The 56952-nt window shown below is 69.7% G+C and carries 52 protein-coding genes, 1 tRNA gene and 1 pseudogene (1 of these 54 only partly in view); 28 read left to right on the plus strand and 26 right to left on the minus strand.

Annotated elements, in window-relative coordinates:
- Window positions 1-112 precede the first annotated feature (112 nt).
- The gene (locus tag AC5YDV_RS04850) at window positions 113-1483 is read left to right on the plus strand and encodes an IS1380 family transposase (RefSeq protein ID WP_496182203.1); all 1371 of its coding nucleotides are present in this window, start codon (window positions 113-115) and stop codon (window positions 1481-1483) included.
- A gap of 173 nt (window positions 1484-1656) precedes the next feature.
- Here AC5YDV_RS04850 and AC5YDV_RS04855 read toward each other — a convergent pair whose 3' ends face one another.
- From AC5YDV_RS04855 to AC5YDV_RS04920, 14 genes are all read right to left on the minus strand, one after another.
- Window positions 1657-2037 carry a hypothetical protein gene (locus tag AC5YDV_RS04855; RefSeq protein ID WP_496192402.1) on the minus strand — a complete coding sequence of 127 codons (381 nt, stop codon included), beginning with the start codon at window positions 2035-2037 and terminating at the stop codon, window positions 1657-1659.
- A gap of 67 nt (window positions 2038-2104) precedes the next feature.
- Window positions 2105-3553, minus strand: coding sequence for a LysM peptidoglycan-binding domain-containing protein (locus AC5YDV_RS04860; RefSeq protein WP_496182205.1), 1449 nt, complete (start codon window positions 3551-3553; stop codon window positions 2105-2107).
- Window positions 3550-3699: a hypothetical protein gene (locus AC5YDV_RS04865; protein WP_496182206.1), complete on the minus strand. Its 150-nt coding sequence runs from the start codon at window positions 3697-3699 to the stop codon at window positions 3550-3552. The genes AC5YDV_RS04860 and AC5YDV_RS04865 overlap by 4 nt, the downstream gene beginning before the upstream one ends.
- Window positions 3696-3998 carry a TadE/TadG family type IV pilus assembly protein gene (locus AC5YDV_RS04870; RefSeq protein ID WP_496182207.1) on the minus strand — a complete coding sequence of 101 codons (303 nt, stop codon included), beginning with the start codon at window positions 3996-3998 and terminating at the stop codon, window positions 3696-3698. The genes AC5YDV_RS04865 and AC5YDV_RS04870 overlap by 4 nt, the downstream gene beginning before the upstream one ends.
- 18 nt (window positions 3999-4016) lie before the next feature.
- Window positions 4017-4475 carry a TadE/TadG family type IV pilus assembly protein gene (locus AC5YDV_RS04875; protein ID WP_496182208.1) on the minus strand — a complete coding sequence of 153 codons (459 nt, stop codon included), beginning with the start codon at window positions 4473-4475 and terminating at the stop codon, window positions 4017-4019.
- Window positions 4472-4870, minus strand: coding sequence for a TadE family protein (locus AC5YDV_RS04880; protein WP_496182209.1), 399 nt, complete (start codon window positions 4868-4870; stop codon window positions 4472-4474). The genes AC5YDV_RS04875 and AC5YDV_RS04880 overlap by 4 nt, the downstream gene beginning before the upstream one ends.
- A gap of 9 nt (window positions 4871-4879) precedes the next feature.
- Window positions 4880-5089: a hypothetical protein gene (locus AC5YDV_RS04885; RefSeq protein WP_496182210.1), complete on the minus strand. Its 210-nt coding sequence runs from the start codon at window positions 5087-5089 to the stop codon at window positions 4880-4882.
- A 40-nt stretch (window positions 5090-5129) separates the two neighbouring features.
- On the minus strand, window positions 5130-6023 hold the full coding sequence (locus tag AC5YDV_RS04890; RefSeq protein WP_496182211.1) for a type II secretion system F family protein: 894 nt from the start codon (window positions 6021-6023) through the stop codon (window positions 5130-5132).
- Window positions 6020-6874 (minus strand): type II secretion system F family protein, encoded by an 855-nt coding sequence (locus AC5YDV_RS04895; RefSeq protein ID WP_496182212.1) that lies wholly within the window; start codon window positions 6872-6874, stop codon window positions 6020-6022. Before AC5YDV_RS04895 ends, AC5YDV_RS04890 begins: the two co-directional genes overlap by 4 nt.
- Window positions 6871-8418, minus strand: a complete 1548-nt coding sequence (locus tag AC5YDV_RS04900; protein WP_496182213.1) for a TadA family conjugal transfer-associated ATPase — start codon at window positions 8416-8418, stop codon at window positions 6871-6873. The genes AC5YDV_RS04895 and AC5YDV_RS04900 overlap by 4 nt, the downstream gene beginning before the upstream one ends.
- Window positions 8415-9185, minus strand: a complete 771-nt coding sequence (locus AC5YDV_RS04905) for a hypothetical protein (protein ID WP_496182214.1) — start codon at window positions 9183-9185, stop codon at window positions 8415-8417. Before AC5YDV_RS04905 ends, AC5YDV_RS04900 begins: the two co-directional genes overlap by 4 nt.
- An 84-nt stretch (window positions 9186-9269) precedes the next feature.
- Window positions 9270-9857 carry an SAF domain-containing protein gene (locus AC5YDV_RS04910; protein WP_496182215.1) on the minus strand — a complete coding sequence of 196 codons (588 nt, stop codon included), beginning with the start codon at window positions 9855-9857 and terminating at the stop codon, window positions 9270-9272.
- Window positions 9858-9861: 4 nt separating this feature from the next.
- On the minus strand, window positions 9862-10443 hold the full coding sequence (locus AC5YDV_RS04915; RefSeq protein ID WP_496182216.1) for a hypothetical protein: 582 nt from the start codon (window positions 10441-10443) through the stop codon (window positions 9862-9864).
- 320 nt (window positions 10444-10763) lie between these two features.
- Window positions 10764-11312 (minus strand): hypothetical protein, encoded by a 549-nt coding sequence (locus AC5YDV_RS04920; RefSeq protein WP_496182218.1) that lies wholly within the window; start codon window positions 11310-11312, stop codon window positions 10764-10766.
- A gap of 344 nt (window positions 11313-11656) precedes the next feature.
- On the opposite strand from AC5YDV_RS04920, the gene AC5YDV_RS04925 reads away from it, so the two are divergent.
- The 6 genes from AC5YDV_RS04925 to AC5YDV_RS04950 all read left to right on the plus strand — a co-directional run bounded on the left by AC5YDV_RS04925 (window position 11657) and on the right by AC5YDV_RS04950 (window position 17858).
- On the plus strand, window positions 11657-12004 hold the full coding sequence (locus tag AC5YDV_RS04925; protein WP_496182219.1) for a MarR family transcriptional regulator: 348 nt from the start codon (window positions 11657-11659) through the stop codon (window positions 12002-12004).
- Window positions 12005-12390: 386 nt separating this feature from the next.
- On the plus strand, window positions 12391-12618 hold the full coding sequence (locus AC5YDV_RS04930; RefSeq protein WP_496182220.1) for a helix-turn-helix domain-containing protein: 228 nt from the start codon (window positions 12391-12393) through the stop codon (window positions 12616-12618).
- A gap of 435 nt (window positions 12619-13053) precedes the next feature.
- Window positions 13054-14934 carry a KAP family P-loop NTPase fold protein gene (locus AC5YDV_RS04935; protein ID WP_496182221.1) on the plus strand — a complete coding sequence of 627 codons (1881 nt, stop codon included), beginning with the start codon at window positions 13054-13056 and terminating at the stop codon, window positions 14932-14934.
- 688 nt (window positions 14935-15622) lie between these two features.
- The gene (locus tag AC5YDV_RS04940) at window positions 15623-15766 is read left to right on the plus strand and encodes a hypothetical protein (protein ID WP_496192403.1); all 144 of its coding nucleotides are present in this window, start codon (window positions 15623-15625) and stop codon (window positions 15764-15766) included.
- Entirely contained in the window at window positions 15763-17067 is a 1305-nt protein-coding gene (locus AC5YDV_RS04945; RefSeq protein WP_496182223.1) for an adenine nucleotide alpha hydrolase family protein, read from the plus strand. Before AC5YDV_RS04940 ends, AC5YDV_RS04945 begins: the two co-directional genes overlap by 4 nt.
- Window positions 17064-17858, plus strand: coding sequence for a TatD family hydrolase (locus AC5YDV_RS04950; protein WP_496182224.1), 795 nt, complete (start codon window positions 17064-17066; stop codon window positions 17856-17858). The genes AC5YDV_RS04945 and AC5YDV_RS04950 overlap by 4 nt, the downstream gene beginning before the upstream one ends.
- A gap of 46 nt (window positions 17859-17904) precedes the next feature.
- Here AC5YDV_RS04950 and AC5YDV_RS04955 read toward each other — a convergent pair whose 3' ends face one another.
- Both AC5YDV_RS04955 and AC5YDV_RS04960 read right to left on the minus strand, forming a co-directional pair.
- A complete protein-coding gene (locus tag AC5YDV_RS04955; RefSeq protein ID WP_496182225.1) occupies window positions 17905-19044 on the minus strand; it encodes a tyrosine-type recombinase/integrase in 1140 nt (379 codons plus the stop codon).
- 239 nt (window positions 19045-19283) lie between these two features.
- Window positions 19284-19366: transfer RNA gene (locus tag AC5YDV_RS04960), tRNA-Leu, on the minus strand.
- Between the two features lie 367 nt (window positions 19367-19733).
- Between AC5YDV_RS04960 and AC5YDV_RS04965 the strand changes: the two genes are divergently transcribed.
- From AC5YDV_RS04965 to AC5YDV_RS05025, 13 genes and pseudogenes are all read left to right on the plus strand, one after another.
- The gene (locus AC5YDV_RS04965) at window positions 19734-20102 is read left to right on the plus strand and encodes a hypothetical protein (RefSeq protein ID WP_496182226.1); all 369 of its coding nucleotides are present in this window, start codon (window positions 19734-19736) and stop codon (window positions 20100-20102) included.
- Window positions 20103-20163: 61 nt separating this feature from the next.
- Complete coding sequence (gene treY / locus AC5YDV_RS04970; protein WP_496182227.1) at window positions 20164-22866, plus strand: malto-oligosyltrehalose synthase; 2703 nt, start codon at window positions 20164-20166, stop codon at window positions 22864-22866.
- A 5-nt stretch (window positions 22867-22871) separates the two neighbouring features.
- Window positions 22872-23420: pseudogene (locus tag AC5YDV_RS04975) on the plus strand (malto-oligosyltrehalose trehalohydrolase); the annotation flags it as partial.
- 412 nt (window positions 23421-23832) lie between these two features.
- Window positions 23833-24654 carry an alpha-amylase family glycosyl hydrolase gene (locus tag AC5YDV_RS04980; protein WP_496182334.1) on the plus strand — a complete coding sequence of 274 codons (822 nt, stop codon included), beginning with the start codon at window positions 23833-23835 and terminating at the stop codon, window positions 24652-24654.
- Window positions 24655-24778: 124 nt separating this feature from the next.
- Complete coding sequence (locus AC5YDV_RS04985) at window positions 24779-25486, plus strand: FHA domain-containing protein (RefSeq protein WP_496182228.1); 708 nt, start codon at window positions 24779-24781, stop codon at window positions 25484-25486.
- Window positions 25479-25973 carry an FHA domain-containing protein FhaB/FipA gene (locus AC5YDV_RS04990; protein WP_496182229.1) on the plus strand — a complete coding sequence of 165 codons (495 nt, stop codon included), beginning with the start codon at window positions 25479-25481 and terminating at the stop codon, window positions 25971-25973. Before AC5YDV_RS04985 ends, AC5YDV_RS04990 begins: the two co-directional genes overlap by 8 nt.
- A 4-nt stretch (window positions 25974-25977) precedes the next feature.
- Window positions 25978-27522, plus strand: coding sequence for a PP2C family protein-serine/threonine phosphatase (locus tag AC5YDV_RS04995; protein WP_496182230.1), 1545 nt, complete (start codon window positions 25978-25980; stop codon window positions 27520-27522).
- 49 nt (window positions 27523-27571) lie between these two features.
- Complete coding sequence (locus tag AC5YDV_RS05000; protein WP_496182326.1) at window positions 27572-29062, plus strand: FtsW/RodA/SpoVE family cell cycle protein; 1491 nt, start codon at window positions 27572-27574, stop codon at window positions 29060-29062.
- Window positions 29059-30495 (plus strand): peptidoglycan D,D-transpeptidase FtsI family protein, encoded by a 1437-nt coding sequence (locus tag AC5YDV_RS05005; RefSeq protein ID WP_496182231.1) that lies wholly within the window; start codon window positions 29059-29061, stop codon window positions 30493-30495. The genes AC5YDV_RS05000 and AC5YDV_RS05005 overlap by 4 nt, the downstream gene beginning before the upstream one ends.
- Window positions 30496-30593: 98 nt before the next feature.
- Window positions 30594-32459 (plus strand): Stk1 family PASTA domain-containing Ser/Thr kinase, encoded by a 1866-nt coding sequence (gene pknB, locus AC5YDV_RS05010; protein WP_496182232.1) that lies wholly within the window; start codon window positions 30594-30596, stop codon window positions 32457-32459.
- Between the two features lie 65 nt (window positions 32460-32524).
- The gene (locus AC5YDV_RS05015) at window positions 32525-32830 is read left to right on the plus strand and encodes a cell division protein CrgA (protein WP_496182233.1); all 306 of its coding nucleotides are present in this window, start codon (window positions 32525-32527) and stop codon (window positions 32828-32830) included.
- Window positions 32831-32851: 21 nt separating this feature from the next.
- On the plus strand, window positions 32852-33613 hold the full coding sequence (locus tag AC5YDV_RS05020; protein WP_496182234.1) for a DUF881 domain-containing protein: 762 nt from the start codon (window positions 32852-32854) through the stop codon (window positions 33611-33613).
- Window positions 33614-33659: 46 nt separating this feature from the next.
- Window positions 33660-34304, plus strand: coding sequence for an aminodeoxychorismate/anthranilate synthase component II (locus AC5YDV_RS05025; RefSeq protein WP_496182235.1), 645 nt, complete (start codon window positions 33660-33662; stop codon window positions 34302-34304).
- 17 nt (window positions 34305-34321) lie between these two features.
- Here AC5YDV_RS05025 and lysS read toward each other — a convergent pair whose 3' ends face one another.
- Window positions 34322-35788 carry a lysine--tRNA ligase gene (lysS, locus tag AC5YDV_RS05030; RefSeq protein ID WP_496182327.1) on the minus strand — a complete coding sequence of 489 codons (1467 nt, stop codon included), beginning with the start codon at window positions 35786-35788 and terminating at the stop codon, window positions 34322-34324.
- A gap of 159 nt (window positions 35789-35947) precedes the next feature.
- On the opposite strand from lysS, the gene AC5YDV_RS05035 reads away from it, so the two are divergent.
- Together AC5YDV_RS05035 and AC5YDV_RS05040 are read left to right on the plus strand one after the other, a co-directional pair.
- A complete protein-coding gene (locus AC5YDV_RS05035) occupies window positions 35948-36949 on the plus strand; it encodes an LCP family protein (protein WP_496182236.1) in 1002 nt (333 codons plus the stop codon).
- Between the two features lie 83 nt (window positions 36950-37032).
- Window positions 37033-38409: a glucose-6-phosphate dehydrogenase gene (locus AC5YDV_RS05040; RefSeq protein ID WP_496182237.1), complete on the plus strand. Its 1377-nt coding sequence runs from the start codon at window positions 37033-37035 to the stop codon at window positions 38407-38409.
- A gap of 18 nt (window positions 38410-38427) precedes the next feature.
- Here AC5YDV_RS05040 and AC5YDV_RS05045 read toward each other — a convergent pair whose 3' ends face one another.
- From AC5YDV_RS05045 to AC5YDV_RS05055, 3 genes are all read right to left on the minus strand, one after another.
- Window positions 38428-39327, minus strand: a complete 900-nt coding sequence (locus AC5YDV_RS05045; protein ID WP_496182238.1) for a sugar ABC transporter permease — start codon at window positions 39325-39327, stop codon at window positions 38428-38430.
- Entirely contained in the window at window positions 39327-40934 is a 1608-nt protein-coding gene (locus AC5YDV_RS05050) for an ABC transporter permease subunit (RefSeq protein WP_496182239.1), read from the minus strand. The genes AC5YDV_RS05045 and AC5YDV_RS05050 overlap by 1 nt, the downstream gene beginning before the upstream one ends.
- A gap of 119 nt (window positions 40935-41053) precedes the next feature.
- The gene (locus tag AC5YDV_RS05055; RefSeq protein ID WP_496182240.1) at window positions 41054-42292 is read right to left on the minus strand and encodes a sugar ABC transporter substrate-binding protein; all 1239 of its coding nucleotides are present in this window, start codon (window positions 42290-42292) and stop codon (window positions 41054-41056) included.
- A gap of 248 nt (window positions 42293-42540) precedes the next feature.
- Here AC5YDV_RS05055 and AC5YDV_RS05060 point away from each other — a divergent pair, with 248 nt between their 5' ends.
- Entirely contained in the window at window positions 42541-43545 is a 1005-nt protein-coding gene (locus AC5YDV_RS05060) for a LacI family DNA-binding transcriptional regulator (RefSeq protein WP_496182241.1), read from the plus strand.
- On the opposite strand, the gene AC5YDV_RS05065 is transcribed toward AC5YDV_RS05060, so the two are convergent.
- Genes AC5YDV_RS05065 through AC5YDV_RS05075 form a run of 3 tightly spaced genes read right to left on the minus strand, consistent with a single transcriptional unit; the run spans window position 43502 to window position 46520 of the window.
- A complete protein-coding gene (locus tag AC5YDV_RS05065) occupies window positions 43502-44035 on the minus strand; it encodes a methylated-DNA--[protein]-cysteine S-methyltransferase (RefSeq protein ID WP_496182242.1) in 534 nt (177 codons plus the stop codon). The two genes, AC5YDV_RS05060 and AC5YDV_RS05065, sit on opposite strands and share 44 nt — an antisense overlap.
- Window positions 44032-45516: an AlkA N-terminal domain-containing protein gene (locus AC5YDV_RS05070; protein WP_496182243.1), complete on the minus strand. Its 1485-nt coding sequence runs from the start codon at window positions 45514-45516 to the stop codon at window positions 44032-44034. The genes AC5YDV_RS05065 and AC5YDV_RS05070 overlap by 4 nt, the downstream gene beginning before the upstream one ends.
- Before the next feature lie 59 nt (window positions 45517-45575).
- Complete coding sequence (locus AC5YDV_RS05075; protein ID WP_496182244.1) at window positions 45576-46520, minus strand: diacylglycerol/lipid kinase family protein; 945 nt, start codon at window positions 46518-46520, stop codon at window positions 45576-45578.
- A gap of 141 nt (window positions 46521-46661) precedes the next feature.
- Here AC5YDV_RS05075 and AC5YDV_RS05080 point away from each other — a divergent pair, with 141 nt between their 5' ends.
- The 4 genes from AC5YDV_RS05080 (at window position 46662) to AC5YDV_RS05095 (ending at window position 52073) form a co-directional block, all read left to right on the plus strand.
- Entirely contained in the window at window positions 46662-47624 is a 963-nt protein-coding gene (locus AC5YDV_RS05080; protein WP_496182245.1) for an AEC family transporter, read from the plus strand.
- 68 nt (window positions 47625-47692) lie between these two features.
- Complete coding sequence (locus AC5YDV_RS05085) at window positions 47693-48331, plus strand: TetR/AcrR family transcriptional regulator (RefSeq protein ID WP_496182246.1); 639 nt, start codon at window positions 47693-47695, stop codon at window positions 48329-48331.
- Complete coding sequence (locus tag AC5YDV_RS05090; protein WP_496182247.1) at window positions 48331-50064, plus strand: ABC transporter ATP-binding protein; 1734 nt, start codon at window positions 48331-48333, stop codon at window positions 50062-50064. The genes AC5YDV_RS05085 and AC5YDV_RS05090 overlap by 1 nt, the downstream gene beginning before the upstream one ends.
- Window positions 50061-52073 (plus strand): ABC transporter ATP-binding protein, encoded by a 2013-nt coding sequence (locus AC5YDV_RS05095; protein WP_496182248.1) that lies wholly within the window; start codon window positions 50061-50063, stop codon window positions 52071-52073. The genes AC5YDV_RS05090 and AC5YDV_RS05095 overlap by 4 nt, the downstream gene beginning before the upstream one ends.
- A 7-nt stretch (window positions 52074-52080) precedes the next feature.
- Here AC5YDV_RS05095 and AC5YDV_RS05100 read toward each other — a convergent pair whose 3' ends face one another.
- The 3 genes from AC5YDV_RS05100 to AC5YDV_RS05110 form a co-directional block, all read right to left on the minus strand.
- Window positions 52081-54294: a beta-glucosidase gene (locus AC5YDV_RS05100; RefSeq protein ID WP_496182249.1), complete on the minus strand. Its 2214-nt coding sequence runs from the start codon at window positions 54292-54294 to the stop codon at window positions 52081-52083.
- 24 nt (window positions 54295-54318) lie between these two features.
- Window positions 54319-55047, minus strand: a complete 729-nt coding sequence (locus tag AC5YDV_RS05105; protein ID WP_496182250.1) for a VIT1/CCC1 transporter family protein — start codon at window positions 55045-55047, stop codon at window positions 54319-54321.
- A 63-nt stretch (window positions 55048-55110) separates the two neighbouring features.
- Window positions 55111-55443, minus strand: coding sequence for a BlaI/MecI/CopY family transcriptional regulator (locus AC5YDV_RS05110; protein WP_496192404.1), 333 nt, complete (start codon window positions 55441-55443; stop codon window positions 55111-55113).
- A gap of 71 nt (window positions 55444-55514) precedes the next feature.
- Between AC5YDV_RS05110 and AC5YDV_RS05115 the strand changes: the two genes are divergently transcribed.
- On the plus strand, window positions 55515-56952 hold the 5' portion of the coding sequence (locus tag AC5YDV_RS05115) for a cytochrome ubiquinol oxidase subunit I (RefSeq protein WP_496182252.1). Its footprint extends 83 nt past the window's final position; only the first 1438 of its 1521 coding nucleotides appear in the window; its start codon is at window positions 55515-55517; its stop codon lies beyond the right edge, outside the window.

Here is a 56952-nt window from a genome sequence, read left to right on the forward strand (position 1 = left end):
CCTGAATCCACCATCTCTGTGAGGGCGGGGTAAACGAGGAAATGCCCTCTGGTAAGGGAGAATGGGACTTGTCTAAGGTTCCGTGGCTCCCGCCAAGAAGGGCACTTCCGAGATGCAACTGTCTTACACTGTTGGTCGGATGTCGGCATCGTTCGATGAGCCGAACTTGGTCGGGTCCGCTGGACTGGTGCCCGCGATCGCGCTTGCGGACCAGCTCGGCCTGGCGGGGCTGGCTGACAGGTTGTTGACGGTGCCCGGCGCGAAGGGTTGCGCCGGGTTGAAGCTGACCTCGGTGTTGGCCGGGATGATGGCCGGCGCGGACAGCATCGACGACTTGGACGTGCTGCGTCACGGGGCGATGGGCAAGCTGTTCGGTGGGGTGCGGGCTCCCTCGACGCTGGGCACGTTTCTGCGGTCGATCCGGTTCGGGCACGTCCGCCAACTCGACGCGGTCGCCGCCCGCACCTTGTGCCGACTGGCTGACCGGGTGCCGGGCCTGCTACCCGACAGTCAGATCGTGTGGCTGGATGTCGATGACACGATCAAACCGGTGTACGGCCGCTCCAAGCAGGGCGCCGAGCACGGTTACACCCGGGTGCGCGGGTTGAACGCCCAACTGGCGACCGTGTCCGGGGTGGAGGTTGCACCGGTGATCGTGGCCGCTCGGCTGCGTCGGGGCGCAGCAGCGTCGGCGCACGGCGCGGTGCGGCTGGTCCGTGACGCGATCGCCACCCTGCGTCGAGCGGGGGTCACAGGGCAGGTGCTGGTCCGGGCGGATTCGGCCTACTACCAGCAGTCTGTGGTCGCGGCGATCGTGAAGGCCGGCTGCCAATTCTCGATCGGTGCCCGGCTCAACAAGGGGGTCCGTGCCGCGATCGCGACCATCGACGATCAGGCGTGGACCCCGATCGTGTACCCGAACGCGATCACCGACCCCGATACTGGGGAGTTGATCTCCTCGGCCGAGGTCGCCGAAGTCGGCTACACGGCGTTCACCTCGTATGGGGCCACCGGGCAGGTCACCGCCCGGTTGATCGTGCGCAGGGTCCCCGAACGCAACACCAAGAAGCTGGCCGCGGCTGCCCAGGATGGCTTGTTCGAGGTGTGGCGTTACCACGCGGTGTTCACCAACCAGAGCTCCCCTCTGGTGGAGGCGGAGAAGACACACCGGGGGCACGCGGTCATCGAGCAGGTGTTCGCCGATCTGAAAGCCGGCCCGTTGGCCCATCTGCCGTCGAAATCGTTCAACGCCAACGCCGCCTGGCTCGCCATCGCCACGATCGCGTTCAACCTCACCCGCGCCCTCGGCGTCACCGCCGGCGGCCGGTACGCCCGGGCCGAGACCGCGACCATCCGCGCCCACCTGATCCACACCCCGGCCCGGGTAGCCACCTCGGCACGACGAATACGGCTGCACCTGCCCACCCGCTGGCCCTGGGCCAGCGGGTGGCAGCGGCTCTGGACCGCTGTCATGACCACCTGAACCCGGTAGCCCCCGACCGTCACGACCAAGGAACCCCAGTGGAAAGCCCGGACAGACCGGGCGATCACCCCTGCCCGAAAGCCACCGCACGGTCGCCCGAACACCACATCTACAAGCACAAACACCCTCAGACGTCAATCGGTGGATTCAGGCTAAAGGACGTAGCTCGCCCTTCAGGCGACGCGTCCCTTCTTCAGCCACGGAGCGCTGGCGACGAGTTCGGCGGTTCGCTCTGGTAGGTCATCTGGGGCATCGCCGTCGTCGGCGCGGTTGCTGACCTCGTCTCGAAGTATGCGTTCGGCGGCCTGCCGGTCACCCTCGGCCGCGACGACAGCCGCGAGGTCCAGTCGGGGGGTGTCCTCGTAAGGAGCGGCGAGCAGGGCGATATCGGTGGCGGCACGGGCCAACTCCAGGTCGCCCGCATGGAGGGCCGCGATAGTGACCGTGTGAGCCACGTCGACCACGGCGCACACCATGTGTTGATCGATGCGCACACCGTCGGCCAGCCACGCCCATCCGCGCCCCCGTTGTCCGGTGAAGGGTTCCCCGGTCACGAGCTCCAACGCCGCCCGAAGGTCAACAAGGCCCTCGGTACCGCGGGCCTGGCCACGCGAGCGAAGCCTACGGAACAGGTCGATGTCGGCCAGGACGCCTACCAACTGATAGATGCCCATCCCGCGGGCGATGCCGGCCGGGGATTTCGTGGCGTCCGGCAGATAGTTGCCACCGGTCGTGGGGTCGACGCCCAGCCAACTGCGCACCTTCGACAGGTGAACCCTGAATCGTCCGCCCCGGCCGACGGGCACGGAACTGGGCCCTCCGGCGCTGGCGCAGGGCGGCCAGTAGCCCAGCGGCGAGGACCCCGCCCGCACCGGTGAGCCCGGCCAGCACCCACGGGGCCAGATTCTCGGCCTCCCGATCGGACGCCTCGCCCACAGGCCTCTCGTCGCTGCTCACTTCGGTGGTCACGGGCGCCGAGGCGAACGGGGATGGCGCCGCCGGCGCGCTCACCGGGGCGATGGGTACAGGGACGACCCCGCCGGTTGCAGGCGACGTCTCGGCGACCGGGGTCCGTGTGGCGGTTGCAGGGGCAGAGGAGGCGTCCGGCGACGACGGCGAGTTCTGGGATGTCGGCTCGGCTCGTTCGGGTTCGGGGAAGGTTGGCAGCTCGGGTGTTGCTTCCGCAGCGGACGGGATGAGCAGGTGCCAGCCGGGAAGGATGAGGTCTGGGTCGGTCAGGCGACGGCCGTCCGGCTGCGGGATCCGCCGAGAGGCCTCGAAGATCCGTGGCCACGCCTCGGCGTCGTCGAGGTACTGCTGTGCGATCTCGCTCAGCGTGTCGCCCTTGACCACGGTGTATCGGGAATGTGCGCGGTCGCTCGCTACCAAGGCCTGGCCGGCGTCGGCCTGCGCCGCTGCGGGCAGGGTTAGCACCCAGCCCGGCCTGAGGAACTGCGGCTTGCCCCGCAAGAGGTCGTTGTTGAGCTTGAGGATCTCGGGGTAGCGGTTCCCGGATCCCAGGTGGTGCTCAGCGATCGACCACAGGGTCTCACCTCGTTTGACCGTGTGAGTAACGCGTGCGGGGGCGGCCTTGACGAGCGCAACGGCTCTTGGCGTTCCCACGGACGCGGAGGGCGCGGGCTCCACGCTGGCCGTCGCTGTGGCCACCGGGCTCGGGCTGTCTGGGACTGCGGATGCAGTCTCGATCCCCGTGGCGGGCACCGCGATGAACAGGAGCAGCGCTGCTGTCACGAGCCGGCGGGCCGGCACCTGGGACCACCGGAGCCCGGGCAGCTTGGGTGCCTCCAGACCTCGGAGGGCTGCGACTGCCTCCGTGAGGATCGTGACCGCGAGCAGTCCCCATGCAACCCACGCCGCGCCCTTCAAGATCAACACTGTCAGGTGGCCGTCATCCGGGCTGGTGAGCGCCGCCAACCACCCTTCCAGACCGGACGGAGTCGGCCCCCACCCGAGGGCCAGCAACACCGCAGGAAGCCCCACGAGGAGGGCAACGAGCGCGACGAAGGCAGCAAGTCCGACCAGGCGAGGGTGACGAGGGGGTGGGTTCATCGGGGAGCTCCGTTCACGACGCGCGACAGCAGGATGGTGGCGTCGCCGCTGACCGTCTTGGGCCCGATGCCTGCGGTTCCGAGGAACTTCGGCTGGTAGACGATGGTGACGTGCACCGACAGGGTGGTCGGTCCGGTGATGCTCACGCTGCCCTCGACGCCGGCGGCGATGATGGCGAGCGCGGCGAGGGGCCGCTGTGCAGGTAGGCCGTTGCGGCCGTTCGGGCGGCGTAGGTGTCGATCTGGGGGGATTGGCCGCGCATGATCTGGCTGGCCTGCACCTGGTTCGCGGCCGTTCGCCCGGCCTGCTGGGCGAGGTCGTGGGCGCGCTGCTGGGCGTTGACCTGCCCTGTCAGGTCGACGGTGATTCCGATAACCATGGTGATCACGAGCGCGATCAACACCCCCCACACCGTGACCGAGCCTCGCTCATCGTGATGGCGCATCATCGCCCCCTGAACACATCAAGCGGACTTGTGACCGTCGCGCTGACGACCCTGTCCGGCAGGCCGGGCAGTGCCAGCTCTGACAGCTCCACCGTGCAGCTCACCGTGGCCGCGACGCTCGCCGGGGTGCCCACCGGTTTGGCGAACCCCGAGGTGTCGAGGGTGACCGTCATCGAGGCGCAGGTCAGCCCCTGGTTGGCCAGGGTGGCTCGTGCCGCCGTGACCGCCGACGTCTGGGCGGCGCCTGCGGTCCGGGCGATGGGACGCCGCACGTGCGGCGTCCGCGGCCGCTTGCTGGACGCTCCCGTGGGCGATCGCCACCCTCCCGCCAGCCACGGCAAACAGCAGCAGGAGCATGAGCGCCGGCACTAACAAGACCAGTTCGATCGCGGCTGAACCACGCTCATCGGCGGCGCAGCGCCGAGCCTGGAAGCTGGCGCTCCGGCATCGTCGGGATTCGTGAACCCGCGGCTTCATCGCGTGTACCTCTCGACCGGCAGGGTGGCCGACTGGGACACGGTCACATCCATGAACGGCACGAGCCGGACGCTGTGGCCGGTCACCGTCACGGTGGTGCTGGTCGCCGTCCTGTCGCCGGTGACGGTCACGCCGGTCAGCGTCGTCCCTCCCACGTCGGTGGCGAAGGACCTTGCGCTCGACAACCCCGCCTCGAGGGAGGAGTTGAGCATCGCCGACGTGCGGGCGCCCGACTGGGCGGACGCCAGGGCGATCGACCGGGCGTGGAACCAGGTGCCGGCCTGGACGGCCAGGAACAGCACCGTGAGCACGATGGGAAGTGCGATCACCATCTCGACCGATGAGGACCCGCGCTCACCTCGCATTCGCCAGCTGCTGGCCCTGGACCGCCGCATGGTCGTCGCCTACCGGATCTCGCCGGCCTTGCCGACGACGTAGGCCTGGATGATCGCGGCGACGATCCCCACGATCGCGATCGCGAAGATCGCCCAGAGGACGTTCTGGATGGTCTCCGACATGCCGTCCTCGGCGAGCATCCGCTTGCGCTGCTTGGCGAGCCACGACTCGAGGTCGCGGCGCATGAGCTGGCTCTCCACGTACAGGTTGAGCATCATGGTGGGGTTTCCTCTCCTGAAGGGGTTCTTCCTTTGGGGGTCAGGTGTTGCTCATCAGGGTCATCAGGGATGGCCCCAGCAGGATGGCGATGAAGACGATCGCCAGCATGGTCGCAGGGATGCTGAGCCGCTCGGAGGCGGCGTTCGCCCGGGCCTGCTCGTCGGTCAGGAGCGCCACGCGCAGCGCTCGGTTGTGTTCCCGAAGGGTCTGGTAGACGGGCATCGTCTGCTGCTCGGCCAGCGCCATGATGTTGGCCAGATCGTCGAGCTCGGGCAGGGCCAGTTCGTCGCCCATCGCACGGAGGACGTCCCACGGTGGGCGTCCGTCGACGCTGGACTGGGTGAAGCCCTCCGCCAGGCGGTCGAAGACCCACTGGCCGCGGCCAACGCGCGCCGCGTTCTCCAGTGCCTGTCGGGGGCCGGAACCGGCGCGGCGTTCGAGGGCCACCAGGTCGATGAAGCTGGTCAACACGTGGTTGAACTCGAGGCGGGCCGCTTTCGCCTTGCCGTGGATGTCCAGGTTGGGCAGCACGAACAGCCCGACGGCGCCGACCAGCGACGCGATCAGCGGGACCGCGATCGGGAACCGCAAGCCGAACACGTTGAACAGCGTCGACAGCAGCGGAGGTGCGACCAGCCCGATGGCAGCCAGGATCAGCTTCTCGCCGTAGAAGCTGGCCTCCGTCCGGCGCAGCAGCGCCAACTCCTTGACGGGCGTCATCCACACCCACCTCGGCACCCAGCGCGCGACCCACGCACCCACCCGATCCTGGGCGTCCACGCCGCCCAGCAGGGCCGGAGCTGCCGGCACTCCGGCCAACCGGTCCAGCGCGGGACCGAGCGCCGGCACGGTCGGAGCGAGCCACCACACTGCGCACAGGACGCTCGTGGCGAACATCAAGCCTGTGAGTGCGGCGAGCTGCAGGCCGGTCATGACGGTTCTCCGGACGCCAACAGTCTGGGCAGCGGCTTGACCCGCGCCATCCGTCGCATGACCACAAGACCCACCACATAGAGCGAGAGGAGCACCGACAGGATGACCTGCCCCATTGGTGAGCGGTACGGCTCCAGGTACTGGCCGGTGGCGGCCATCCCCACCAGGCACACCACGGTAATCAGGGTGACGATCCGCGCTGTCTGGCGCGGCTTGCTGCGGTCGGCCTCCAGATGACGCCGGGCCGCGACCTCCGCGGACACCGACTCGGCGAGCCCGGACAGGATCTGGGAGAGACCATCGGCCCGCTTCTGCGCGGCGAGGATCAAGGTGGCCGCCACCAGGTCACCGGTCGAGTCGTTGAACTGGTCGGCGAACGCGCGGAGCGCCTCGGCAGTGTTCCACCGCGACCGGATCCGGCCCACCAGGGTGGTCACCTCCGGACGGATGACGTCGGGTGTGGTGCGCAGCGTGGCCACGAGGGCGCCCTCCAGACCGACACCGACGGTGATCACGCCAGCCAGGTTGCGCGTCCACTCAGCCAGACCTTCGAGTCGTTCGATCGTGTGGGACTCGTCCGAAGCGCCCAGGACCACCGGCAGGCCGACCGCCGCCAGCGGGAAGACAACGATGGCGATCACCCAGCCCGACAGCAGAGCGACCACCACCCCGGCCACTCCCGCCAGGACACCCGCGACCAGCACGCGGCGCGGGACCGAAGCCAGCCGCACAAGGAGCCGGGGCGTCGCCGGAGCGGCCGTCGGGACAGGCACCCGACGGAGTCCTGCGACCAGCCCCATCACGCCACCGACGCCGAGGACGCTCACGAGCGCGGGAACCAGCGGGTTCATGCGACACCGCCGTGGCGTTGCGCCTCCACCAGGAACTCGTTCGCCGTGAACCCGTGACCCGCCAGCATCCGCAGGTGGTCCGGCAGCACGAAGGCGACCGCCGGACCGTCGGGGTCACTGCGGAAGACGGTGGTCGCGGCGTAGCCGGCGGACTCCTCGCCCGGCGTGATCGCGAGCACCTCGTCGACCACGCGACGTTTGCGGACCGAGCCGTCGCGGCCGCGGACGTACATGGATCGCAGTTGCACCACCAGGCCGAGGCAGCGAGCCAGCTTCATCACCGCCGAGTCGCGGGTGAACTCGCCGGACTGCATCGCGCAGCTGACGAGCTTCTCCATCGTGTCGGACGCCGACGCGGCGTGCGTCGTCGACAGGGAGCCGGACCCGGACTCCATGGCCATGATCATCTGCGCGACTTCGCGGCCGCGGACCTCGCCGACGATCTGCCGGTCGAGCGCGTACCGGAAGGAGGCGTGCATCCCGTCCTGCAAGGTGAACTCGTTCACCGGACGCCCGTCGGGACCCCGCTCCCCGGAGCCGGGACGCGCTTCCCACGAGAACACGACGGGGTGCTCGTCGACCAGTTGCTCCAGACCGAGTTCCCGCTCTGTCTCGAAGGTGCCCAGCACCTCCTCCGGACCGATCTCGGCGCACAACGCTCGCAGCAGCGTGGTCTTGCCGTCGCCCTGCTGGCCGGAGACCACGATCGACAGCCGGGCCTTCACCGCGGCCGCGAGGAACGACGCGAGCAGCGGGCTGACCGTGTCCAGGCCCACGAGGTCGTCTAGGGTGATGCGCACCAGGCGGTGCCTTCGGATCACGACGCTGGGTCGATGGGTGACGAACGCGGACGCCGCCAGGCGTGCGCCCTCGAGGTTCAGGTGCAGGTCGGGGTTGGCGTCGGAGAACACGCGCGGCGGATCGGCCCTGGACGCCAGGTCCTGCAGCAGCTGGATCAGCTCCTCGTCGGACGCCGCGACCGGCGGCCCCGGCACCTTCTCGCCGCCCACCAGGTCCAGGAACACCCGATCGTGCCCGACGACGATGATGTTCTCGACGTCCGGGCGATCGACCAACGGCTGCAGCCGGCCCAGTCCGAACATCAGGTCGAAGACGGCCTGCGCCAAGGCGTCCTGCGCGGTGGCGGAGCTGACGGAGCCGTTGGCGGCGAACCGCGCCTCGGTCGCCTCCTGGACGACCTGCATGATCACGGCCCGCCCCAGCTCTTGGCGCGCGGTCTCGTCGGCCAGGGGCGACTGCCCGATCCGCTCGGAGAAGCGTTTGGACGCCAACGCACGCAACTCCGACGCCTCGTCCCAGTCCACCTCCGTCGACCGTTCCGAGGGTCGACCCCCGGCACCCGACTTCGCCTCGCGGCCCACGACGTGGAGTGACGACGATGTCGGTGCGACTGCCGTCGACAGGGTGAACCCGGAGCGGACGCGGCCCGGCCGCGCCGGATCGGTGCCGTCGGCGAAGGCGGTGAACAGGGGCACGCTGGCCAGGTCGGGCCTCTCCCAGGTGGGCTGCGGCTGCTTGGTCATCGTTCCGCCCCCGTCCTGGTGCGCGATAGCGCGTCCTCCGTGCGCGGCGCGAGGGCTCGCAGCGACTCACCCAACGCCACCACCGATCGCGGTAGCGGCGAACGATCGAACCGACGCTGAGGCTCCCCGTGGGACCACCACCGCGCGGCGTCCGGATCCCACGCGACCTCGCCGACGACCGGCACGCCCAACGTCTTCGTGACCTCGGACGTGCTGTACCGACGGGCCGGCCCTGCGATGACCAACCGCACGTCACCCAACGAGCCTTCCTGGAGACCGGGCAGCCGTGACCGCACCCGGGCCAGTTCGGGCAGCCCGGTCCCCGTCACGACCATGGTCACGTCCGACTCCGAGATCAGTGGTTCCGGGCTGCCGACCATGCCCAGCCGGCCGGCGTCCACGACGATGTCCACGCCCGTGTCGACCTCGAGTCCGCGGAGGGCGTCCAGGAGCGCGTCCCACACGCCGAGGAGGGACGCGGCCTGCTGGTGCGCGCGGAGCCCCGGCAACAGGCTCGCGTTCGAGTCGGCCAGGGGGAAGAGCCGTGACGGCAGTTCGTCGGCCAACTGGTGGTGCCGGTGCGCCAGCACGAGTTCGGAGAGTCCCGGCCGCGCGACCCCGGTGCAGTAGCCCGCCAGGATCGCCGAGCCGCCCGACGGGTCAGCTTCCACCAGCACCACCGGGCGGGGCCACGTCAGGGCGAGACCGACCGACAGGGTCGTCACCCCCAGCGAGCCCGAGACGGACGCGATCGTGAAGACGGGCATGGCGTCACCGTTCCCGGGAGTCGAGCACCACGGCCACCTTGCCGGTCGCAGCCCGCGCCGCCAGATCGGGGGCGGCGTCCGCGCTCACGAGCAGGTCGACCAGGGCGAACTGCCCGTCCTGCGAGCGGGTGACCGCGACGACCTTGGCCGCGATGGTGACCGGTGACACCTCGCCGCCTGGCCCTGCGCGCCGGGCGTCTGCACCACCCGCACGTCGTCGCCGGTCTTCAGCGGGATGGCGGGCAGCATGCCGTCCACCAGGGACAGACCGACGACGGTCTCCCCCTTGGCCGGGACGGTTTCGGGGGCGATGGCGTCGGGCGTGAGCAGCCCACCGGCTGAGATGTCGAGAGCGGCACGCTGACCCACGACGGTCGACACCTCGCTGGCGGGGATCGAGGCGACCGCCGGATCGAGCGACACCCGCGCGACCATCAGATCACCGGCGGTGATCACCGCGCCACGAGGGACGGCCGCCTTCGCCACCACGACCTCGACCGACGAGGTTGCCGCCGTCCACAGCCACACGCCGCCCAGCGCCGACAGCAGGAGCGCTGCCACGGACGCGATGATCAGCACCGGACGCCGCCGGGTCTTCACGGGACCCAACGCCGCGGGCGCCGGAGGGGTCGTGGTCGTCGCCGTCGTCGGCGCCAAGGTCGGTGTCCTCACGTCCTCATCCCTTCACCACGGTCTGGAGTTCGCCGATCGTGACAACGACCGAGCTCGTGTACGTCTGGTTGATGACACCGGACTCGCCGATCCCGGACCAGTTGATGGTCCAATAGCTCGTCGCGGTGACCGTGTAGGTGCCCTGCTTCGTGTAGCGGTAGCCGCAATCCGGCGACGCCGACATCCCGAACGAGTCCGTATAGGAGGTGCCTGTGGACGTGCACGCCACGGTTCCGCCGTCGCCCATGCTCCAGACCACCTGGGTGACCTTCCCGGTTGCCGTGACGGAGTAGCCGCCCGCCGACGCGGTCTTCGTGTTGGGTCCCCAGGTGCTCTGGTCCGGCGACGCCACCCACAGCCAGATCGGCAGCCCGACGAGGCCCACCGAGCCGGGCGAGGGATCCGGCGCCATCCCGATCGTGACCGCGCGAAGGCGCATCTGGGTGACCGCCTGCAGGGCCAGCACTCTGGGGTCAGGGATGACGCCGGGGGCGCTGTCGGCCCAGAAGAGGTAAGAGCCCGGACCAGACCAGATGCCGGAACCCGAGCACCGGTAGATCGATCCCGTCGTGTTTCCGCTCCACACCGCGTCCGTCAGCGGGGGCGGCGGCGACTAGGCCTTGATGTAGCAGGCTCGGGCGTTGCTCCAGGTCCCCAGCTCCGGGTTCGAACAGGGGACTTCGCGAGGAGGCATTTCCTGCGTGACGCAGGCAACCGGGTCGCTGCTGCCGGAGCCGGTGTGCTTCAGCGGAGCGGCGCCGCCGGAGCCACCGTAACCGGGGACGCCGACGCCACAGGCAACTCCCCAGCTCGCCCCTTCGCAGCCGGCGTCCGCGTAGGCAGGGGTCCCCGCCAGCGGCGTTGTCGCCAGAGCCACGCAGAGCGCGAGCGCCGCGAGGAGCCTGGTCAACATGATCCGAGGACCTCGTCCTTGGTGATCTGCAGGTTGGCGCCGACGAGCTGCACCGTGCTCTCGTGTGAGAGTCGTGGCTGCGGGGCCGGCGTGACCGGCTGCCCGGCCTTGTCCGTGAGGATGGCATCGCTGCGATCGACGCACGAGGTGACGACCCACCCGTCGCCCTTGGCCAAGGCGCTCTGGGACGGGAGCTTCGTGGCCCCGACCTGCACCTGCCCCCGCTGGCGGACCGTGGTCAGCATCACCTGCAGGCTGCTCAGCGCCTCGCCCGAGGCAAGGGTGTCGAGCTCGTTGATGCTCCTGCTCGAGTCGACCAAGAGGCCGTCGAGCGTCTGCCACAGAAGGACGACCCTCGCCTTCGCGTCCTCGAGCTTCTGGTCTTCGGGGCTGAGGGTCGGTGTCGGCGTCACCGTGGGTGACGGCGATTGCGACGGGCCTGTCGGTGTCGGGCTGGTGGTGGGCGTGGCTGTGCAGCCACCGATCAGGGCAGCGGCCATGATGGCGCCCACCGCTTTGGTGGCCAGTCCCAGGTGGGTCATCCCATCCTCCTTCGCCTACGGGACATAACGGGGCGCGGAGGCACCTCGCGGACATCCTGTGCGTGGTGATTTCTCGTGGAAGGCGGCAGCGCCGATCCCGGAGGCGCTCGGCGCTCGTATGGCGCCGTCGCGGGTACTGCCAATGTCAGAAGCGGCCATCGCTGGCTCCAAGCTCTCCAGGGGGTGGACCTGTACGGGAAGGCTAAGCATGGATTTCCGCGATCTTGCGGATTTCGAGCTTCGTCCCTCTGCGTGTCACGCTAGCACATCTACACCGTTTAGCGGTATAGATTGCTCATCGTGTCTCGTCTCCCCTTGCCGCGGACCACTGAAACAATGGGCGCGTGCCTGCCTACTCCTACGCCCCGCTCCCCGGTGAGTTGGACGCGTTGGTCGGCATGGGCATGAACCGCGTCAAGCTCGCGATCGCCGTGGCGCTGGCCGAACACGGGGGTTGTCTCAGCACACCAGAGCTGGTCGCCGCGCTCGGCGAGGGGGTCGCGGGTACCACCATCGCGCGCAACCTCAACGAACTCGAAGACCACGGCTACGTCACCGGCGACGTCCCCCGCGACGAGCGCCGCCGCCGGCGCACGCACTGGACGCTCAACCATGCGAAGCTTCACGCCGACCTGCGTGCGATCATCCAGGCAACCACACCCTCCGTCGAGACACCGACCGCATCGGATTGAAGGGCGGCGGCCGGCAGGCAGGCGATCGAACGCGGAATCCGTGTGCGCGAGTTGGGTTACGGACGACGACAACGCCTTGGGGAAATGGCCTAACTCTCGGTCCACAACGCGTGACGGGCACGTGAGGCCCTACCAAGCCACACGGCGACTGTTGGCGAAGGTCACCGGACCGGCCGTTCGGCACAGGAGCGCCCTCACCTTGTTCTTGACCTCGTGACGGCCGCGTGAGCCGCGCAACCCCGTTCCCACAAGGGAAAACTGCTCGCCGCTCGCCCAGGAAGCGACCCGGGAGCGCCAGGAAGACCGTTCCGGGGCTGCGGCTAGGAGTACGTCGAGCGGGTCTTGTGTCCTCTGAGGCCCGCTTGGGCCCAGAGAGGGACAGTGCCATGACCATGCGAACCTACGAGTCGTTGCCCACGGCCGCTGCCCGGATCGGGGTGAGCGTGAAGACCATCCGCCGGCGAATCGCCGAGGGCGTCCTCCCTGTGTACCGGTGCGGCCGCATCCTCAGGCTGGACCCCGACGACGTCGACGCCATGTTCAGCAGGTACCCGCAGTGGTCAACCGCGCCGCGGGTCTCGACGAGAGCAGGGACCATTCGACGCGCCTCATAGCCCGTTCCATGGGGCGCGGCCGTCCGCCCGTCCAACTTGCTCCCGTCGGGACTGCCTCGTCGTCCCATTTCGCAACACGAAACGTGTGGCCGTTCTGCACCAGCTCCCAGAGTTCAGCCCAATTCGAGAACTCCAAGCGACCGGACTCGGCGTTCGGCGCCCACGGCGCGTCGTAGAAGCAGACTCGGCCAGCCTCGACGGGCTGGTGTACCAGCCCCTTTTAGCCGAGCCAGATTACGGACGGTTCCTCTTCCGCCGCAGTCGCGGCAGTTGACCCCGCGGCCTCGCCGTCGGGCCGAGACGCCTTCACCTATGGCCCCAGCGTGGACCCAGCGTGCCAGTTACCAAAGGTGTCAGCCCGAACGGCTACCGTCAGGTCTACGAGTCCTTCCGAGTCGGCGCCCGGGCGTGGCGCCAAGGAGATCAGCAACAGCTATGAGCACAGCGTTCCCCCTTTGGTCAGATGAACCGGCGACGCAGGATCTATTGGCGTTTCGTGCTGTGGCAGAGACAGCGGCGGACGCGATCTTCGACGACGACCTGGACCCAGTTGCGATCGGACTCTCGGGTGCCTGGGGCAGCGGCAAGACCAGCGTGCTTGAACTGATCAAGGCCGAGGTTGTGGAGCGCTCGCAGACCGCTGGCAGCAAGGTTCTGGTGATCCCCACCCAGCCCTGGCGTTACGACCCGATCGTCGGCCCAAAGGAGAGCCTCATCGCTGAGGTGCTCGGCGGTCTGATTAAGGAGTTCAAGGCTGAGGACCCCGTCGGCAGGGCCGGGCTTGAGGCCTTCAAGAAGCTCGTCCGCAAGGTCAACTGGTCGAAGGCGGTCAAGATGGCTGCTCGGACCGCGCTCACGATGCAGGTTCCAGACTTCGACGACGTGTTGGGCCTGGTCAGCGACGACCCCGAGAGCCTCGACGCTGACAAGGGCATGGCGGCCTTCCGGGATGAGTTCGCAGCACTCCTGGACGATCCAGCACTGCAGCATCTATCGCGCGTGGTCGTCCTCGTTGATGATCTCGATCGCTGCCTGCCGGACACCGTTGTGGAGACGCTTGAGGCGATCCGGCTCTTCCTGTCTGCCAAGGGCATGTCGTTCATAATCGCGGCCGACGAGGACCGTGTGGCCGACGCGATCCGGCAGAAGCTGGGAACCACGGCGGCCGCCCGCGAGGACGAGGACCCCGCCAAGCTCTACCTGCACAAGATCGTCCAGACGACGATCCCGCTGCCCGCACTGAGTCGATTCGATACGGAGGCCTACCTGTTCCTTCTGTTGGCGAAGGGCGGGGTCGACGACGATGCCTACACCCGATTCGTCGCCCACTGCGACGAGCTGCGCCTGGATGGAGGCAGTCTCGATGGCATCGAGGTCGAGGACGGCAGTTTGCTCGCTGGCCACCTGGTGACGGCTGCCAGACTCACCCCGATCTTGTACGAGAAGTTTCACGGCAACCCGCGCCGCATCAAGCGCTTCCTCAACGACCTAAACGTCCGGCAGGCCGTGGCGCGCCGTCGTGGTTTCCAACTGCAGGCCGATCAGGTCGCCAAGCTCATGGTCCTTGAGCGCATCCTCACCGAGGACTTCCGCACTGTTCTCGACTGGCTGGCCTCGAACCAACTCCGCGACAAGCTCGAAGCCCTCGAACTCGCCGCCAACGGCCCCGCACTGACGGCGGCCGACCAGACGCACGATGAGCACGCGGAGATGCCCGCGAGGGGGAGGCGAACAGCCAAGAGCGCGCTGCCCCAGGAGCAGGAGTCGCAGGCTGCGCGTGAAGATGCGTTCAGCGACACGCTTCGACGGTGGGCGAAGCTCCCGCCCGCTCTCGACGCGTCGACCATTTCCGGCTACCTCTACCTGGCTGCCTCCTTCGCCAAGATCGAGGTCATGGACACCGGATTGCCTGAGCGTCTCCGTGACCTCGCTGTCGCACTCACTTCAAGCCTGAAACTCGACCGTGCTGGCGTCAGTGACCACGCGCTCAAGTCACTGCCTGAACCCGATGCGCGGACTCTCGTCGGGTACCTCGGACGTCGCACCCGTGACCAGCCAAGCCTTCAGAAGGTCAGCGTCGAAAGCCTGCTCCGCCTTGCGGCGTTGCAACCAGCCACGGTACCGGACGTCGTAGCAGCGCTGAAGGGCCTCCCGGCCGGCGATGTCGAGGCCGTGACGATCATCAAGTTGCGCCTGCTCGACCCCGCGACCTACCGACCCGTCCTGGACGTCTGGAGGGCCGGAACCGAGGACGAACAAGTGGTGAACTCGATCGACGTGGTCGAGAAGGCATGGAGCACCAGCCGTGGGTACTAGTGGCTCATTCGGCGGAAGCGGTGGCAAGGATGCCCGCGATCTGCGCGACACCATCGCGGATTGGCTCGATGGGCCTGTCGAATCCGAGCCCACGAGCGGGCCAGACTCCGGCGATTCTGGTGGACACGACGGCCCCCCTGATCCGTCGGCTCCGCGTCCTCATGACCAGCCACCGCAGGTAGACCTCGGACCCGCCCTCCGCGTCCTACTCCGTCCTCGTGGACGAGGCGGCGCCGACGGTCCCGGCGCTGGTGGCGGTGGAGCGCGCGGTGGTGGTGCGGGGAGCCGCACATACGGTGGTGCGTCTCGATCGGTTGGCCGAGTCTCGAAGGCGGCTGGCCGCGCCGGACACCTAGCAATTGCCTACTCGTCTGGGAACCGTGAAGCACTGCGGGAAGCCGGGCTCAACTATGACGAACTCCGGGCGCTGGGTGATCCCGTCGCCGTTGGCATCAAGATCGTCGAGGCCGCATTTGGGTCCCAGTCCGACAGCACTGTCGCCGACGCTGAGGAGCGCGATATCGTCGCCGGTGTTGTTGAGTGGATCCTGCAGCAACCAGCAGGAAGCCGCCCAACGCCGGAAGAGGTCGTCCGGAAGTCAATCGAGACAACCATCGCGGAGACCGCGCTAACGGAGATCTCCTCCACGGTCTATGCGAAGGCGGCTAGTGCCGCGAAGCGACGCAGCTTGGAGAGGCAGATCCGCGATGTGGCCGCCGAGTACGCGGCCCAAGCCACACTGAGCCCCACTGGCGCAACCGAACTCGAGATGTCGAGGGCGATCGAGGGTGGCATCCGAGACATCGGCAAGATCTTCGGAGTCAAGTCATGACCAGGCTACTTCTGGCGATCTCCGAGACGGACGCTGACGCGGCGCTTCAAGGCAGCGCGTTCGATGAGGTCTTCCTTTGGTCCAGTAGAGGGCGGTCTACATTCGCCGGCGGGACGCTTGACCCGTACCTCTCGACGCTTGGGGCGGTGAACCCACGCAACGTGGACCTAGTTCGGATCGCGCTGGCGGTCCTCGCGGCTGACCGGTCGGTGCTTCGTGAGGGCGGAGGCTCGAGTTGGAACGCTCGGGTGTTCGACCTCACCGTGCAGGTAGATGACACTGAGGTTTGGGCATCAGTTGCTGACCCTCTGGCCCGAGTCGTCGGCTTCCTCTCTGGTGACCGCTGGACGTTCCAGTTTGTGCCCGCGCCTGTCTCCAGTGAGACGACTCAGCTCCTTGAGCAGCCAGTCTCTGACCGCACGGTACTGCTCAGCGGCGGGGCAGACTCCGCGGCCGGCGCACTGCTTTCAGCTGTGGAACTTGGCGAAGGACGCTCGCAGGCCCTCGTGTCGCACTACAGCTCAACCGCCATCTCCCCGGTCCAGCGGGGTCTGGTCAAGGCGGTCGCAGGCCTCGTTCCAGGCATTGGGCAGGTCCATCAGCAGTTCCACATCCACCGTGGCTCCAAGCGTCTGGACGCCACCTCGTTCCGCAGCGAGGCGTCGACACGATCGCGGTCGCTCCTCTTCATTGCGCTGGGGCTTGCCGTAGCGGAACGCGCTGGCTCACCGCTTTGGATTGCCGAGAATGGCTTCGCATCACTCAACCCACCACTCGGTCCTGATCGCCGTGGGAGCCTGTCGACCCACACCACGCACCCGAGGTTCCTTCGGGAGTTGGCCGACCTGGTGCAGAGCGTCGGCGGACACAGCCTGATCGATAACCCCTTCGAAGCGCTCACGAAGGGCGAGATGTTCCGGCGCGTCGCGGACGCGATCGGAGTGGAGCCTGCATCCACCTACCTAAGCGCGACCAATTCTTGCTCGCACACCGACGCCCGCTACAGCGGGGCACCCGTTGGAACCTCCTGCGGGGTGTGCTTCGGCTGCCTTGTCCGAAGGGCAGCCTTCACTGCAACGGGTATTCCAGACAAGACGATCTACCTCTGTGAGGACGTGAGTGGACGGTTCGGCGCCTTCGTCAAGCAGAAGTCCATCGTCGAACCCATGCGGGACTTCGTCGATCGAGGGATCCGTGCCCGCGATGTGATGGCCATGTCCCTGCCACAGGGTTACGCCGCACAGGATGCGCTTGCCCTCTCCCTGAGAGGTGTCGAGGAACTCCGGAGCCTATTCGCATGAGCCGGCAGCTCCCACCAATCGATCTCCACGCGCACGTCAGCCCGAAGGCAAGCCCGGCCGAGCTGGAAAGCCTCGGCGCTGTGGTTTTCGCCGCGACAAGATCCATTGCGGAGTTCGAGTCCGTCAGTGGGCGTCGCGATCAAGTGACCGTCTGGGGGCTGGGTTGTCACCCCGGCGTGCCGGAGGCACAGAGCGCCTTCGACTCCGCGAAGTTCGCGACCCTTCTGTCATCGACGCCTTACGTGAGCGAGGTGGGGATCGACAGGCGTTCCAAGGTCCCAATGAAATCTCAGTCACAGGTACTGAACTCGATCTTTGAAAGCCTCCTGAGCAAGCCACGGATCACATCCGTCCATAGCTCGGGTGCCGCTGGCGCCGCTCTCGACCTGTTGGAGCGTCGGCCTATCAAGGGTGCCGTGCTCCACTGGTGGCGGGGCGACCATATACAGACCAGGCGCGCGATCGAGCTTGGGTGCTGGTTCTCTGTCAACGCCGCAGGTACGAAGTACCCCACGGAGATCGCAACGATCCCCCCCGACCGCCTTCTCACGGAGACCGACCATCCATCCGGCGATCGAGGCTCCACCCCGCCAAGGCAGCCTGGACGAGTAGGAGACGTCGAGACGGCACTTGCCCAGATTCACGGGATCAGCGCGGTGGCCGTTCGCCGGCAGGTGTGGTCAAACTTCCTCCGACTAGTCGATGAAGTTGGTGTTTTCGATCTCCTTCCATTGCCAGTGCGAAGGATGCTCGCCGCCGCACGACTCACCGGCAGCCGTGTTGAGAGCTGACCGCCGGACTACAGCGGCGTCGACAGCACCCCTAGAGGCACTGTGATCACCGGGCCGCGCTCGCTCGACCCGTCGCGAACGCGGACATGCGGGCAGCGAGCTGGGCATCGCGTTCGGCCGCGACGTGCTGGTAGCGCATGGCCATGTTCGGCGTGCTGTGCCCGATCCGCGCCTGAAGCTCCGCCAAGGTGGCTCCCAACTGCGCGGCCAGCGTCGCGCTGGTGTGACGCAGCCCGTGCACCGTCAGGCCGGGCATGTCGATGGCCGCCTTGCCCTTGTTGTGGGCGACCCGGAGGACGCTGTCGTTGAGCGGGGAGTGTCCGTCGCGAGCCGGGAACATCAATGAGTCCCGCTCACGCACCGGCTGGCGCGCCGCCCACTCCCGCAACGCCGGAAGGAGGTGAGGAGGGATGGACACCGACCTGACCCCGGCGTCCGTCTTGGGTGGGCCGATCAGGAGTTGCCCCTTGAGTCGCACCACAGCCTGACGGACATGCACCACCCCGAGGTCCACATCCAGGTCACGCACGCGGAGCCCCCGCACCTCGCCGGACCGCAGACCGCACCACCCGGCCAACAACAACGGAACCCGACGCGCCTCAGGCACCGCAGCCAGGTAGCGGTTGAGCTGGTCGACCGTGAGCACCTCGATCTCACGCGCGCGTTCCTTCTGGGTGCCCGCCTTCACCCGGCACGGGCTCACCTCCACGAGCCGCTCCTCGACGGCCTCCTTGAAGATCGACTTGAGCAGCCCGTAGGCGTTGGCCTGTTGGGTGGGCGTCCCTCGCATCCCGGCGTACCAGGTCGAGACTTCAGCAGCCGTGATCTCGCCAAGAGGGCGCTTGGCGAACGCGGGAAGGATGGTCAACCGCAGCAGCTTCGCGTACAGCGCCGCCGTGCCCGGCCGAATCCGCCGGCGGGCCACCACAGTGGCGGCGTACTCACCCAGCAACAGGGGTGCCTCGTGAACCTCCCGGACCTGACGGGCCGGCGGTTCCCACTCGCCGCGACTGATCAGCCGTTCCTGATCGACCAGCCACCCCTCGGCGTCAATCCGGGCGACGAAGGTGATCGGAGCACTGTGCCGGCCGCCGTCGGGGCCGGTGTAGCGCGCCCGGTACCGCCCGCTCGGCAGCTGGCCGACCTCGCCGAAGCCACGCTTGACCTTGGCCCGTGGTCTACCCATGGTGCGCCCCTCCCGTCACACTCCGTAACGGTTCGAAGGACGGTCGGGTGGACAGTGGGCGACGCCGACGACGTTCCCCACGCCCCGGATGTCGTGGGGAATACGTGGGGAACCGTGGGGAATACGTGGGGAATGGGAGGCCTCTGAAGGCCATCCGTGTCCATGGGAGTCCACAACTGAGAAGGACCGAAGTCCTTGTCAGAGGGGATTTGATGTAGTCAGGGGACCATACATCGTTGTGCGCGAGAGAGGAGTTGAACCTCCACGTCCTTTCGGACACACGGACCTGAACCGTGCGCGTCTGCCATTCCGCCACTCGCGCGTCGCCCCCTCGCGGGGACAGCCTGAGTAACTTAGCACACCATCTCGCCCAGCACACATTCGGGCCTCGCAGGATGGACGGACGACACCCCAACACGAGGGGCCCACACCCCCGCCCCGGATGGCGATGTTCACCCACAGGACATGTTAGGGAACTTCACCTGGCACCCCATCACGGTGTCCGACTAGGGGTGACGCTGTCCACACGATCCACAGCAGTGGAAAGGCCTGTGGACAACTCAGTGGATGTGAACTCCACGCAACACCAGACGAACGTCCGATGGACGAGACGGGTGAGCTTGGACGACGCGCGTCACGGCCCCATGGCGAGGGTGTTCAACCCGCGGCAGACAACCTAGGGTGGGGCGATGAACGCATCCACCGCAGCACACGACGCCGAGCGTGACCCGTCGGCGGAGACGTCTCACGAACAATGGTGGGGAGCGCTCTCCCTGGAGGAGCGCTACCTGGCCATCGAGGCCGTCCGGCTGGACCAGGACCCCGGCTGGCCGGCCGAGCGACGCCCCACGGGCGAGCGCGCCGAGTGGCTCCGGCGACGGCCCGAGTACCTCGAGCGCTGGGCGGGGGCGGACAACATCGCCCGTCAGGACGCCACGGGCATCGGCATCGACCCCGTCCCGGACGCGCACGACACCACCTACCCGCTGGCGCCGGAGGGGCACACCGACGAGTCCACGGACAGGCCTGGCGGGGCCGACCGCGGGCATCTGCCCTGACGCCTGCCTGCGGTTCCGGTAGGTTGGCAGGGCCAGTGCACCGGATGAGGAGGACCTTGCCTTGAGCCAGACCACCGCAACGAGCGCGGCCGACACCCGCCCGCACCTTCCGTCCGTCGGACGCCGTACGCCGGTGTCGACCTACCGCCTCCAGCTGGGGCCCGACCTCAGCTTCGACCAGGCGGCGGCACAGCTCGACTACCTCGAGGGGCTGGGCGTCACGGACCTCTACCTGAGCCCGATCCTGCAGGCAGCCCCGGGCAGCACGCACGGCTACGACGTCGTCGACCACTCCCGCATCAGCGAGGCCATGGGCGGACGCGAGGGTTTCGTGCGACTGGCGACCCAGGCCCACGCACGCGGCCTGGGCATCGTCGTGGACGTGGTTCCCAACCACATGGGCGTCCCGACCCCGATCCACCACAACCGCGCCCTGTGGTCGGTCCTCAAGGACGGCCCGGCCTCTCCGTACGCCACGTGGTTCGACGGCACGGACGACGGGGACGGCATCCTCATGCCCGTGCTGGGGGCCCGCATCGGCACCGTGCTGGCGAACGGCGAGATCACGCTCGAACGCCGGGTCGTCCCCGGCCACGAGGACGACGGCGAGCAGCCCGTCCTCGTCTACTACGACCACGTCTTCCCCGTGCGCGCCGGCACCGAGAACCTGCCGATGCACCTGTGCGTGAAGGAACAGCACTACCGACTCGCCTTCTGGAAGGTCGCGGCCGAGGAGCTGAACTTCCGCCGCTTCTTCGACGTCGACACGCTGGTCGCGCTCCGCGTCGAGGACCCGGAGGTGTTCGACGCGACCCATGCGCTGCTGCTGGAGCTCTACCACGCGGGCCACATCGACGGCTTCCGCATCGACCACCCGGACGGCTTGGCCGACCCGCGCGGCTACATGCGGCGGCTGTCGATGGCCACCGGCGGGGCGTGGATCGCCGCCGAGAAGATCCTGGAGGGCAACGAGCCCATGCCGGACGACTGGCCCGTCGCCGGCACCACGGGCTACGACGCGAGCTGGCGCATCTCGGCGCTCCAGTGCGACCCCAACGGCTACGGCGACCTCGGCACGGTCGCGCACCTGGTGACCGGCGACATCCCGGGCACCCTGCCCGAGGTGATCACCGCAGCCAAGCGGGAGGTCGTCACCACCAGCCTCCTGGCCGAGGTGCACCGCATCGCGACACTGGCGTACGAGATCTGCCGCGACGACATCATGCTGCGCGACCACACCCACGGCTGGATCCGGGCCTGCATCACGGAGCTGGTCATCGCCTTCGACCGCTACCGGGCCTACGTCGTCCCCGGCGAGGAGGCACCCGAGGCCGCCGTCCACCTCGTGGAGGAGGCCGCCGACCGCGCCAAGCGGGTCCTCGACGACGAGCTGCACGACACGATGGAGGTCGTGGTCGACCTCATCCTGGGCCGGGAGGTCGGCAGCGAGGGCCGCTCCCAGCGGGCCCGCCGCGACGAGCTCGTGGTCCGATTCCAGCAGGTGTGCGGCGCCGTGACGGCCAAGGGCGTCGAGGACACCGCCTTCTACCGCTGGACCCACCTCGTCGCCCTGAACGAGGTCGGCGGGTCCCCCGACACCTGGAGCCTGAACCCCGACGAGTTCCACCGCTGGTGCTCGAGCATGGCGTCGGAGTGGCCGACGACGCTGACGTGTGGGACGACCCACGACACCAAGCGCTCGGAAGACGTCCGGAGCCGGATCGGCGTCATCGCGCAGTACGCCCCCGAGTGGCGCGCCCTGGTGGCCCGGCTGCATCCCTACGCCGACGGCATCGAGGGCCACACCGAGAACCTCTTCTGGCAGATCCTCGCCGGCACGTGGACGCCGGACGGCCCCATTGAGCGGGAGCGCATCGAGCGGTACATGGTCAAGGCCGCCCGCGAGCAGAAGATCTGGACGTCCTGGACCTCCCCCGACGCGGACGCCGAGTCGCGTCTGGCGGAGTTCATCGCCACGATCTACGCCGACGAGGACCTCATGGGCGCCTTCGGCGACTGGTACGACTTCACCGCGGACGCCGCCCGCGTGTCGATCCTGTCGCGCAAGGCGATCCAGCTGACCTGCCTGGGCGTCGCCGACACCTACCAGTCCTGCGAGACACTGCAGAACTACCTGGTCGACCCCGACAACCGCGCCCCTGCCGACTTCGCCGCGCTCGCCGACCTGGCCAGCTACCTCGACCGGCGGGGGCCCCTGACACTGGCCGAGGAGAAGTTCCACCTCACGCGTGAGGTGCTGCGCCTGCGGCGCCGGCGTCCGGACGCCTTCGTCGGCCCCGACGCCGCCTACCGCCCGCTGCCCAGCAGCACCGGGCACGCCCTGTGCTACGCCCGGGGTGACGACCCCCAGGTGGTGACCGTCGCGTCCCGGCTGCACCGCGACCTGACGCGCACCGAGGGCTTCACGGCCCACTCGGTCGTCCTGCCGGACGGCACGTGGCGCGACATCCTGACCGACACGGTGCACGAAGGCGGCAACGTCCTGATCGCCGACGTCCTCGCCCGCTTCCCCGTCGCCGTGCTCGAGAAGATCGGCGGCCCCGACAGCTCGGCCGCCCGGGAGCAGGCCAGGACCCTCGCCGACACCCTCGAGGACGGGACTCCGATCTTCCGGACGACTCCGCGGGAGGAACTGCGTCGGCCCGAGCTCGAGGTCGAGGCCGAGAGCACCGGTCTGCTGGGCTGGTTGACCAAGCGGTTCTTCGACCGCCCGTCGAACGGCGACGGCGAGGAGAACTCATGACCGCCATGCTTCCCATCACCGTCTGGGCACCGCACGCCGAGTCCGTCGAAGCCGTGCTGCCGCGTGCGACCGGTGACGAGACCGGGGGCCCGGCGACGAATGAGTCCCTCAGCCTGGTCGCCCAGGGTGACGGGTACTGGACGATCGACCTCCCCGTCGGCACCGATTACCTGCTGAGTGTCGACGGCCGTGAGCCCCGTCCCGACCCGCGCAGCGCCCGGCAGCCCCACGGCGTCCACGGCCCCAGCCGGGTCATCGACACGAGCGCCTTCGCCTGGACCGACGCCGCTTGGACCGGGCGGGAGGTCCTGGGGGGCGTGCTCTACGAGCTCCACGTCGGCACCTTCACCCCGGGCGGCACGCTGGACACCGCGATCGACCGCCTGGCCGACCTGGTCGACCTTGGCGTCGACACCGTCGAACTGATGCCGCTCGCCCCCTTCCCGGGCAACCATGGCTGGGGCTATGACGGGGTGTCGCTCTTTGCCGTCCACGAGGCCTACGGCGGCCCCGAGGCGCTCCAGCGCTTCGTGGACGCCGCGCACGCCCGGGGGCTGGCCGTCTGCCTCGACGTCGTCCACAACCACTTCGGCCCAGCCGGCAACTACGTCGCCGAGTTCGGCCCCTACTACACCTCCCGGCAGCAGACCCCGTGGGGCGCCGCGATCAACCTGGACGACGACGGCGCCGAGGGGGTGCGTGCGTTCCTCATCGAGAACGCGGTGCGCTGGTTCCGCGACTTCCACGTGGACGCCCTGCGCCTGGACGCGGTGCACGCCCTCAAGGACGGGTCCACGCCGCACCTGCTCACCGAGATCGCCGACGCGGTCGCCGAGCTCGAGGAGCAGACGGGCCGCCGGCTCACGCTCATCGCCGAGTCCGACCTCAACGACGTGTCGATGATCGCGCCGACACCCCGGGACGACCGGCGACCCGGCCCTGCCGGTCACGCCGCAGTCCCGGGGCATGGACGGACAGTGGGCCGACGACGTCCACCACGCCCTGCACAGTTGGCTGACCGGGGAGACCTTCGGCTACTACTGCGACTTCGGCAGCCCGGAGACCCTGGCCCACGCGTTCGCACACGTGTTCGTCCACGACGGGACGATGTCGACGTTCCGTGGGCGGGTGTGGGGCGCCCCCGTCCCCGACGAGGTCGACCGCCGCCGGTTCGTCACGTTCACCCAGAACCACGACCAGGTCGGCAACCGCGGCCTCGGCGACCGGCCCGACGAGCGGCTGGCCCCGGGTGCAGTGGCCGGTGGAGCCGCGCTGCTGCTCCTCTCCCCCTTCACCCCGATGTTGTTCCAGGGGCAGGAGTGGGGCACGCGGCGTCCGTTCCTGTACTTCAGCGACCACGATACCGAATTGGGCGAGCTCATCACCCGCGGACGCCAGCGCGAGTTCGCCCGCCATGGGTGGGCCGAGTTCTACGGCCCCGGCGTCGCGCTCCCCGACCCCCAGGACGTCGCGACGCTCGAGGCGTCCCGGCTGGACTGGGATGAGCGGGACGATCCCGGACACGCGGCGATGCTGGACTGGCACAGGACGCTGATCGCCCTCCGTCGCGAACACCTCGACCCCGGCCTGCCCGTGGCCACGGCGCACGCCGACGACTGGTTCGCCCTGACCCACGGTCCGCTGACGGTCATCGCCAGCCCGCGCAAGCCCGGCAACATCCCGGTCACCGGGGAACTGATCGCCACCTTCGGGGATGCCTCCTTGTCAGAGGGCCGCCTGCTCCTGCCCGCGGCGTCCGTCGCGGTGCTCAGGACCCGCGCGACCTAACATCGGAGAGGGCGTGGGGGGCGGGGTACCGTCCCCCCTGTGGAGCCGCCCGCTTCGACGAGGTCGGGGCAGGCTACGCTTGAGCAGGTCGATCCGCGTGCCACACGTGGGGAAGGAGGGGTCGGTGGGAGTCTTCGACAACCTCGAGCGCAAGCTCGAAGGTGCCGTCAACGGCGCCTTCGCCCGCGCCTTCAAGGGAGACGTCCAGCCCGTCGAGATCACCGCGCGACTCCAGAAGGAGTTGGACGCCGAGGCCCGGCTGCTCTCGCGGGAGCGCAAGCTGGTGCCCAACGACTTCACGATCGGGCTGTCCCGGCACGACTTCGACCGCTTGGTCCCCTACAGCCGCACCTTGAACTCCGACATCATCCCCCAGCTGCGTGAGTACGCCGCGAACGCCGGCTACGTCTTCAACGGGCCGGTCACCATCGCCTACCAGCTGGCCCCGGAGCTGCCGATCGGCCGCTTCACCGTGCTCAGCCAGGCGGTCGCGGCGGCCGCGACACCGGCGACCACCACCGCGATCCAGCGGGCCAGCCTGGTGCTGGAGGTCAACGGCATCCGCCACCCGCTCTCCCCGCCCGGTTTCACGCTGGGCCGCGGCACGGACGCGGACGTCCGCATCAACGACCCCGGCATCTCACGCCTACACGCGCGGGTGAGCGTCCGAGGGACCGACAGTGCTCCGGAGGTCACGATCGAGGACATGGGATCCACCAACGGCATCGTCGTGGACGGCCGTCGCGTCCAGTCGGCGCAGTTGCGGGACGGGTCCCGCGTCGAGCTCGGGAACACGCGGATGCTGGTCAAGTCCCCGGTGACCGATGTCTGAGCTCCTCGTCCTGGCCCTGAAGTTCGGGTTCCTCGCCCTGTTGTGGATCTTCATCCTCTTCACCGGCAACGTGATCCGCTCCGACCTGTTCGGCCGCAAGGTCCCCGCCGCCACCGCCGCCCCCGCTCCGGCCGCATCGTCGGCGCCCGCGCCGACAGCTGCGCCCTCGAGGCGGTTCTCGCGCCGTGGCGCGCCCCGCACCCCGACCACGCTGCGCATCACCAAGGGGGCCCAGGCGGGCCTGACCATGACGCTGGGTGACCACCTCAAGATCGGCCGCAGCAGCGACTGCCAGCTGATCCTCGACGACGACTACGTCTCGACGCGCCACGCGCGGATCTACCGCAGCGGGGACGGCTACCTCGTCGAGGACCTGGGCTCGACCAACGGCACCTACCTGAACAACGAGCGGCTCAGCTCGCCGGCACCGTTCGGCCCGCGCGACACGCTGCGCATCGGCCGGACACTGCTCGTCGTGGAGGCCTGAGCCCATGGCCCTCACCTTGGGGTACGACGCACACTCCGAGATCGGACTGGTCCGCAGCAACAACCAGGACTCGGCCTTCACCAGCCCCCACATGCTCATGGTGGCCGATGGCATGGGTGGCGCGGCCGCGGGTGACCTGGCCTCTGCGGTGGCTGTCTGGGAGCTCAAGAAGACCGACGAGGGTCTGGCCGGCCTCGTCGCCGCCGCCCGCGCTGAGCGACGCGCGTCCACCGAGGCGGCGGACGGGGCGCTCCACGACACGGACGCGATCCAGGTCGGGGACGCCGTCCCCCAGCTCGTGGACGAGGACGATCCCGGAGACCTGGTGGACGTCCTCACCGTCCTGGCCGGTGCGCTGACCCGCGCCAACGAGCGGCTGGTCGACCTGGTCGAGGACAACCCCGAACTGGCCGGCATGGGCACCACAGTGTGTGGCTTCGTCCTCGACCAGGACCGTCTCGCCGTCGTGAACATCGGCGACTCGCGCGCCTACCTCCTCCGCGATGGGGTCCTGCACCGGGTGACCCGCGACCACAGCTGGGTCCAGACGCTGGTGGATCAGGGGCGCCTCACGGAGGAGGAGGCGCTCGAGCACCCCCACCGCTCCCTGGTGCTGCGCGTCCTCAACGGCTCACCCCAGCACGAACCCGACCTCGGCTGGCTGGACGTCATGCCGGGGGATCGGCTGCTGGTGTGTTCCGACGGTCTGTGCGGCCTCGTCACGGACGCCGCCATCGCCTCGGTCGCCACGGCCGGCCTCCCGCGCAAGGAGACCATCGACAAGCTCGTCGACCTCGCCCACCGGGCCGGCGGCCACGACAACATCACGCTCGTCCTGGCGGACGTCGAGGTGGACGGGCCCCCGGGCCCCACCGTGATGATCGGGGCGGCTGCCACGGTGAGGCCCCCGGCGGGGCCTGAGCACACCGCCAAGCTGGTTCCGATCGAGGGAGAAGCCCTCGGTGAGGAAGCCCTGGAGCGTCCCATCACCGAGGACGAGCGCTACGCCCTGACGAGCCGCCGCCGGGCGTCGACCTGGGTGAAGTTCACGCTGGCCTTCCTGCTGCCTCTGGTCGTGCTCGCGGGCGGCGGCTTCGCCTGGTACTCCTACACCCAGACCCGGTACTTCATCGGCCCCGCGGAGGACACCGTGGGCCTCTATCGAGGGGTTCCCGACCGAATCCTCGGGTTCGACCTGTCCACGCGCCTGGAGACGGACGCCACGCGCATCGCGGACCTGCCGCCCTACTACGCCGCCAAGGTCCAGGGCACGATCCCCGTCGACGACCTGCCGACCGCCCACGCCACGCTGGACGAACTCCGCGAGAAGGCGAGCCAGTGCATCGCCCAGCGGGAGGCACGCGCCCGGGCGACCGCTCCGGCGCCGAGCCCCACGGCCATGCCCGGCCCCGCTCCCACGCCCGGCCCCGCTACCACGCCCGGCCCCTCGGCGACGCCCGACCCCTCAGCCACCCCGTCGTTCGGATCCATCGCCACCGCCACGCCCGCTCCGACCGCGACCCCCATCATTCCCCCGGAGGAGTGCTGACGTGGCCGAAGTCGTGGTCTACCGCCGCCGGACCGCCGTCTCGCTGCTGATGATGCTGTTCGCCCTCGCCGTGGGTGCCGGCGGCTATGTGCTGACGAGCCTCGACCAGAACGGCACGTTCCCGGCCGACTGGCTGATGACCGCTGGCCCCGTGTCGTTCGGGGGCCCCTGGTTCGTGGGTGTCACGGCCTGGTTCGTCATCGGCCTGGCCTGCTGGGGTGTCACGGCGTGGCGCCTGCCCTACGCCGACCCCCTGATCCTGCCCGTGGCGTTCCTGCTCACCGGTCTGGGCGTGTCCATGATCTACCGCCTCGACCAGGCCGACGGCAAGCACAGCGCCGAGCTGCAGATGCTCTGGCTCCTCCTGGCCGTCGCGGTCTACCTGGCCGTCGTCATCTGGCTCCGCGACCACCGGCGCCTCCAGCGCTACACCTACGTCTGGTTCCTCGTCGGCTTCCTCCTGCTGCTGTCCCCGCTGCTGCCGTTCCTCGGCAAGGAGAACCACGGCGCCCGGATCTGGATCTCGGTCGGGCAGTTCAGCTTCCAGCCGGCCGAGATCGCGCGCATCGTGCTGTCGATCGCCTTCGCCGCGTACCTGGTCGAGAAGAAGGACGTGTTGGCCATGGCCGGACGCCGCTTCCTCGGCATCGACTTCCCCCGCCCCCGCGACCTGGGGCCCATCCTGATCGCCTGGGGCTTCGCGCTGGTCATCCTCGTGTTCCAGAAGGACCTGGGCACCACCCTGCTGTTCTTCGGCCTGTTCGTCGCCATGCTCTACGTGGCCACGGAGCGGCCAAGTTGGGCCATCATCGGCACGTTGATGGTGATCGTCCTGGGGCTGGTGGGCTACAACGCCTTCGGCCACGTACGGACGCGCTTCGAGTCGTGGCTGAACCCCTTCAGCGACTACGACAAGAACCTGCAGGTCATCAGCGCCCAGTTCGGGTTCGCCTGGGGTGGGCTCTTCGGCACCGGTTGGGGCCAGGGCCGCCCCTACCTGACGCCCCTGGCGAAGAACGACTTCATCGCGGCGGCGCTCGGCGAGGAACTCGGACTCTTCGGCCTGTGCGCGGTCATCGTGCTCTTCGGCGTGATCGTCGCCCGACTGCTGCGTGCCGCGCTCGGCTCCGGTGAGGGCTTCGGCAAGTTGCTCGCCACGGGCCTGGCGTTCGTGTTCGCGCTCCAAGTGTTCGTGATCATCGGCGGCGTGACGCGCCTGCTCCCCCTCACCGGCCTGACAACGCCGTTCGTCTCCCAGGGCGGCAGTTCGCTGTTGTCGAACTTCCTGCTCCTCGGGCTGATGGTGACCATCACGCACCAGGTCCGTCGGCCCCCCGTGGAGCAGGCGGGAACGGGCGAGTACGTGTCCCTGTCCTCCGACGCCACCCAGGCCATGCCCGCCGTGGTGGCAGCCAGGCCGGGGAACGCGGCCGCCCCGGACGCACCGCGTCCGGACCCGGCGGAGTTCGGCGCGGACGGGCCGGACCCCCTGCCGGCCTCGCCGCCGTCGGCCCCCCGAACGGACGGGGCACCCTCGTGAACGGGCCCATCCGCCGCGTGTCGGTCGTCGTCATGCTGCTGTTCCTGGCGCTCATGCTGAACGCCTCCTACAGCTACGTGTTCCGGACCGAGTCCCTGACCTCCGACCCGGCCAACCGGCGCGTCCGGGACGCCCAGTTCGGCACCGACCGGGGGGACATCCTGGTCGGGAACACGCCGATCGTCACGTCGACCCCGGTGGAGGACCGCTACCAGTTCCAGCGCTCGTACCAGCAGGGACCGCTGTACGCCGGGGTCACCGGCCACTACTCGTTCCTCTACGGCGGGGCGGGCCTGGAGCGCAGCTACTCGAGCGAACTCGCGGGCACCGCCGACGCGCAGGTGCTGCAGAACCTCGTGGACGCCGCGACCGGCAAGCGGCCCCAGGGTGCCAGCCTCCAGACGACCCTGGACGCCCGGGCCCAGCAGGCCGCGGCCAAGGCGCTCGGCGACCGGCCCGGCGCGGTGGTTGCCCTCGACTACAAGACGGGCGGAGTGCTGGCGATGGTCACCTCGCCGACGTACGATCCGGGCGCCTTGGCCTCCCACGACCTGGCGGCGACGCAGCAGGCCTGGCAGCAGCTGAACGAAGACCGCGCCAACCCGCTCACCAACCGGGCCGTCCGCGAGGTGTACCCGCCCGGATCGACGTTCAAGCTCGTCGTCAGCGCGGCCGCGCTGGAGTCCGGCATGACCCCCGACACCACCGTCGCCTCCCCGGCCACGCTCCGCCTGCCGAACTCGACGTTCGAGATGACGTACAACTGCGGCGGTGAGCAGATCTCCCTGCGCCAGGCGCTGCAGGTCTCGTGCAACACGGCCTACGCGTTGCTCGGGGACCAACTCGGGGCGGACGCGCTGCGCCGCCAGGCGGAGAAGTTCGGCTTCGGGCAGCCCGTCATGCCGGAGCTCTACGGTGTGGCCTCACGATTCCCGGCCTCGCCGGACCGCGCCCAGACGATGCTGAGCTCCATCGGTGGCTTCGACGTCGCCGCCACCCCCCTGCAGATGGCGATGGTCGTCGCGGGCATCGCCAACGACGGGGTCGTGATGGAGCCACACGTCGTGAGCCAGGTCCGCGGCGCCGACCTGAACGTCATCAGCACGTTCGCTCCCCGCCCGCTGTCGACCGCGATGTCCCCGGCCAACGCCCGGTCGCTGCAGGACATGATGGTGAGCGTGGTCGAGAACGGGACCGGGCGCCGCGCGCAGATCCCGGGCGTCCGCGTCGGTGGCAAGACCGGTACCGCCGTGACCGCGTCCGCCGGGAGCGGCTCGACGCGGGTACCGTACGCATGGTTCGTGGCGTTCGCGGAGGACCCGGCGATCGCCGTCGCGGTGTTCGTCCAGGACGCCGGCGTGGACGGTTCCGACATCTCGGGCGGCCGGTACGCCGCACCGATCGCCCAAGCCGTGATAGAGGCAGTCCGATGACCGACGAGCACATTCCCCGTAGGGCCAAGCCTGGTCCGAACGGGTCCGCGCAGGACCGGGACCCCACGGGCCCCGGTCGGCACAGCAGGGAGGGCAACATGACCGACCAACCCAGGATCCTGGGTGGCCGCTACGAAATGGGCCGGGTCATCGGCCGGGGAGGCATGGCCCTGGTCAGCCAGGCCCGCGACCTCCGGCTCGGGCGCGAGGTCGCCGTCAAGGAGCTGCGCATCGACCTGGCCAGCGATCCGACGTTCCAGGCCCGCTTCCGCCGTGAGGCCCAGGCCGCCGCCGGGCTGAACCACCCGAACATCGTCTCGGTCTACGACACGGGCGAGGAGGTGGACCCGCAGTCGCAGACCGCGGTGCCCTTCATCGTCATGGAGCTCGTCGAGGGGCGCACCCTGCGCGACATCCTGCGCGACGGCCGCAAGATCCTCCCCCAGCGGGCGCTGGAGTTCACCGCCGGCGTCCTCGAGGCGCTCGCCTACAGCCACAAGGCCGGCATCATCCACCGGGACATCAAGCCGGCCAACGTGATGCTGACCTCCACCGGCCGGGTCAAGGTGATGGACTTCGGCATCGCCCGCGCGGTCGCCGACACGTCCTCCACCATGACCCAGACGGCCGCCGTGATCGGCACCGCCCAGTACCTCTCGCCCGAGCAGGCCCGCGGCGAGACCGTCGACACCCGCTCCGACATCTACTCCACCGGCTGCCTCATGTACGAGCTGCTGACCAGCCGGCCGCCGTTCCAGGGTGACTCCCCCGTGTCGGTGGCCTACCAGCACGTCCGCGAGCAACCCGTGCCGCCGTCGCAGATCGACCCCGAGATCACGGCCCCGATGGACGCCGTCGTGCTCAAGGCGCTGGCGAAGGATCCGGACGACCGGTACGCCACCGCCGGCGAGATGCGCGACGACGTCAACCGCATCCTCGGCGGCCAGCGGGTCAGCGCGACGCTCCCCCCGCCCGTCCCACCGCTCACGGCCGACCCCGCCGCGTCCGCCGCGACGGCCGTGCTCCCGGTGGGGGCCGCCGCCATGGCCGAGGCGCCCGCCGCCCAGACCCTGGGTGGGGCCGGGACGCTGGGCGGCGTCCCGGCGACGGACGCCACGATGGGCACGGGGGCGATGGCCCCGGTCCCACCGCAGAAGCGCACCCGCGCGGGGTTGTGGTGGACGATCGCGATCGTGGCCCTCCTGCTCGTCGGGCTGGTGGCCGGTTGGCAGCTCCTGCTCCGCAATCAGGAGCCCACGATCAAGGAGGTGACCGTCCCGGCCGGGTTGATCAACGCGACAGAGGCGACGGCGACCGCCATGCTGAACGATGTCAACCTCCGGGCCAAGGTCACGACCGAGGAGACACCGGACGCCACGACGGTGGGTCGCGTGTTGCGCACGAATCCGCTGGCCGGTACCACGGTGCCGGAAGGCAGTGAGGTGCTCCTGGTGGTCAACGCCGGGCCGAAGATGGTCACCGTCCCCTCGGGCCTCCTCGGCATGAAACAGGAGGACGCGCTCAAGCTCCTCACCGCGGCGGGCCTCACCGGCCGGCCCGTGGAGGCCAACGACGAGGACAAGAGCGCCGTCAAGGGCAGCGTCATCAAGGTGGCTCCCGACGAGGGCACCTCGATCCCGGCGACCCAGGTCGTCACGCTCACGGTCGCCACCGGCAAGAGCCGGCTGCCCTCCATGGTCGGCATGACCCGCGAGCAGGCCACCGAAGAGGCCGCCAAGTACGGGTTCACGAACCTGACCTTCCAGCCGGACAACGGCACCACCGTGCTCCGCACCGATCCGCAGGCGCTGTCGCTGGTCGACCGCACCACCAAGATCACCGTGTTCATGGAGGCACCGGTCCCGTCCCCGACGCCGGAGCCGACTCAGACCACGCCCACCCCCCAACCGACCAAGACCACGCAGGCGGCCTCGCCGTCGCCGAACCCGTCGGCCACCCCCTGACCGACGAACGACCCGGGCGTCGGCAGTAAGCTGACGCCACCCTCAGCAAGCAGGAGTGAAGCACCGTGCCGGAGTCCAGGAGCCGCAAGCAGGCCGACGACAAGAAGAGGGCGGCCCGCAAGGCCGCCGTCGCCGAGGAGCGCGACGAGAAGAAGCGCCTCGGCAAGGCGGGCCTCACCGAGCACCGCGGTTGGGTGGTGCCCACGTTCGTCACCTTGATGCTGCTCGGCGTCATCTGGCTGGTCGTGTGGTACCTGACCGCCGCCACGGGGGTCTACGTGCCGGGCATGAGCGACATCGGCAACTGGAACCTGCTGGTCGCCATGGTCCTCATGGGTGGGTCCTTCGCCGTGGCGACGCTCTGGAAGTAGCGATCCACCAGGGAGGCCGGCATGGACACCGCTGAGCGGCTGCGACGGGCCCGGGACAGGGCCCGTGAGACGCGCGGTCCCCTGAGGGTGGCCAGCGTCATCGTGTGCGTGCTCGCCGGTTTCATGATGGCCACCAGCGCCCTGGCCTCGCGGGGCAACGACCTGCGCCCCGCCCGCACCACCCAACTCGCCTCCCTCGTCCAGGAGGAGGCCGACCGGGCCGATCGACTCGCCCGAACCGCCGCCGACCTCAGGGCCGAGGTGGACGCCCTCACGCGTGAGCGCGGGTCAGCTGGGGGCGGGCCCGCGGCGTCCGATCTGGGCGCGGCGGCGGAGCGTGCCGACTCGGTCGCGGTGACGGGACCGGCGGTGACCGTGGTCCTGACCGATGCGCCGGCGTCCGTCCAACCCGCCGGCGTGGACGCCGACCTGCTGGTCGTGCACCAGCAGGACATCCAGGCGGTCGTGAACGCCCTGTGGGCCGGCGGCGCCGAGGCGATGACCATCCAGGGCCAGCGCGTCTCGTCCCGGACGGGCATCAAGTGCGTGGGCAACACCGTCGTCCTCCACGGGGTGCCCTACGCGCCGCCGTACCGGATCACGGCGATCGGCGACACGTCCCGGCTCGAGCGGAGCCTCCGGGACAGCGACTACCTGCGGATGTACCGCCAGTACGTGGACGCCTACCGCCTGGGTTACGAGGTGTCGCGGCAGGCGAAGGTGGAGATGCCGGCCTACACCGGCCCGGCCGAGTTCACCCACGCCCTCGTCCCCCGCCGGTGAGGCCCGTGGCTGGCCCGCTCGGCGGACGTTCGGCGACAATGGCCCCATGACCCGGATCCTCGTCGTCGACAACTACGACTCCTTCGTGTGGAACATCGTCAGCTACCTGGCCCAGATCGGTGCCGAGGTGGACGTGTGGCGCAACGACGACGAACGGTTCTCGACGCAGGGGTGGGCCGACGCGTACGACGGCATCCTGCTCTCCCCCGGCCCCGGCACGCCCGAGGACGCCGGCGTCAGCATCCAGGTGGTGCGCGAGCAGGCGGGACGGGTCCCGATCTTCGGGGTGTGCCTCGGCCTGCAGTCGATCGCGGTGGCGTACGGCGCCGTCGTCGACCGGGCCCCGGAGTTGCTGCACGGCAAGACCTCGCTTGTCCACCATGATGGGCGCGGCGTCTTCGCGGGACTGCCCAACCCCTTCACGGCGACGCGCTACCACTCGCTCGCCATCGAGCCCGACACGCTCCCCGACGACCTCGAGGTGTCGGCCCGGACCGACTCCGGCGTGATCATGGCCGTCCGGCACCGGGAGCTGCCGATCGAGTGCGTCCAGTTCCACCCGGAGTCGGTGCTCACCGAGGGTGGCTACCAGATGTTGGCCAACTGGCTCGCGGCCTGCGGCGACACGGACGCCCCCGCCCGCGCGGCCGGGTTGGCCCCGCTGATGGCGGTCACCATCACCGGGGCCTGACCCCCCAGCCTGGGGCTTCAGCCCTGCGGCTTCAGCAGCGGGAACAGGATCGTCTCGCGGATGCCCCGGTTGGTGAACAACATCACCAGGCGGTCCACGCCCATGCCGAGGCCACCCATCGGGGGCGCACCGAACTCGAGCGCGTTGAGGAAGTCCTCGTCCAGCTGCATCGCCTCGGGATCCCCCTTGGCGGCCAGCAGCGACTGCTCGGTGAACCGCTCCCGCTGGATGACGGGATCGATCAGCTCCGAGAAGCCCGTGCCGCGCTCCATGCCGCCGATGATGAGGTCCCAAGCCTCGATCAGGCCGGGCTTCGTCCGGTGCGGGCGGGCCAGGGGCTGGGCGATGGCCGGGTAGTCGCACACGAACGTCGGCTGGAGCAGCGACTTCTCGACGATCTCGCCGAACAACTCGACGATCAGCTTGTCCGTGCCCCACGCCGGGTTGTATTCGACCTCGTGCCGGTCGGCCAGGGAGCGCAGGTGCGCGACCGGGGTGTCGAGGGTGATCTCCTCGCCGGCGGCGTCCGAGAGCCCGTCGAGGACCGGCAGCCAGCGCCACTCGCCGTCCAGGTCGATCACACCCGCCTCGGTCTCGATCTGGCGGGAGCCCACGGCGTCCGCGGCGTCGAGGATGACCTGCTTCTGGACGGCGGCGATGCCGGCCTGGTCCGTCCACGCCTGGTAGGCCTCGAGCATGGTGAACTCGGCGCTGTGCGTGGAGTCGATGCCCTCGTTGCGGAAGATCCGGCCCATCTCGTACACCTTGTCGGTGCCGCCGACCATCGCGCGCTTGAGGTACAGCTCGAGCGCGATGCGCAGTGTCATGTCGATGTCGAACGCGTTCAGGTGCGTCTGGAACGGACGCGCCGCCGCGCCACCGTGGATGAGTTGCAACGTGGGCGTCTCGACCTCGATGAAGCCGAGGCGGTGCAGGGTCTCGCGGATGCTGCGGGTGATCGTCGCGCGGGTGCGCACCATCGCCCGCGCCTCGTCGCGGACCACCATGTCGGCGTAGCGCTGGCGGACACGCGCCTCCTCCGACAGGTCCTTGTGCAGCGTCGGCATGGGGCGCAGCGCCTTGGACGCCAGCATCCAGTCGGTGGCCATGATCGACAGTTCCCCGCGCTTGGACGCGATGACCCGCCCGGTCACGGACACGAAGTCACCGAGGTCGGTGTCGGCCTTCCACGCGTCGAGGGAGTCCTGGCCCACCTCGGCCAGGCTCAGCATGACCTGCAGGCGGTCGCCGTCCGCGTCGGGCGTGAACTGGTCGGCCAGCGTGGCGAAGCACAGCTTGCCCGTGTTCCGCTGGAACATGATGCGGCCGGCGACGCTGACGACCACGTCGGTCTCCTCGCCCGCGGCCAGGTCGCCCCACTGGGCGCGCACCTCGGCCAGACCGTGCGTGCGGGGCACCTCGACCGGGTACGGCTGGCGTCCCTCGGCCAGCAGCCGCTCGCGCTTGGCCAGGCGCACCTGCACCTGCTCGGAGACGGACGGCTGGGGTGCGGCGGACGCCGCGCGCTGCTGGGAATCACTCACCCGGACAGCCTATCGAGAACCGCCCGCTCCCCCGACCGGGGTTGCCGTGCGACGGGTGCCGTGCGACGGGTCGCCGGTCGGACGACCTACGCTGACACCGTGCTGATCACCCGCCGCGCCGTGTTGCTGGGGGCCCTGGGGCTGGGGGCGTCCCTCCTCGGCGGCTGCACCGCCTCGCAGGCCCCCTCGCCGTCCGCGCCGCCGGTCCCCCCGTCGCCCTCTCCCACGCCGACGCCGACGCCGACGCCCGAGCCGACCCCGTCCGTCAGCCCCACACCCACGGACCCGCTCCCCGCGGGGCCCTTCACCGCACTCCTCCTCGGGACGGACACCTGGGAGGACCCGACGCGCGGGCGTCCGGACGCGATCATCCTCGCCCAGCTGTCCGCCGACCGCACGCACCTGGCGCTCGTCTCGATCGCGCGCGACTCGTGGGTCCCGATCGACGGCGGACGCGGGGGCAAGATCAACTCCGCGTACGGCGGCGACGTGGACCGGATGACGCGGACGGTCTCGGCCCTGCTCGGCGGCCTGCCGATCCACGCGACCGCGTTGACCGGGTTCGCGGGCTACGACGCGATCGTCCGGTCGCTGGGCGGGTTCACCGTCGAGAACGCGATCACCTCGACGTTCGTGGATCCGAACAACGGGCGGGTGTCGCACTTCCCCGCCGGCACGATCACCCTCTCGCCGGAGGACTGGCTGGTGTACGCCCGCCAGCGCAAGGAACTCCCCCGCGGTGACCTCGACCGGGCCGCGCGGCACCGCGCGATCCTGACGGGCATCGGACGCCGCCTGCGCGACCTCGCGACGTCGGATCCGGGCGGCCTGGCCGGGGTCGCCCAGGCCGTGGCCCAGCACGTCCACTTCACCGGTGCCCTCTCCCCTGCAACCGCCCTGGCGCTCGCCCCGTTCGCGAGCGGGGTGGACGTCGACTCCGTCACCAGCCTCCTCGTCCCCGTCGCGGGGTTCGGCACCCGCGGCAGCCAGTCGGTCACGCTGGTGGACGCCGCCAAGACCGCCGAGCTGGCCGCTGCCCTGGCGTCCGGCGACGTGCGGGCGTACGCCGCCCAGCACGCCGACGACCCGGCCCGCCGCTGAGGCGCGTCCCGGCCCTCCCTCCACCTCGGGAGCACGCCGGGACTAGGGTTTGACTGCACACTCGTTCGACCAAGGAGCCCTGCATGTCCGAGACACCTGCGACCCTCGTCATCCTCGGAGCGTCGGGCGACCTCACCCAGCGGCTGCTCCTGCCCGGTCTCGGCACGCTGCTCCGCGCCCGCCCCGGCCTCGACGTCCGGCTCGTCGGCGCGGCGTACGACGGGCTGGGCGACGAGGAGTGGCGCCGGCGCGTCCGCGAGGCCCTGATGGAAGGCGGCTGCAAGAACGCCCAGGCCGCGCGGCTGGCGTCCGAGACGACGTTCCACCAGATCGACGTGACGAACGCGGACGCCATGGGCTCGCTGCTGGGCGAACTCGAGGAGGAGGGGCGTCCGATCGTCCTGTACTTCGCGCTGCCGCCGGCGATCAGCCAGAAGGCCTGCGAGGCCCTCTCCACGCTCGACCTGCCCGCCGGGCTGCGCCTCGCGATCGAGAAGCCGTTCGGCTCCAGCCTCGAGTCGGCGCGCGCCTTCAACGCGTTGCTCACGAAACTGGTCCCGGAGGAGCAGATCTTCCGCGTCGACCACTACCTCGGCAAGGCGACGGTGCTGAACCTGCTCGGGCTGCGTTTCGGCAATCGCATCTTCGAGCCCGTGTGGAACAACGCCAACATCGAGCGCGTCGAGATCATCACCGACGAGCAACTGGCCCTCGAGGGCCGCGCCGGCTACTACGACCGGGCCGGCGCCCTGAAGGACATGATCCAGTCCCACCTCATGCTGGTCATGGCGATCTTCGCCATGGAGGAGCCGTCCACCATCGACGCGCTCGAACTCCGCGACCTGATGGTGCACACGCTGCGCTCCACCCGGGTGTGGGAGGGGGAGGACCAGGTCGCCTCCCGCCGCGCCCGCTACACGGCCGGCTCCATCGACGGACGCCAGGTGCCGAACTACGCCGACGAGGAGGGCGTCGACCCGGGCAACCAGACCGAGACCCTCGCCGAGGTGACCCTGCAGATCTGCAACGCGCGGTGGGCGGGGGTTCCGTTCCGGCTGCGCAGCGGCAAGGCGCTGGGCGACGGGTTCCGCGGCATCGTGGTGAAGTTCAAGCCGCTGCATTACCAGCCGAAGGGGTTCCGGAGCACGGCCGCGCCGAACCTGATGATCATCGGCATCGCCCCGGAGACCATCTCCCTGTCGATCTCCACCAATGCGGAGGGCGACCGGTGGGACTTCGAGCAGACCACCTTGTCGGCGAGCCTGTCCCAGTCCCCCGTCCGGCCGTACGGCGAAATCCTGGACGGCATCCTCACCGGCGACCCGCTGCTGTCTGTGCGGGGCGACGTCGCCGAGGAGTGCTGGCGCATCCTCACGCCGGTGTTCGAGTCCTGGGCCGACGGGAGCGTCCCGCTGGACGAGTACCCCGCCGGCTCGTACGGCCCCTCCGAGTGGAACTGAGGCCGTCGACGGACGCGATCAGCCCTTCACGCCACCGGCCGTCAGGCCCGCCACGATGTACTTCTGCAGGTACATGAACAGGACGATGATCGGGATGGCCGCGATCACGGCCGCGGCCGCGAACAGCGACCAGGGCGCGTTCCGCTCGTCGGACGCCCACACGTAGAGGCCGACGGCCAGCGTGTAGTTCTCCGGACGCGCCAGGACCAGCTTGGCGAGAATGAACTCGCCGTACGTGCCGACGAACGACAGCAGGCCCACGACGGCCAGGATCGGCGTCACCAGCCGCATGATGATGCCCCAGAAGATCTGGGCGTGCGTCGCCCCGTCGATCTTGGCCGCCTCGTCCAGGTCGGCCGGGATCGTGTTGAAGAAGCCGTACATGAGGAACGTGTTCGCGCCCAGCGCCCCGCCCAGGTACACGGCGATGAGGCCCCACAGGGACTCCAGGCCGAGGAACGGGTAGATCTCACGCAACGTGAGCAGCAGCAGGAAGATGGCGACGAACGCGAGCATCTGCGGGAACATCTGGACGATCAGCAACGCGGTCAGGCCGCCGCGGCGTCCCTTGAACCGGAACCGGCTGAACGCGTACGCCGCGGACGCCCCCATCAGCACCGTCCCGATGGCCGTGACCGTCGAGACGATGAAGGAGTGCATCATCCACTGCGGGAACCGCGTGTCCGTGACCAGGCGGACGTAGTTGTCGAACGAGATCTTGGCGAAGAGCTGGTTCGAGCCGGTCAGCGTGCCGCCCGGGTTCAGGGACGCCGACAGGATGTAGAGGATCGGGAACACGCAGAACGCGATCACGACCAGGGCCAGGACGTGCTTCCAGCCGACCTCGGCCCACCACCGGACGCCCCGCACCTGCGGCTTGTTGGCGTTCTCCAGCTTCACCTTCGTCTGGGTGCCCATCACATGATCTCCTCGAGCTTGCGGGTCTGGCGGAAGCCGAGCCACGAGATGAATCCGACGATCAGGAAGATCAGGATCGACATCGCGCTCGCCAAGCCGTACTGCTTGACACCCGACTCGAACGCCACGGCGTAGACCATGGAGATCAGGATGTCGGTCTCACCGATCAGCACCGGTGCGCCGGGGTAGTTCGGGCCACCGCCGGTGAGCATGTAGATCAGCGAGAAGTTGTTGAAGTTGAAGGCGAAGGACGAGATCAGGAGCGGCGCCACCGAGACCATCAACAGGGGCAGCGTGATCGACCAGAACCGCCGGATCGGACCAGCGCCGTCCATCATGGCCGACTCCTTCAGCTCGTTCGGGATCGACTGGAGCGCGCCGGTGGTGATGAGGAACATGTACGGGAAGCCCAGCCACAGGTTCACGAGCAGGATCGACAGCTTCGCCAGGTTGCCGTCGGTGAGCCACTCGACGGGGATCCCGCCCAGGAGCGTCTGGTTGACGATGCCGAAGTCCTTGTTCAGCATGCCCTTCCAGACCAGGGCGGCCAGGAACCCGGGGAAGGCGTACGGCAGGATGAACAGCGCGCGGTACAACGTCCGGCCCTTCACCCGCTCGTCGTTGAACACCACGGCCAGGAACAGGCCGAGCGCGAAGGTGGTCAGCACCGACGCGATCGCGAACACGAACGTCCAGGCCAGGATCGACAGGAACGGTCCCGACAGGCGGCTGTCGGTGAACATCGTCGTGAAGTTCTGGGCTCCGACGAACACGCGCCAACCGGGGGTGAGTTCGGAGCCGTCGTCCGCGACGAACACGCCGCGGCGCGGGTCGGCCTTGTAGAGCTTGCCGTCGGCACCGGTGAACGTGTCCGCGGCCCGGTCGTAGGTGAGCGTCGACTTGGCGGTATACGCCATGGCGCCGTTGTCGGTGCGCAGCCAACCGTCGTTCGGGTCCTGGGAGATGTTCACGCGGAGCGCCAGGACGTCGTCCTGGCGGTTCCGGATGTCGGCCGGCTGCAGGACGGTGGCGCCGGGGACCTCGGTCACGCGCGTGCCCTGGACGACCGCGCCCGGGGCGTCCGCCAACGGCTGGTCGGCGGTGCCGGCCTTGGCCCTGCCGCCCTCGACGACGGCGAAGCCCAGTTCACCGGCCCTGTCGATGATGGTGACCGGCAGGGTCGGGGTGCCCTCGACGCGGCGATCCGAGGTGCGCAGGATCTGGGTGATCGCCGGTTCCTTGGTGTCGTTGTGGCCGTCACCGTAGTTGGTGAACGCGACGTAGGCGGTCGAGCCCATCACGTACACCTGGTACACCAGCAGGAACACCAGCCCGGGCATGAGGTACTTGGCGGGGATCGCCCGCTTGGAGAAGTAGACGTAGTCGGCGACGACCAGCGTCGCGGCGAGGAAGGCGAGGAGCCACCACGACTGCTGCGCCCAGGACGCCATGATCCCGTAGAGACCGAACGCGTTCACCAGGGCCATCAGGACGAGCTTCACGTAGAAGCCGGGCCGCGTGAGGTCGCGCGCGTGCGACAGCCCCGTCGAGGGCTTCTTCGGAGGGGCCGCGGGCTTGGAGTCCGAGACCTGCAGCTGCGTGCTCAAGGGAATCCCTTCCTGGTCGCTTCGTTGCGTGAGGTGGTGGTGTTCGTGGCCCAGTCTGGACCGGAGATGGGTTGCGCGGGGCGAGACGCGCCGCGCAACCCGTTGTCAAGCCATGGCGATCAGAACTTGGCCTTGATGTTCTCGTTCATCGTCTTCCAAGCGGCGACCGGGTCAGCGGCCTTGCCGTTGATGATCGAGACCTCGGTGGCGCCCCAGAAGGACCAGACCGCGGCCATCTCGGGGATGGCCGGCATCGGCTGGCCGTCCTTGCCCGCCTCGGCGAAGCCGGCGAGGATCTCGTCGGAAATGCCCTCGACGGCCTTGGTCGAGGCCGGGGTGCGGCCACCCAGCTCGAAGAGCTTGGCCTGCGCCTCGTCGGAGGCGACGTAGTCGAGGAACTGGTTGGTGAGCAGCGCGTTCTCCGACTTGGAGGACAGGTAGACGCCCTGGACGCCGAGGAACGGCGCGGACGGCTTGCCACCGGCGGACGGGACCGGAAGGACGGAGATGTCCATGCCGGCCTTCTTCCAGTCGGAGGTGTTCCACGGGCCCGTGATGATGTACGGGCTCTTGCCGTCGGCGAACGCCTGCTTGGCCTGGTCGCCACCGATGGAGGCGTTGAGGGCGCCCTCGCCGGCCAGCTTCTTCAGGTACGTCGCGAAGGCCTCACCCTCGGCGCCGGCCATGCCGAGCTCGGTGGTGTACTCGCCGTTGGAGTCGGACTTGAAGACCGGGGCGCCGAACGACGTCTGCACCGGGTAGAGGTGGTAGGCGTCGCCGTTCTCACCCTGCTGGATCAGGACGGGGAACTCCTTGCCGGACTCCTTGCCCTGCTTCACCAGCTCGTCGAAGGTCGCCGGGGTGTCCTTCACGATGGCGTTGTTGCGCACCAGCGCGATGTTCTCGATGGCGTAGGGGACGCCGTAGAGCTGGCCCTTGTTGGTGAAGGCCGCCTTGGAGATGTCGGAGAGGCCATCGACCTTGTCGCCGAGCTCGACCGGCGCGATCACGCCGTTCTTGACGAGGTCGCCGGTCCAGTCGTGGGCGCCGACGATGAGGTCGGGACCCTGGCCGGTCGGGGCCTGGGAGATGAAGTCGGTCTTGACGTCGGCGGTGGGCTTCTGGACGACGTCCAGCGTCACGCCGGACTCCTTCTTGAAGTCCGCGCCCAGCGTCTTGAACGCCTCGATGCGGGTCTCGTCGGTCCAGATCGTCAGGGTGCCGGCGTCGGCGGGGACGGTCGCGGACGCGGCCCCGGTGGGCTGGGCCGGCGTGGTGGCGGGGGTTCCGGTGCTGCCACAAGCGGCGAGGCTGAGCGCCACTCCCGCCGCCAGCAACGAAACGATGCTCTTGCGCATTGGTTTCTCCTTCATGAGGCGGCTCCCATGCCTGCCCCGTGGGTTGGCACCACCGTATCCGACGACCTTGCAAGTTTCATAGAGTCTTTCGTAACGAATTCATCACCTTGCGTGACTTTTGCGGCGTCGTGCGCCACTGTTGACCCACTGGGAAGCGGTCGTGGCGGGTTTTCGTGCTCCTGCATGCGCCGGCCTTGCAACGATTTCATCGTGACCGCCTCCACCCACTCAGGGGAGAGAAGGGACCCATGACGACCAAGGCACGCCTGTCCGACCTGGCGAAGGCAGCCGGCGTCTCGACGGCGACGGTGTCGCGCGTCCTGAACGGCAAGCCCGGGGTCCGCTCCGACACACGTGACGCCGTCCACGCCGCGGCGGCCTCACTCGGCTACGCGCTGGAGCGGCCGAGCGCACGGCGTCCGGCACCGGTGGCGATCATGCTGCCCGAACTCTCGAACCCGTCCTTCACCGCCTTCGCCGAGATCCTCGACTCACTGCTGTACGCCGCGGGCGTCCGCACGTTCGTGTGCCCGGCCGGGCCGACCGGCATGAGCGAGGAGCAGCACCTCGCCGCCCTGCTGGAGACCAACCTCGGCGGGATCGTGTCGGTCAGCGGGATCCCGGCCAACAACACCCTGTCCCTGGACCCGTACCGCAAGGTGATCGCGCGCGGCATCCCCACCGTGTTCATCAACGCGCCCACGACGGAACTGGCCGCCGGTTTCTACTCCTGCTCCGATGCGGAGGCCGTGTCCGCCTCGGTCACCCACCTGCGAACGCTCGGGCACACGCGCGTCGGCCTGGCCGTGGGCAGCGAGCGCTTCACCCCGACGCGCCGGAAGGTCGCCGCGTTCCAGTCGCTCGGCTTCGGGCCCGACAGCATCGAGCTTACGACGTTCACCGCCGAGGGGGGCCAGGTGGCCGCCGGTCGGCTCATCGAGTCGGGCCACACGGCCATCGTCTGCGGTTCGGACCTCATGGCACTCGGCGCGATCCGCGAAGCGCGGGGGCGTGGCCTCTCGGTGCCGGAGGACCTCTCGGTGGTCGGCTTCGACGACTCACCCCTCATGGCGTTCACCGAACCCGCACTGACCACGATCCGGCAGCCGATCCGACCGATCTGCGAGGCCGCCGTCTCGGCCCTGCTCCGCGCGACCACGGACGGCACGCCACCGGATCCCACGGAAGTCATGTTCCACCCCGACCTGGTCATCCGGCGTTCGACGGGCCCCGTCCCCGTCCGACAGGCCTGAGTGCGGCAGACGGGCCACCCGCCCGGCGCTCGAACTCCAGCAGCCACCTCTTCCGGTCGACACCGCCCGCGTAGCCGGTCATCGCGCCCGACGCGCCGACCAGCCGGTGGCAGGGCACGATGATGCTGATCGGGTTGCGGCCCGTCGCAGCCCCCACGGCCCGCGAGGCCCCCGGACGCCCCAGGTCGGCCGCCACCTCGCCGTACGACCGGGTCTCCCCCGCCGGGATCGCCGCCAGGGCCGCCCACACCTCGCGCTGGAAGGCGGTGCCGCGCGGGGCCAGCGCCACGTCGAAGGTCGTCCGCTCCCCCGCGAAGTACTCGTCGAGTTGGGCCACGGCGTCCGCCGCGACGCTGTCGTCGCGGTCGCCCAAGGATGCGGGGTCGGGGAAGTACTTCTGCCCGTCGGTGTAGAGGGCGCACAGGGCTCCGGCGTCGTCGACGACGAGCGTCAACGGGCCCACGGGGGAGTCGATGGTGCGGTGCTTCATGAGTCCTCCTGCGGCAGGTGGTTGATGGGATGGTCGAGGACGGCCCACAGGTACTGGGTCGCGTGGGCGCGCCACGGACGCCAGCGCCGCGACGCCTCCCCCACGTCGGCGATGCCGAGACGCTCGGCGGCCTTGACGACGCCCAGGTCACGCGCGGGGAAGGCGTCCGGATCCCCCAGCGCCCGCATGGCCACGACCTCGACGGTCCAGGGGCCGACGCCCGGGACGCGGCCCAGCGCGGCGCGCGCCTCGTCGCGATCGGCACCGGCCGAGAGGTCCACCGCCCCGGACGCCAGCGCCCGGGCCAGCGCGGTCAGGGTCGCGCGACGGGACGACGGGCCGGCGAAGGCGTCAGGCGTCAGGTCGGCCAGCGCGTCCGGCGTGGGGAACAGGTGGGTGAGGCCACCTGCCGGATCGTCGATCGGGACGCCGTGGGCGCGGACGAGCCTGGCGCCGTGGGTCCGCGCCGCGGCGGTGGAGACCTGCTGGCCGAGCACGGCCCGGATCGCGAACTCGTCCGGGTCGACCGTCCTCGGGACCCGGCGTCCCGGTGCACCGAGCACCAGCGGGGCCAGGGTCGGGTCGGCGGCCAGGGCCGCGTCGACCGCCACCGGGTCGGCGTCCAGGTCGAGCAGCCGGCGGCAGCGGGAGATCGCCGGGGTGAGGTCACGCAGGTCGGCGAGGTGCAACGTCGCGGCGACGTGGTCGGCACGCGGGGCGAGCTCGGCGATGCCCGGCCCGTGGGGCAGGCGCAACGTGCGGCGGTAGGCGCCGCGTCTCCACTCCTCCACACCCGGGATCGCCGTCGCCGCGAGGTGCCCGAACACGTTGGAGGGGTTGAACGGCTGGCGGAAGGCCAACCGTAGGGAGATCTCCTGGCGTGGTGCGCTCGGGCTCGACCCGGTGGCCCGCCGGGGGCCGGCGGCCGTGCCGCGGACCTGCGACGGCGTCATCGCGAAGGTCTGGGCGATGGTGTCGTTGAACGAGCGGATCGAGGAGAACCCCGCGGCGAAGGCGACCTCCGTGATCGGCAGCGCCGTGGTCACGAGCAGGATCCGTGCGGTGTGGGCGCGCTGCGCGCGGGCGAGCGCCAGGGGGCCGGCCCCGAGTTCGGCCAGCGTGAGGCGCTGCACCTGCCGGACCGAGTAGCCCAGGCGCGCCGCGAGCCCGTGCACCCCCTCCCGGTCCACGACACCGTCGCCGATGAGCCGCATCGCGCGTCCCGTGATGTCGGCACGGACGTCCCACTCGGGCGACCCGGGGACGGCGTCCGGCCGGCAGCGCTTGCACGCCCGGAATCCGGCCGCCTGGGCGGCCGCCGCGCTCGGGTGGAAGGTCATGTTGCGCGGGGCGGGCGTCCGGGCCGGGCAGGAGGGCCGGCAGTAGATCCCGGTGCTGGTCACACCCGTGAAGAAGCGGCCGTCGAACCGCGCGTCGCGGCTCGCGACGGCGGCGAGGCAAGTCTCCAGGTCTGGTACCACGCGTCCATCATGAGGGACGCGGCACGCCACGCCTAGCAGGAATACGACATGGCAGCGGGCTAGTGCCAGCCCTCGTCCGGCGCCGGGGCACGGACGGCGAGGACGCCGGGGCGCACCTCGCACTCCATGGTCCGGACACGCCCCACGCCGTCCCCGTCGAGTTCGCCCTCGACTGGATGCTCCAGCCGGACGTCCACCTTGGTCGCCTGGGTGCGCCGCACGGAGGGGTGTCCGAACCGGTGCCCGGTCACGAGGTCCACGAGGACGCCACCCCAACCGAACAGCCCACGAGGGGCGACGACCAGCGCGTCGAGCAGGGCGTCGTCGACCTGCGCGTCCGGCATCAGGCGGGCTCCCGCGGTGAGTTCGCCGCAGTTGCCGACCATGACTGTCCGGGCGTGCCGGCTCCTGGCGGGATGTCCATCCGCGCTCAACTCGACCCGGAAACCGTTGCCCACCAGCGCCCGCGCCCCCGTCAGGACATAGGCGAACCAGCCGACCTTCTTCTTGACGCCCTCGTCGACGTTGGCCATGACCTCGGCGTCCAGCCCCACCCCGGCGGCGACCAGGAACACCTGGGGGTCACCGTCGTCGAACGACACGCGCCCCACGTCGATCCGCCGGCTGTGGCCGGCGAGCGCGATGCGGAGGGCCGGCTCGAGGTCGAGCGGGAGGCCGAGGTTGCGGGCGAGCAGGTTGCCGGTGCCGCCGGGGAGCAGGCCGAGCGGGACTTCGTCGCCGCCGTCCGGGGCGCCCTCCTCGAGCAGGCCCTGGGCGACCGACCGGACCGTCCCGTCCCCACCCAGCGAGCACACGACCGTCGCCCCGTCACGGACGGCCTGCCTGGCCATGCTCGCGCCGGGATCCTCGGGCGTCGTCTCGTACCAGGCCGGGTCCCCCGATCCCTGCTGGTGACAGAGGCCCGCGACCTCCTGCTTCACCGCGTCGAGGTCGTCGAACTTGGACGGGTTGACGACGATGGCGACCTTGCCTGCCTGGCTCATGGTGATGAGCCTAGTGGGACCCCCACCCCGGCGGGAGGGCAACGGGCGGCACGAAGTGGCGGGGCCACACGGACGTGGATACCGTCACCGGTGCGGGGCGCGGCGCCGGTCGTGCGCCACGAGCGTCGGGAGGGGAGGGACATGCTGGACGTGTTGTCGGCGACGGTCCCGATCTTCCTCGTGGTGGGCGTGGGCTTCCTGTGCACCCGCTTCGGCATGTTCGAGCGCCAGGACATGGCGATCCTCAACCGCTTCGTCGTGAAGATCGCCCTGCCACTGCTGGTCTTCGTCAACGTGTCGGGGCGCAGCGCCGCCGAGATCTTCAATCCTGCCTACCTGCTCACCTACGCCGTGGCGGCCCTGATCATGTTCGTGCTCGCCCACCTGTGGGTCGCGGCCCGCAAGGCACCCGCGATCCGGGCGCCCTACCTGAGCATGGCGATGGGCGGCACCAACAACGGTTTCATCGGGATGGCGATCTTCCTCATCGCGCTGCCCGACGTGGCCGGCATCGCCGTGGGCATGGACATGATCATCGACAACGTCCTCATCATCCCGTTGGTGCTGTTCCTGGCCGAGAGGGCGATGCACGCCGGCACCGACTCGACCGCCCTGCGCACCCTGGGCCGCTCGCTGGCCTCGGTCATCACCCAGCCGATGGTGCTGGCGATCATCGCGGCCCTGGTCCTCAACGGGCTGGGCGTGACGCTGCCCGCGGTGCTGGACCGGTCGGTCCGACTGCTCGCCCAGGCGTCCTCGGGTGTGGCCCTGTTCGCCATCGGGGGGCTGCTCGTGGGCCTGAGGATCGGCGGCATGCTCGTCGAGGTGGCGTTCTCCCTCGTCGGCAAGCTGGTGGCCATGCCCGCGATCGCCCTGGGCCTCGTCCTGGCGTTCGAGGCGATCGGGTTGCCACCCATGTCGAGCGATCTCAAGGCCGCGGCGGTCATCACCGCGGCGCTGCCCACCTTCTCGATCCTGCCCGCCTTCGCCGCCCGGCACGGCGAGGAGGACTGGGCCACGGTGGCCACCATGGGTGGCACGGTGCTGTCGTTCGTCACGATCAGCGTCTGGATGGGCCTGCTCACCGTGGTGGGCTGGCTCTGACCACTCTCGCGCCCGGCGGGGCCTTGGTTCAGCTTGTGAGTGAGCACTCACTCACGTAGTGTTGTCGCGTGACACGTGCACCACGCCTGTCGCCCGATGAGCGCCGGAGCGCCCTCATCGAGGCCACCATTCCCCTGTTGCTGCAGCACGGCTCCAGCGTCTCCACCCGGCAGATCGCCGAGGCCGCCGGGGTCGCCGAGGGCACCATCTTCCGCGTCTTCGACTCCAAGGAGGATCTCGTGCACGCCTGCGCCGCCCAGGTGCTGGCGCGTGACGGGCTCGCCGAGAGCCTCGCGAACCTCCCCACCGACGTCGACCTCGCGACGACCGTCGCGCTCATCGGGCGGGCCCTGTCCGTCCACATCAACGACGTCCGGACCGTCGTCGCGCTCCTGCACGAACAGGGGCGCGGCCGGCTCTCCTTCCACGACCACGTCCCCGGGCCCTCGGGCGGACCGGCGGCCCCCGAGGCGTCCAGCACCTGCGAGCGTCCGGACCCGCGCGTCGTGCACGAGGCCGTGGTCGCGACCGTGGCGTCCGCCCTCGCCCCCCACGCGGACGCCCTGCGCACCACCCCGCGCGTGGCCGCCACCGCCCTCATCGCCCTGACCTTCGGGGCGGGGCACACGTTCGCCGGGGATCCGGCGCTCACCGACGTCGAGGCCCTGACCGACCTCATCCTCCACGGAATCCAGAAGGACGCCTGATGCTCCTCCGCACGCTGCGCGAGTACTTGAAGCCCTACCGGGGCAACATCATCCTCGTCATCCTCCTCCAGCTGGTGGCCACCGCCGCCAGCCTCTATCTCCCCACGCTGAACGCCCGGATCATCGACGAGGGCGTCGCCAAGGGCGACACCGGCACGATCTGGAACCTCGGCGCGATCATGCTCGGCGTCTCGCTCGTCCAGATCACCGGCCAGGTGACGGCCATCTACTTCGGCGCCCGCACCGCGATGGGCTTCGGGCGCGACCTGCGCGCGGCGATCTTCTCCCGCGTGCTGTCGTTCTCGACCCGCGAGGTGAACAACTTCGGGGCGCCGTCCCTCATCACCCGCACGACCAACGACGTCCAGCAGGTCCAGATGCTCGTCATGATGACGGCGTTCATGATCGTCCAGGCGCCGATCATGATGGTGGGCGGCGTCTTCATGGCCCTGCGCGAGGACGTCGGACTGTCCTGGCTCATCGCCGTCGCCGTCGTGGTGATGGGCACCATCATCACCGCGATCCTGCTCCAGGCGCTGCCCCTGTTCCGGCAGATGCAGATCCGCATCGACACCCTCAACCGGGTGCTCCGCGAGCAGATCTCGGGCCTGCGCGTCATCCGCGCCTTCGTGCGCGAGCCCTACGAGAGCGTCCGGTTCAACGACGCCAACCGCGAGCTCACCACCACGTCCCTGCGGGTCGGACGCCGCATGCTCACGTTCTTCCCCGTGGTGCAGTTGGTGATGGCCGCCTCGTCGGTGGGCGTCATGTGGTTCGGCGGCCTCCGCGTGGACGCCGGCGAGATGCAGATCGGCCAGCTCACGGCGTTCCTGCAGTACCTCACGATGATCCTGATGAGCGTGATGATGTCGACGATGATGCTGATGATCGCCCCGCGCGCCCAGGTGTGTGCGGTACGCATCCAGGAGGTGTTGCAGACGCGGTCGTCGGTGGTGCCGCCGGTCGATCCCGTCACCGAGACCACCGCCCGCGGCCAGGTGCGCTTCGAGGACGTCTCCTTCGCCTACCCGGGCGCCGAGGAGCCCGTCCTCGCGGACATCACCTTCACCGCCGTCCCCGGCCAGACTCTCGCCTTCATCGGGTCGACGGGTTCGGGCAAGTCGACGCTGGTGAACCTGATCCCGCGCCTGTTCGACGCCACGGGCGGCCGGGTGCTCGTCGACGGCGTGGACGTCCGGAACCTCGACCCCGAGGTGCTGTGGGGGTCCATCGGCCTGGTGCCGCAACGGCCCTACCTGTTCACCGGGACGGTGGCGTCCAACCTGCGCTACGGCAAGCCGGACGCCACCGACGAGGAGCTGTGGCACGCCCTCGAGGTGGCGCAGGCGCGCGACTTCGTGGAGCGCATGCCCGGCCAGCTGGACGCCTCGATCGCCCAGGGCGGCACCAACGTCTCCGGCGGCCAGCGCCAGCGGCTCTCGATCGCACGCGCCCTGGTCGCCAAGCCGGACGTCTACATCTTCGACGACTCGTTCTCCGCGCTCGACGTCGCCACGGACGCCCGCCTCAGGGCCGCCCTGGACGGCGAAACGCGGGACGCCGCCGTCATCATCGTCGGCCAGCGGGTGGCGACCATCGCCGGCGCCGACCAGATCATCGTCCTCGACGAGGGACGCATCGAGGCGGTGGGGACCCACGAGCAGTTGCTCGCCACCAGCCCGACGTACGCCGAGATCGTCGAGTCCCAGTTCCAGGCCGAGGAGGCAGCATGAGCACGAACCCCCAGGTGGCCCAGGGGCGCGGGGCCGCGCAGCCCCACAAGGTCACCGCCGCCCCGGAGCGCCCCACTCACGGGCCCCAGGTCCGCGGCCACGGCCCGATGGCGAGCGGGCCCGCCGAGAAGGCCATCAACTTCGGTCCGTCCCTGCGCCGCCTGCTCGCCGTGCTGCGCCCCGAGCGCCCCCTGATCGTGGTCGTGATTGTCCTCACCGCCATCGCCGTGGTGGCGAACGTGGTCCAGCCGAAGATACTCGGCGACATGACGAACCTGCTGTTCGCGGGCCTGCTCGGGTCGAGGCTGCCGGCCGGCGCGTCGCTGGAGCAGGTCGTCTCCGGGCTGCGTGCCCGCGGCGAGAACACGTTCGCCGACATGCTGGTGGGCATGGGGGTCACTCCCGGCGTGGGGGTCGACTGGGACGCGGTGGCCCGGGTCGGCCTGCTGGCGCTCGCGCTGGCCGTCATCGGCGGCCTGCTCATGTGGGCGTCGGGGTGGCTCCTGAACGACGTCGTGCAGCGGTCGGTGTACCGGATGCGCGAGCAGGTGCAGGCCAAGCTCGACCGACTGCCCCTGAGCTACTTCGACCGCCAGCCCCGCGGCGAGCTGCTCTCCCGCGTCACGAACGACATCGACAACATCGCGACGTCGCTGCAGCAGACCCTGTCGCAGCTGTTGAGCAACCTGCTGACGCTCATCGGCGTGCTGTTCATGATGTTCTGGGTCTCCCCGGTGCTGGCCATCATCGCGATCGTCGCCGTGCCGGTCTCGATGGGCGCGGCCATGACCATCGGCAAGCGGTCGCAGGGCCGGTTCGCCGCGATGTGGAAGTCCACCGGCGACCTGAACGCCCAGATCGAGGAGGCCTACACCGGCCACGCGCTGGTCAAGGTGTTCAACCGGTCCAAGGAGGTCCAGGCCGACTTCGCCCGCGACAACGGCAAGCTCTACGAGGCGGCGTTCGGCGCCCAGTTCATCTCGGGCCTGATGATGCCGGTGATGTTCTTCATCGGGAACCTGTCCTACGTGGCCGTCGCGGTCGTGGGCGGCCTGCGGGTGGCGTCCGGCCAGACGACCCTGGGCGACGTGCAGGCGTTCATCCAGTACTCGCGGATGTTCACCCAGCCCATCACCCAGGTCGCCTCGATGGCGAACCTGTTGCAGTCGGGCGTGGCCTCGGCCGAGCGCGTCTTCCAGGTGCTGGACGCCGACGAGCAGGTCCCGGACGCCACCGGTTCCCTCCCGGAGCCGCTCCGCGGCCGCGTCGCCTTCGAGGACGTGGCGTTCTCCTACTCCCCCGACAAGCCGCTCATCACCGACCTGTCGTTCACCGCCGAGCCGGGTTCCACCATCGCGATCGTGGGCCCGACCGGCGCCGGCAAGACGACGCTGGTCAACCTGCTCATGCGGTTCTACGAGCTGGACGGCGGGCGCATCACGCTCGACGGCGTCGACATCGCGTCCGTCCCGCGGGCCGAGCTCCGCTCCCGGATCGGCATGGTGCTGCAGGACACCTGGCTGTTCGGCGGGACCATCCGCGACAACATCGCGTACGGCCGTCCGGACGCCGACGAGGAGGAGATCGTCGCGGCGGCGACCGCCACCTACGTCGACCGATTCGTGCACACGCTCCCGGACGGCTACGACACGGTGATCGACGAGGAGGGCTCGAACGTGTCGGCCGGCGAGAAGCAGCTGATCACCATCGCGCGCGCCTTCCTGGCCGACCCGTCGCTGTTGATCCTGGACGAGGCGACCTCCTCGGTCGACACCCGTACCGAACTGCTGCTGCAGCGCGCCATGGCCGCGCTGCGCACCGACCGGACGTCGTTCGTGATCGCCCACCGGCTCTCGACGATCCGGGACGCCGACGTGATCCTCGTCATGGACGAGGGACGCATCGTCGAGACGGGCACGCACGACGCGTTGCTCGCCGCGCGAGGCGCCTACCACGCCCTCTACCAGTCGCAGTTCTCCGGGGCCGCCACCGAGGAGGTCGCCGCCTGACCCGCCCTCACCCGCCGTGGCTGGCCAGCACCTCGTCGACGTCGGCCGCGGTCAGCGGAACCCCGGGGAACTTGGCGAACCGGCGCAGCGGGTGCGCCCCCACCACCGCGAACATCTCCGGCGACAGCGTCCAGCCGTCGGGGACGCGCTCCTGCAGGGCGGCCCAGGCCTCCTCGTCCGCCATCCACTCAGCGATGGTCGACTCGGCGTGCAGCGGCACCCGCGGCGCCGGCACGTCGAGTCGGAGTTCGTGCACCAGCGGCAGGTCACGCGAGTTGGGTCCCGCCTCGATGGTGAACAGGCCCGACTCGAGGACCCATCGACCGTGGACCTCCGACCAGAACGAGAACGCCCGGCTGTCCAGGGGCAGGGTGATGGTCCGGGACTCCCCCGGTTCGAGCCACACCTTGGCGAAGCCCCGCAGCTCGCGCGGCGGCCGCGGCACGGAGGCCGGGGCGTTTCCGACGTAGACCTGGACGACCTCGTGCCCGGCACGCGAGCCCGTGTTGGTGACGCTCACCTGGACGGCCACGCGGAGCTGGCCGGACGCCGGCGTCGCGAGCACGTTCACCGCGAGGTCGTCGTAGGAGAACCTCGTGTAGCCGAGCCCGAACCCGAAGGGGAACGCCACCTCGCGGTCGGCCGCGTCGAAACCGCGGTACCCGACGAACACGTCCTCGCCGTAGGTGACGTGTCCGGACTCGCCGGGGAACATCAACGCTGAAGGGTGGTCGGCCAGGCGGAGGGCCAGCGTCTCGGTCAGGCGTCCGGACGGCTCTGCGTCGCCGACGAGCACGTCGGCGAGCGCGAGCGCACCCGCCTGTCCGCCGAGCCAGCCCTCGATGAGCGCGTCGCACTGGTCGAGCCACGACGCGACCTCCACCGCCGCCCCGTTGGAGAGGACCACGACCATCGGCTTGCCCACCTCGGCGAGCTCGGCCAGCAGGGCGAGTTGCACGTCGGGCAGGCGCAGGTGGGTGCGGTCGATGCCCTCGGTCTCCTCGGCGTCGGGCAGCCCGAGGCACAGGACCACGACGTCGGCCGCCTCCGCCACGGCGACCGCCTCGTCCACCAGGCCGTCGTCGTACTCCCCGGACAGCAGGAACCCCGGCGCGAAGCGGACCGCCCGGTGCGCCGCCAGGGTGTCGACGAGCCGGTCGACGCGGGTGGCGTTGACCTTCGACGAACCGCCGCCCTGGAAGCGGGGCGTGCGGGCGAATTCGCCCACCAGCGCCACCTTGGCGTGGGGATCGAGCGGGAGGATGCCGTTGTTGGCCAGGAGCACCATCGATTCCCGCGCGGCCTCGCGCGCGAGCTGGTGGTGCGCGGCTTGGTCGACCGGGGCGTCGTCGCGCACGGCGTCGCTGGCGCGCTCGGTGAGCGCGAGCATGCGGGACGCCGACAGCTCGAGCACCTCGCGGCTGAGCTGCCCGGCCTCGACCGCGGCCACGATCTCGACGTCGGAGTTGCCCAGCTCGTGCGGCATCTCGAGGTCGAGACCGGCGACCAGGGCCTCCACTCGGTCGACCACCGCACCCCAGTCGCTGACGACCACACCGTCGTAGTCCCAGTCCCCGCGGAGGACGTCGGTGAGCAGCCACGGGTTCTCCGACACGAGCGTGCCGTTGAGGCGGTTGTACGCGCACATGACCGACCACGGGTGCGCCGCCGTGATGACCTTCTCGAAGGCGGGCAGGTAGATCTCGCGGAGGGCGCGCTCGGTGACGCGCGCGTCGACCCGCATGCGGTCGGTCTCCTGGTTGTTCGCCGCGAAGTGCTTCACACACGCCCCCACACCCTGGGACTGCATCCCGTAGACCAGGGCGGACGCCAGCGTGCCGGCCACGTGCGGGTCCTCGCTGAAGTACTCGAAGTTGCGCCCGCACAGGGGGGACCGCTTGATGTTGATGCCCGGACCGAGCACGAGGTCGACCCCCTGGGCCACGGCTTCGCGGCCCAGCGCGGCACCCACCTTCTTCAGCAGGGCCGTGTTCCACGAGGACGCCAACCCCACCGCCGGCGGGAAGCACGTCGCAGGGCGGGACGCACCGAGGTCGTTCGACTCGTCGACACGGAGGCCGTGAGGACCGTCGGACATCCTGATGCGCGGGACGCCGAGGCGCTCCAGTCCGCTCGTGTGCCAGTTGCCGTCACCGCAGACGAGCTTGGCGAGCTCCTCGGTGGTGGCACGGGAGATCACGTCGTCGACATCGAAGCCCATGCCCCATGGTCCCACGGCGTCCGGTCAGCCGAGGCCGACACCCACCAACGCGCCGATGCCGTACGTGATGGCCATGGCCAGGACGCCGCCCCCGACCACCCGCACGACGGAGGTGGCAACCGGCGCCCTGCCCACCCTGGCGCTGAACACGCCGGTGATGGCCAACGCGGCGACGACCGCCCCGACGGTGGCCCAGACGCGGACCCCGGGCGGGGTGAGCGCCATGGCGAGCAGGGGGATCAGGGCCCCCAGGACGAAGGCGCCCATCGAGGCCCATGCGGCGTGCCACGGGTTGACCAACTCGTCGGGGTCGATCCCCAACTCGGCCTCCGCGTGCGCGGCGAACGCGTCGTGCTCGGTCAGTTCCTCGGCGACCTGCCGGGCCAGCGCGGGCGAGAGCCCCTTGCCCTCGTACAGGCCGGCCAGCTCGGCCAGTTCCTGCTCCGGCAGGTGCTCCAGCTCCCAGCGCTCCTTCTCGAGCAGGGCCCTCTCACTGTCGCGCTGGGCGCTCACCGACACGTACTCCCCCACGGCCATCGACAGTGCGCCGGCGCTGAGGCCCGCGATGCCGGCGACGAGGATCGCGAAGGAGTCGGTCGTCGCGCCCGCGACGCCCATGACCATGCCGGCGACCGACACGATGCCGTCGTTGGCGCCGAGGACGCCGGCTCGCAGTTGGTTGAGGGTGGCCGCGGAGCCACCAGACTCCTGGGAGTCGTGGACGAGGTCAGGGTTGCCGGAAGCCGGGGTCATGCCCCGATTGTGTGCCGGGACCACCGCCCCGGCAAGCAAGGGATGCCTGCCCTGAGGCTGTGGTCAGGCCTCCAGGGCGACCGGAACGGTGGCGTCGGCGACGCGACGCAGGACGTCCTCGCGCTCCTCCTCGGTGAGCCCCGCCAGGGCTTCGTTCACGGTGTCCACGTAGAGGTCGAGGCGTGCGCGGGCGGGCGTGTAGAGCCACGCGCGCCCGTCGAGCCTGCGGGCCACGACACCCTTCTTGGCGAGCCGGTCGAGGACGGCCATCACCGTGGTGTAGGCGATCTCCCTGTCCTGCGCCAGCTCCTCGTGCACCTCACGCACGGGAGTGGGGGCGATGCGCGCCCACAGCACGTCCATCACCGCGTGTTCGAGGTCCCCGAGGATAGGCATGGACCCATGGTAACCGCAATCCGGCCAACTACGACACCAAGTAGTACTTTCTTCGTAGTAGATTCCGAGCCATGACCCCCGAAACGATCGCCCGTTGGCAGTTCGGCATCACGACGGTCTACCACTACTTCTTCGTGCCCGTGACCATTGCACTGTCGCTCATGGTCGCCGTCATGCAGACCGTCTGGTTCCGCACCGGCGAGGACAAGTTCCTCCGCCTCACCAAGTTCTTCGGCAAGCTCTTCCTCATCAACTTCGCGATGGGTGTGGTCACCGGCATCGTGCAGGAGTTCCAGTTCGGCATGAACTGGTCCGAGTACTCCCGCTTCGTCGGTGACATCTTCGGCGCCCCGCTCGCCCTCGAGGCCCTCCTGGCCTTCTTCCTGGAGTCCACCTTCCTCGGCCTGTGGATCTTCGGGTGGGACAAGCTGCCCAAGAAGCTCCACCTCATGGCCATCTGGCTCGCCGCCATCGGCACCATGTTGTCCGCGGTCTTCATCCTCGCGGCGAACTCCTTCATGCAGAACCCGGTGGGTGCCATCTACAACCCCCTCACCGACCGCGCCGAGATGAACGACTTCCTGGCACTGTTCGCCAACCCGGTCTTCCTGGCGACCCTGCCGCACACGCTGGCGGCGGCGTACATGACGGCGTCCGGCTTCGTGCTCGCCGTCTCCGGCTGGCACCTCGCCAAGCTGAACAAGGCCGACCGCACGGCCCAGGAGGACGCCGACGTCGACGCCTTCCGCTGGTCGGCCAAGTTCGCGGCCTGGATCCTGCTCGTCTCGGGCGCCGCCACCGTCCTGACCGGCGACTTCCAGGGCAAGGTCATGTACCAGGTGCAGCCCATGAAGATGGCCGCCGCGGAGGCGCTGTACGAGACGTCCGGCGGCAACGGCGAGATGGCTCCCTTCTCGCTGCTGACCGTCGGCACCCTCGACGGCACCGCACCGGTGTTCGAGCTCCACGTCCCGGGCGTCCTGGGCATCCTGGCCAAGGGCGACCCCTACGCCGAGATCCCGGGCATCAACAACCTCCAGGCGACCTACACCGAACGCCTGGCCGACGCCGAGTTCAACCTGCCGGCCGACGGCGGGACGAACGCCCTGCAGGCGGCCTACGCCGACAAGCTGCGGACGGTCGGGATCACCGACTTCACCCCGAACATCCCGGTCAGCTACTGGAGCTTCCGCATCATGATGACGCTGGGCTTCATCGCCATGGCGATCGGCGCGGTCTCCCTGTTCCTGCTCCGCAAGGGCGGGTTGCCCAAGCCGTCGCGCCTGTGGGACTTCCTGATGCTGGCGGTCGTCCTCGCCCCGCTGTTCGGCAACAGCGCCGGCTGGATCTTCACCGAGATGGGACGCCAGCCGTGGATCGTCGCGGGGGTGCTGCCCACGGCGTCCGCTGTTTCGCCCGGTGTCGGCGCCGGAACCATGCTCGCCAGCATGATCGGCTTCACCCTCCTGTACGGCGCCCTCGCCGTCGTCGAGGTCGGCCTGATGATCA

It is taken from the genome of Propioniciclava sp. LT432, from assembly GCF_059515965.1.

What these genes read in the sequence shown, in the direction of transcription:
- AC5YDV_RS04850 (WP_496182203.1), top strand. Translation starts at nt 113, where the DNA reads ATGCAACTGTCTTACACTGTTGGTCGGATGTCGGCATCGTTCGATGAG.
- AC5YDV_RS04860 (WP_496182205.1), bottom strand. Translation starts at nt 3,553, where the DNA reads ATGAACCCACCCCCTCGTCACCCTCGCCTGGTCGGACTTGCTGCCTTC.
- AC5YDV_RS04870 (WP_496182207.1), bottom strand. Translation starts at nt 3,998, where the DNA reads ATGCGCCATCACGATGAGCGAGGCTCGGTCACGGTGTGGGGGGTGTTG.
- AC5YDV_RS04875 (WP_496182208.1), bottom strand. Translation starts at nt 4,475, where the DNA reads ATGAAGCCGCGGGTTCACGAATCCCGACGATGCCGGAGCGCCAGCTTC.
- AC5YDV_RS04880 (WP_496182209.1), bottom strand. Translation starts at nt 4,870, where the DNA reads ATGCGGCGGTCCAGGGCCAGCAGCTGGCGAATGCGAGGTGAGCGCGGG.
- AC5YDV_RS04885 (WP_496182210.1), bottom strand. Translation starts at nt 5,089, where the DNA reads ATGATGCTCAACCTGTACGTGGAGAGCCAGCTCATGCGCCGCGACCTC.
- AC5YDV_RS04890 (WP_496182211.1), bottom strand. Translation starts at nt 6,023, where the DNA reads ATGACCGGCCTGCAGCTCGCCGCACTCACAGGCTTGATGTTCGCCACG.
- AC5YDV_RS04895 (WP_496182212.1), bottom strand. Translation starts at nt 6,874, where the DNA reads ATGAACCCGCTGGTTCCCGCGCTCGTGAGCGTCCTCGGCGTCGGTGGC.
- AC5YDV_RS04900 (WP_496182213.1), bottom strand. Translation starts at nt 8,418, where the DNA reads ATGACCAAGCAGCCGCAGCCCACCTGGGAGAGGCCCGACCTGGCCAGC.
- AC5YDV_RS04905 (WP_496182214.1), bottom strand. Translation starts at nt 9,185, where the DNA reads ATGCCCGTCTTCACGATCGCGTCCGTCTCGGGCTCGCTGGGGGTGACG.
- AC5YDV_RS04920 (WP_496182218.1), bottom strand. Translation starts at nt 11,312, where the DNA reads ATGACCCACCTGGGACTGGCCACCAAAGCGGTGGGCGCCATCATGGCC.
- AC5YDV_RS04930 (WP_496182220.1), top strand. Translation starts at nt 12,391, where the DNA reads ATGACCATGCGAACCTACGAGTCGTTGCCCACGGCCGCTGCCCGGATC.
- AC5YDV_RS04935 (WP_496182221.1), top strand. Translation starts at nt 13,054, where the DNA reads ATGAGCACAGCGTTCCCCCTTTGGTCAGATGAACCGGCGACGCAGGAT.
- AC5YDV_RS04945 (WP_496182223.1), top strand. Translation starts at nt 15,763, where the DNA reads ATGACCAGGCTACTTCTGGCGATCTCCGAGACGGACGCTGACGCGGCG.
- AC5YDV_RS04950 (WP_496182224.1), top strand. Translation starts at nt 17,064, where the DNA reads ATGAGCCGGCAGCTCCCACCAATCGATCTCCACGCGCACGTCAGCCCG.
- AC5YDV_RS04955 (WP_496182225.1), bottom strand. Translation starts at nt 19,044, where the DNA reads ATGGGTAGACCACGGGCCAAGGTCAAGCGTGGCTTCGGCGAGGTCGGC.
- AC5YDV_RS04965 (WP_496182226.1), top strand. Translation starts at nt 19,734, where the DNA reads ATGAACGCATCCACCGCAGCACACGACGCCGAGCGTGACCCGTCGGCG.
- AC5YDV_RS04980 (WP_496182334.1), top strand. Translation starts at nt 23,833, where the DNA reads ATGGACGGACAGTGGGCCGACGACGTCCACCACGCCCTGCACAGTTGG.
- AC5YDV_RS04990 (WP_496182229.1), top strand. Translation starts at nt 25,479, where the DNA reads ATGTCTGAGCTCCTCGTCCTGGCCCTGAAGTTCGGGTTCCTCGCCCTG.
- AC5YDV_RS04995 (WP_496182230.1), top strand. Translation starts at nt 25,978, where the DNA reads ATGGCCCTCACCTTGGGGTACGACGCACACTCCGAGATCGGACTGGTC.
- AC5YDV_RS05000 (WP_496182326.1), top strand. Translation starts at nt 27,572, where the DNA reads ATGATGCTGTTCGCCCTCGCCGTGGGTGCCGGCGGCTATGTGCTGACG.
- pknB (WP_496182232.1), top strand. Translation starts at nt 30,594, where the DNA reads ATGACCGACCAACCCAGGATCCTGGGTGGCCGCTACGAAATGGGCCGG.
- AC5YDV_RS05020 (WP_496182234.1), top strand. Translation starts at nt 32,852, where the DNA reads ATGGACACCGCTGAGCGGCTGCGACGGGCCCGGGACAGGGCCCGTGAG.
- AC5YDV_RS05025 (WP_496182235.1), top strand. Translation starts at nt 33,660, where the DNA reads ATGACCCGGATCCTCGTCGTCGACAACTACGACTCCTTCGTGTGGAAC.
- AC5YDV_RS05040 (WP_496182237.1), top strand. Translation starts at nt 37,033, where the DNA reads ATGTCCGAGACACCTGCGACCCTCGTCATCCTCGGAGCGTCGGGCGAC.
- AC5YDV_RS05045 (WP_496182238.1), bottom strand. Translation starts at nt 39,327, where the DNA reads ATGGGCACCCAGACGAAGGTGAAGCTGGAGAACGCCAACAAGCCGCAG.
- AC5YDV_RS05055 (WP_496182240.1), bottom strand. Translation starts at nt 42,292, where the DNA reads ATGCGCAAGAGCATCGTTTCGTTGCTGGCGGCGGGAGTGGCGCTCAGC.
- AC5YDV_RS05060 (WP_496182241.1), top strand. Translation starts at nt 42,541, where the DNA reads ATGACGACCAAGGCACGCCTGTCCGACCTGGCGAAGGCAGCCGGCGTC.
- AC5YDV_RS05065 (WP_496182242.1), bottom strand. Translation starts at nt 44,035, where the DNA reads ATGAAGCACCGCACCATCGACTCCCCCGTGGGCCCGTTGACGCTCGTC.
- AC5YDV_RS05075 (WP_496182244.1), bottom strand. Translation starts at nt 46,520, where the DNA reads ATGAGCCAGGCAGGCAAGGTCGCCATCGTCGTCAACCCGTCCAAGTTC.
- AC5YDV_RS05080 (WP_496182245.1), top strand. Translation starts at nt 46,662, where the DNA reads ATGCTGGACGTGTTGTCGGCGACGGTCCCGATCTTCCTCGTGGTGGGC.
- AC5YDV_RS05090 (WP_496182247.1), top strand. Translation starts at nt 48,331, where the DNA reads ATGCTCCTCCGCACGCTGCGCGAGTACTTGAAGCCCTACCGGGGCAAC.
- AC5YDV_RS05095 (WP_496182248.1), top strand. Translation starts at nt 50,061, where the DNA reads ATGAGCACGAACCCCCAGGTGGCCCAGGGGCGCGGGGCCGCGCAGCCC.
- AC5YDV_RS05100 (WP_496182249.1), bottom strand. Translation starts at nt 54,294, where the DNA reads ATGGGCTTCGATGTCGACGACGTGATCTCCCGTGCCACCACCGAGGAG.
- AC5YDV_RS05105 (WP_496182250.1), bottom strand. Translation starts at nt 55,047, where the DNA reads ATGACCCCGGCTTCCGGCAACCCTGACCTCGTCCACGACTCCCAGGAG.
- AC5YDV_RS05110 (WP_496192404.1), bottom strand. Translation starts at nt 55,443, where the DNA reads ATGCCTATCCTCGGGGACCTCGAACACGCGGTGATGGACGTGCTGTGG.